The sequence below is a fragment of the Pseudomonas sp. O39 genome (genome assembly GCF_045447295.1).
GTDB classification, from domain to species: domain Bacteria; phylum Pseudomonadota; class Gammaproteobacteria; order Pseudomonadales; family Pseudomonadaceae; genus Aquipseudomonas; species Aquipseudomonas antarctica_A.
Genome location: NZ_JBJGXV010000013.1, coordinates 1 through 57,671, shown reverse-complemented (window position 1 = coordinate 57,671; position 57,671 = coordinate 1). Strand labels below are relative to the sequence as shown.

Genomic DNA, 57,671 nt, shown 5'->3' with positions numbered 1-57,671 from the left:
CTGCTGATCATCGGTTTTCTGTCGATGGCCTCCGGTGTATTCAGCCTCAGCCTGGCCAGTTTTGCCGTCGGCGCCATCGGTGTGTTGGCCGGCGTTGCGCTGCAACGCCACGGGCGCAAGCTGGAAGCTCAGGGTAGCCAGCGGTTCTGAGGCTCAGGCGAAGACCACCACGGTCTGGCGGCTGACGGCGATCAAATCGCCGGTCGGGCTCCAGAGTGCGGCGGCGGCATGGCCGTAGCCGTCGCGGGCGTGCTCGATGTTGACGTAATACTGGCACCAGTCGAGGGTGGTCAGGTCTTGAAGCGGCTGGATAAATTCGATGGTCCAGGTCAGCGTGCTGCCGGGCGCCGGTGCGGACAGGTGTGGCAGCAAGGCCGGTGGCCAGGCATCGACCAGGGCGAGGATGTGCGACTCGGTAAGGGGCTCTTCCTTCACGTCGCCGCGCAAACGCACCCAGCCGCCCATGTCGCGGGATTTATTACCGGTAAACGGCAGCCCGCCGACACTCCAGCGCATTGCCAGATGCCGCATGAATTCGGGGGTGACGCCCTTGATGTAGGGCAACTCCTGGCATTCATCCCAGTGCTTGAACGTCGGTGGGGGCTCACTCGCCACATCAATCTGCGACTCGCGTGCCGCGCCAAAGCTGGCCTGTACCAGCGTTGCAACCTCACCATTCTGCACCACACGGCCGAGTAGCTGACTCACGGCCTTGCCTTCGCGCAGGACTTCAACGTGATAACTGGCAGGCACCTGCGGCGCGACCGGACCGACAAAGGTCACGGCCAGTGAGCGTAAAGGGCGATCGGCCGGCACTTGGGCGCGCAAGGCTTCGTATTGCAAGGCGGCGACAAGGCCACCAAAGGTCGCGCGACCCTGGGCCCATTCGGCGGGGATAGTCACATCCAGCGGATTGTTACGGGCGGCGTCGAGCAAATCACTAAAGCGCATGGCGACCTCACATCAAGAAAACCGATGGGGGAATTTTAACCACCGGGCTGGCAAGGTACAGCGCCTATTCCGGCCAAAAACCGGACCCGCCTAGAAACAATCCGCACTGAGTTTGTCGAGCACCCGATCCGCCTGCCCTTCAGCCGTGGCCATGGTGCGATGCCACACTGCGACACACGGCTGCAAGTCGGGCTGATGTTCGGCCTGGGCCAACCACTGCCAGCAATCGTGCCAATCACCCAGGGCGCCTTGGACTTGCTTGAGGCGCGACATCGCTTTGGCCGGGAGTTTGTCCAGCTCGGGGTAGGCCTCGGCTGCGTAGCGTACGCGCTTGATCAGCAACCGCAGGCGATGGCGATCATGGCTTGGGTCTTTCAGGGCTTTATCGAGTGCGTGCCATTGCTTGCCCAGCCGCTTTTCGATGCTCGGGCGCAGGCCTCTGAGCAGCTTCTGGTGCTGGGAGGCGCGGATAAAACGTGGGAAGGCATCAAGGATCAGCAGCAGGTGCGCGAGTTCCGGGCTTTGCGCCACGTGGCGATAGGCATCGGGTTGCAGGCGCAGGCGTCGGTCGGCAGCCGCGTGATGACCGTGCTGGTGAAGATACGCCGCCAGAACCTCTCGGTCGCGTAGCGGCGTGGTCATTTGGCCGACCGTGCCGGCGGCCAATTCAAGCTGTTCGACACCCGGCAGGCCACGCAAAGGCCGCAGCAAACTGCGCAGGCGCCGCACGGTGGTGCGCAGGTCGTGCAAGGCTTCATCGTCGGTGACGGCGGCGAGGCGAGCCTGGCAGCTCAGTAACCCTACTTCCAGGCCAATGACCTGAGCGACTAACTGATCAACCAAAGCTGACATCCCTTCCTCCCTTGCCCATTAAGACCCTGCTTGCCGCTTACGGGTTAACGCCCGGCGCGCGACTCACGGATATAGAACCGCGCTTTCTCGGCCTTGTTGGAGCACCCTTCAAACGCTTCGAATTGCTGTTGGGTCTTGGCGCCCGTCAACAATGACAAAGCCTTAGAGTAGCTCACAGTCCCGGCAAAACCTTCGGCCTTGGCCAAATCCAACTCATGCCACGCCGCGTCCAATTGCGTGCCACAACTGTCGCGGTACGCGGTTTTCCCGGCACAACCGGCCAGGGCCAACACGATCACAGGCACACACATCCAGGCTTTCATCAATGACACCTCAAATAAAGAAAAACAGTCGTACGGTGTAGACGTTGCCTACAAGGAAAAGTGCCTTGTACGGGCACCTGAAACCAAAAGTGATGATAGCCAGAGCATACCCGAGCGCCCCGACTATTCCGGAAAATTATTGCGTGTGTCGACGAAGATTGAAGCACTGACCTTGATGGGTGCATTGTGGGCAACTGTTTTACGAAGGATCAGGTCATGAAGAAACGTGTTGCCTTGGTACTGGGCTCCGGCGGCGCCCGGGGTTACGCCCATATCGGTGTGATCGAGGAAATCGAACGGCGCGGCTACGACATCGCCTGTATCGCCGGTTGCTCGATGGGGGCGGTGGTGGGCGGGATCTATGCCGCCGGCAAGCTCGATGAGTACCGAAACTGGATCGAGAGCCTCGACTACCTGGACGTGCTGCGCCTGGTGGACGTGAGTTTTCGGCTGGGCGCGATCCGCGGCGAGAAAGTCTTCGGGCAAATCCGCAAGATTGTCGGCGAGATCAATATCGAAGAGCTGCGCATTCCCTACACCGCCGTTGCCACGGACCTGACCAACCAACAGGAAATCTGGTTCCAGGAGGGCTGCCTGCACCAGGCCATGCGCGCTTCGGCGGCGATTCCCAGCCTGTTCACGCCGGTGATGCAAGGTAACCGCATGCTGGTGGACGGCGGCCTGCTCAACCCGCTGCCGATTGTGCCGGTGGTGTCGAGCCATTGCGACTTGATCATCGCCGTCAACCTCAACGCCACCAACCAAAAACACTACCAATTGCCGGTGATCCAGCGCCCGCCCGCGTTCAAGAGCCGCTTCAACAGCTTGGCCAAGTCATTGGGCTCACACCTGCCGTTTCGACGCAAACAAGCCGAACAATTAATGAAGCTGGAGCAGGAGGCATTGCAGGCCCAGACGGCAGAGATCAACCCGTGGCTGGAATCGGCCGAGCCCGAATCCCAGCAACCCGCCGCCGCGCCGGAAAAGGCCGGGGCGCCAAAATCGGCGACCGGCTCGTTCATCATCGACAACGTTGGCCCGGCGTCGCTGCTGGACCTGATCAACCAGAGCTTCGAGGTGATGCAAACGTCGCTGGCGCAGTACAAGATCGCCGGCTACCCGCCGGATGTGCTGATCAACGTGCCGAAGCGCGTGTGCCGGTTTTTCGAGTTCTACAAGGCGCCGGAGTTGATCGCTTTAGGGCGGGAAATCGCCAGGGATACGTTGGACAAGTATGAGAGTGAGCAGGGTTGAAAGAGAGGGTGTGGCTGATGGCCTCTTCGCGAGCAAGCCCGCTCCCACATTTGTCCGCATTCCACAGGTGGAACTCGATCGAATGGGGGAGCGGGCTTGTTCGCGAAGGGGCCAGTTCAGGCGCCGCTCAACTCAGGCATTTAACAACCGATAACCCACACCCGCCTCGGTCACGATAAACCGCGGCTGAGTCGGGTCGTCCGCCAGCTTCTGGCGCAGGTGGCCGACGACGATGCGCAGATAGTGGCTGTCTTCGGTGTGGGTCGGCCCCCAGATATCCTTGAGCAGTTGCTGCTGGGTAATCACCCGCCCGGGATGCCGCGCCAATTGCGCCAGCACCGCATACTCCTTGCGGGTCAGCGCCACTTCGACGCCGTCCAGCAGGACGCGGCGATAAGCCAGGTCCACCGTCAACGGGCCGAAACTCAACGCTGCTTCCTGGGCTTCTCCCGCCGGGGCCTGACGCAGCAATGCACGCACGCGGGCGAGAAACTCCTGGATCCCGAAGGGTTTGGTCACGTAGTCATTGGCGCCGCTATCGAGGGCTTCGACTTTCTGCACTTCACTGGCGCGCACCGACAGCACCAACACCGGCACCGTCGACCACTCACGAAACTCGCGCAACACTTGTTGGCCGTCCATGTCGGGCAAGCCAAGGTCGAGCACCAGCAAATCCGGTTTGCTCAATGCCGCTTGGGCCAGGCCTTCGTTGCCGGTGCCGGCCTCGATCACCTTGTAGCCCTGGGAGGCCAGGCTGATCCGCAAGAACTTGCGGATCTGCGGTTCGTCATCAATGACTAAAATCGTCGCGGTCTGGCTCATGGTGTCCAATCAAAATCCGTGGAGAAAAGAGGGTAGCTCAAGGCTCGCGTTCCAGGCCAGGCTGTGTCGGCAATGGCAGGAACAAAGTGATGCAGGTGCCCCGCCCTTCAATGCCCTCGGCGACGCTGATACGGCCGCCGTGGGCGCCGACCATGCCCTGGCAGATCGCCAGGCCGAGGCCCGTGCCCTGCCCGCCACGATCACCGCGGGCGGCGGTGTAGAACATATCGAAAATCTTGGCGCGCTCGTCTTCGGGAATTCCGGGGCCCTCATCGGCCACCGCAAAAAACAGCTGGTTGTCCGACACACCAGCAGTCACGTCCAAACGTCCCTGGGGCGGAGAGAAACGCGCGGCGTTTTCCAGCACATTGACCAGCGCTTGCTCGATCAACGCGGCGTGCACATACAGCAACGGCAACTCCGCCGGCACGTCGGTTTTCACCTGCAAAGGCGCCAGCACCGCGCGCAAACGGCCAAGCGCACTGCCGACAATATCGCCGGGCGAAACCCAATCACGCGCCAGCTTCAGGGCGCCGTGGCCCAGGCGCGTCATGTCCAGCAGGTTCTGGATATAGCGGTCCAGGCGCTCGGCTTCATCGCGAGTGCCTTCGAGCAATTCGCGGCGATCTTCCAGGGGAATGGCCTCGCCGAGGGCCAACAGACTGTCGATGCTGCCACGCATGGACGTCAACGGTGTGCGCAAATCGTGGGACACCGAGGCCAGCAAGGCGCTGCGCAGTTGCTCGGTCTCGCCGTGCAGGCGCGCGGACTCCAGCTCCTGCGCCAATTGCGCGCGTGCCAAGGCCTGAGCCAGCGGTTGGCTCAGTGCCGTCAGCAGACGACGGCGTTGGCCGCTTAATTCCAGGCCCGGTTTGGGGCTCACACCGAGCAAGCCCAATGGCCCCTCCTCGCCCGACAGCGGCCACCACCACCAACGCCCAAACGGCAACGTGCCGGTGCCCATGCCGGCCGGCTGATCATGCTGCCAGGCCCAATCGGCGGCGGCGCGTTCAGATTCGGTGAGGTTCAACGCAGCGCCCGTCTCGACCTTCCAGCCGCCCTGACCATCGCGGTTAACCAGGCATAGATCCAGATCGCTCCAACCTTCCAGATGATGCGCTGCCGCGCTGATCACCGCCTGACGATCGGTAGCGGCGGTGAGTTTGCGCGACAGGTCGAGCAGCTCGCTGGTTTCTTCCTGGGTATCGCGCAGGGCTTGCAACTGCCGACGCTGGCGCGCGGCCAGGTTGCCGGTCAACGCGGCCATCAGCAGGAAGAACAGCAGGGTCAACACATCCTCTTCACGCTGAATGGCAAAGGAAAAATTCGGCGGGATAAACAGAAAGTCGTACGTCAGGAACGACAGCGCCGCACACACCAGGGACGGCCCCAGGCTGCTGCGCACGCCGACCAGCAATACCGCCGCGAGAAATACCAGAGAGATATTCGGCAGCGGCAGCACGCTGGCCACCGCCCAGGCCACCGCGGCCGCCACCACGGTCGCCACCACCGCCAGGCCGTAGTCGAACCACACCAACCCACGCACATCCGGCATGCGCGGGGGCGCGGGCATGTCGTCGCTGTCGAGGACGTTGATTTCCAAGCCACGCGCATTTCGCAGCAAACGCGCCGCCAGCCCGCCGCCAAACAAACGACGCCGCCAGCGCATACGCGACTGCCCCACCAATAACAGGCTGGCACGGCGTTCGGCGGCATGCTGGATCAGTGTCTTCGCCACCTCCCCCGCCCGCAGCAGTACCACTTCCCCGCCAAGCCGCTCGGCGAGTTGCTGCGCGTTTTGCAGGCGCAGGCGCGATTGTTCATCTCGCGCACGGCCGTTATCGATATGCACCAGGCTCCACGGCAAATGCCGACGCTGGGCGACACGGCTGGCGTGACGCACCAGGCGTTCGGCCTGCGCATCGCCATCAATCCCGACCAGCAAGCGGCCACGTACCGCCGGCGCAGCCTGGCCGAGTTGGCGATAACCCTGGGCCAAATCGTCGTCGACGTGGGCCGCGGCGGTCTGCATGGCCAACTCACGCAACGCCATGAGATTGGTCTGGGTGAAAAACGCGTCGATGGCCGCGCGGGCCTGTTCCGGTACATACACTTTGCCGTCGCGCAGGCGCTCGAGCAGCTCGCGCGATGGCAGGTCGATCAGCAACAGTTCGTCTGCTTCTTGCAGCACCCAGTCCGGCAGGGTTTCGCGCACTTGTACGCCGGTGATGCCGCGCACCTGATCGTTGAGGCTTTCCAGGTGCTGGACGTTGACCGTGGTGAACACGTTGATGCCGGCGGCGAGCAGTTCCTGGATGTCTTGCCAACGCTTTTCATGGCGGCTGCCGGGGGCGTTGCTGTGGGCCAGTTCGTCAACCAGCACCAGTTTGGGCTTGGCGGCGAGCAGGCCGTCGAGGTCCATTTCTTCGAGCATCACGCCACGGTATTCACTGCGCAGCAACGCTTGTTGCGGCAGGCCGCTGAGTAACGCTTCGGTCTCGGCGCGGCCATGGGTTTCAACCACCCCGGCGACCAGGCGCACGCCCTGGCGCAGTTGGGTGTGCGCGGCCTGAAGCATGGCGTAGGTCTTGCCCACACCCGGCGCGGCGCCGAGGAAGACTTTGAGCCGGCCACGGCCGTCCCGTGGCAGGTCGGCTAACAGGGCATCGGCGCGGCCGGAGTCGCTCATGCGCAGGGGTTCCTTCAGGTGTTCATGGGGAATCTGTCAGGCCCTCATCGCGGGCAAGCCCGCTCCCACAGGGGAATGTATTCCAACTGTGGGAGCGGGCTTGCCCGCGATGGCGGCACCACGGCTTACAATTTTTCCAGCGCCATGTTCAGCGCCAGTACGTTCACCACCGGCGGCCCTACCAGCGGGCTTTCGATGTGTTCATCAAGCAAGCGTTGCAGGGTCGACACCGGCACATTCCGGGCAGCCGCTACGCGTGCCAGTTGATAGGCAATTGCCTGTGGTGGCAAGTGTGGATCAAGACCGCTGCCGGAGGTAGTCAGTGATGCAAGAGGCACCGGCCCCTGCCCTGCCACCAACTGTTTATTCGCATCATCAAAGATGCGCGTTGCCAACGCCGGGTTGCTTGGGCCGAGGTTACTCGCGCTGCTGGAAACCGTCGCAAACGCGCCCGCCGATGGGCGCGGATGGAACCAGCCGTCACCGGTAAAATCTTGGGCAATCAGGCTTGAGCCGCGCACTTTGCCGTCGGCATCACGCACCAGGCTGCCGTTGGCCTGATCAGGAAAGGCAACTTGTGCGACACCGGTCACGACCAGTGGGTAAGCGACGCCGGTGATCAGGGTCATGAGTACCAGCAGGCTCAGGGCCGGGCGGATCATGGTGGACATTTCAAATTCCTCACGTGAGTCATTGCAACCTGTGGGCACCAGCCTGGCACCCACAGGAATCGGGTCAAACCAGGTGCAGCGCCGTCAGCAGCATGTCGATCGCCTTGATGCCCACGAACGGCACCAGGATCCCGCCCAGCCCGTAGATCAGCAGGTTGCGACGCAGCAACGCCGCCGCACTCGCCGCCTGTACGCGCACACCGCGCAACGCCAGGGGAATCAGCACCACGATGATCAGGGCGTTGAACACGATGGCCGAGAGAATCGCGCTCTGCGGGCTCTGCAAGTGCATCACGTTGAGCACGCCCAGTTGCGGGTAGATCGAGGCGAACAGCGCCGGCAGGATCGCGAAGTATTTGGCCACGTCGTTGGCGATGGAAAAGGTCGTCAACGCGCCGCGAGTCACCAGCAACTCCTTGCCGATCTGCACCACGTCCAGCAGCTTGGTCGGGTCGCTGTCAAGGTCGACCATGTTGGCGGCTTCGCGAGCAGCCTGAGTACCATCATTCATTGCCATGCCGACGTCGGCCTGGGCCAGTGCCGGCGCATCGTTGGCACCGTCGCCGCACATCGCAACCAGGCGACCGTCGTTTTGCTCATGACGAATGCGCGCGAGTTTTTTCTCAGGGGTGGCTTCAGCCAGCACGTCATCCACACCGGCTTCAGCGGCAATCGCGGCAGCGGTCAGCGGGTTGTCGCCCGTCACCATCACGGTGCGAATCCCCAGTTTGCGCAGTTCGGCGAAACGTTCGCGGATGCCGGGTTTGACCACGTCCTTCAGATGGATCGCACCGAGCAATTTGCCATCGGCGCACACCAGCAACGGCGTGCCGCCGCTCTGGGCGATCTTGTCGATTTCCCGCGACAGTGCCGGTTGCAGGTCGCGGCGTTGTTGGCCGATAAACGCCAGCAGCGAATCGACGGCGCCTTTACGGAACACACGGCCCTGATAGTCGACACCGGACAGGCGCGTTTCAGCACTGAACGGCACGGAGGTCAGTTGGTCCAGGGTAGGCTCGGCTTGCGGGTGCAAGGCACGCAGGTATTCGACGATGGATTTACCTTCAGCCGTGTCATCCGCCAGGGACGCCAGCAGCGCCCCTTCAGCCAAGTCCCGGCCACTGACGCCGGGCGCCGCGATTACTGCGGCACAGCGACGGTTACCGAAGGTAATGGTGCCGGTCTTGTCCAGCAACAACACATGCACGTCACCCGCCGCTTCCACGGCACGCCCGGACTTGGCGATCACATTGAGGCGTACCAGCCGGTCCATACCGGCGATACCGATGGCTGATAACAGGCCGCCGATGGTGGTAGGAATCAGCGTCACCAGCAGTGCGACCAGGAACACCAGCGGCAAGCTGCCATTGGCGAAGTGAGCGAACGGCTGCAGCGTGACCACCACCAGCAGGAAGATCAGCGTCAGGCCGATCAGCAGGATATCCAGCGCGACTTCGTTGGGGGTTTTCTGGCGTTTGGCGCCTTCCACCAGGGCGATCATGCGGTCCAGCGTGGACTCGCCCGGGTTGACGGTGATGCGCACCAGCAACCAGTCCGAGACCAGCCGTGTGTTGCCGGTGACGGCCGAACGGTCACCGCCGGACTCGCGGATCACCGGCGCGGACTCGCCGGTAATCGCCGCTTCGTTGACTGCGGCGATACCTTCGATGACCTCGCCGTCACCGGGGATCATTTCCCCGGCGGCGACGCGTACCACGTCGCCTTTACGCAGGCTGGTGGCCGGTACGACCTTGAAGCTGCCGTCGGCCTCCTTGCGGCGCGCGCTGAGGCCTTCGCTGCCGGCTTTAAGGCTGTCGGCGCGGGCCTTGCCACGACCTTCGGCCAAGGCTTCGGCGAAGTTGGCGAACAGCACGGTGAACCACAACCACACGGCGATTTGCACGGCGACGAAGGTCGGCACACTGGTGTCAGGCACAAAGCACAGCACGGTGGTCAGCATGGCGGTCAATTCGACCACCAGCATTACTGGCGAGCGTTGCAGTTGGCGCGGGTCCAGCTTGACGAAAGCCTGGACCAGCGCCGGGCGCCACAGGGCCGACATGGCGGTTTTTGGCGACTCCTGAGTGTTCACGGGAGTGGCATTTTTTGCAGGCATATTCATTTTCATATCCCCTTAGAAGCCCATGCTCAGATGTTCAGCAATTGGGCCCAGTGCCAGCGTCGGCAGGAAGGTCAGGCCGCCCACCAGCAAAATGGTCACGGTCAACAGGGTCACGAACAGCGGGCCATGGGTCGGGAAGCTGTTCTGGCCAATCGGTGCGGTCTTCTTCATCGCCAGGCTGCCGGCCAGGGCCAGTACCGGGAGGATGTAGCCGAAGCGGCCGATCAACATACCCAGTGACATCATCAGGTTGTGGAACGTGGTGTTGGCACTGAAGCCGCCGAACGCCGAACCGTTGTTGGCACTGGCCGAGGTGTAGGCATACAACAATTGGCTGAAACCGTGAGGGCCAGGGTTGCTGATGGCACCCGCCGGACCAGGCAGGCTGGCGGCGATGGCGCCCAGTACCAGCGTGCCGATCGGCATGACCAGTAACGTCACCACCAGCAACTGCACTTCCTTGGCCTGGAGCTTCTTGCCCAGGTATTCCGGGGTACGGCCAATCATCAAGCCGGCGAGGAACACGGCGATCAACACGTTGAGCAACATGCCGTACATACCGGCACCGACGCCGCCGAAGATCACTTCGCCGACCATCATGTTGACCAGTGCCACCATCCCGCTCAGCGGGTTGAGGCTGTCGTGCATGCCGTTGACCGAACCATTGGACGCCGCTGTGGTGGTGACCGACCACAACACCGTGGCGGTGGTGCCGAAGCGCACTTCTTTACCTTCCAGCGGCGCGGTTTGTTCCACGGCTGGATTGTTCAGGGTCGGGTTGGGCTGGTATTCGGCCCACAGCGAGGTCGCGCCGCCGATCAGGAACAGGGCCAGCATGCAACCGAGAATCGCGCGGCTCTGACGCAGGTCCTTCACGTAGTGGCCGAAGGTGAACACCAGCGCCACCGGGATCAGGATGATCGCCGACAACTCGAACAGGTTGGCCCAGGCAGTCGGGTTTTCAAACGGGTGCGCAGAGTTGACACCGAAGAAGCCGCCACCATTGGTGCCCAACTGCTTGATCGCAATCTGACTTGCAGCCGGGCCCAGTGGGATCAACTGGTCAACGCCTTGCAGGGTCACCGCGTTCGCATAGTGAGCGAAGGTTTGCGGCACGCCCTGCCAGACCAGGAACAACGCGAACACCAGGCACATCGGCAGCAGGCCGTAGAGGGTGACGCGGGTCATGTCGACCCAGAAGTTGCCCAACGTCTTGGTGGATTTGCGACCGATACCACGGCACAGGGCGACAAGGACTGCCAGACCGGTGGCCGCGCTGACGAAGTTCTGCACCGTGAGACCGACCATCTGGCTGAGGTAGCTCAGAGAGGCTTCGCCGCTGTAGTTCTGCCAGTTGGTGTTGGTCATGAAACTGACCGCCGTGTTGAACGCCAGCGTCCACTCCTGACCCGGCAATTTCTGCGGGTTCAGTGGGAGATAGTCCTGGAACAACAAGATCGCGAATAACAGTACAAAACCAGCCAGGTTGAAGGCCAGCAACGCCAGCGTGTATTTCTGCCAGCTCTGTTCTTGATGCTCGTCCACGCCCGACAGGCGATAGCACACCCGCTCGACAGGGCCGAGGACCGGCGACAGCCAGGTGCGCTGGCCTTCCATCACCTTGTAGTAGAACCGCCCCAGGAACGGTGCCGGCACCAGCACCACGGCAAAGAAGGCGATGATCAGCCAATAGTCATAACTGTGCATAGCCTGCTCCTAGTTCCGATCCGCGCGTAACAGCGCAACCAGCAGATAAATGAACAGCGCCACGGCCAATAGCAGTGACACCCCGTCCAGAACGCTCATGGAAGTCTCTCCGTTTTGCGGCGATTGCCGCGTGTGGGTCAATTGTCGGCAGGAGTGGCGTAAAGGAACGAGAGCGAGGGTATGGTCAGGCCGTAAAGACGGCGTAAAGAGTGGGTTTATGCGGGGTTTACAGGGGGGTGTTTTGACTGTTGCGGCCTCATCGCGGGCAAGCCCGGCGCCCACAGTTGACCACAACCCCAGGTGGGAGCCGGGCTTGCCCGCGATGGCGGCAGTTCAACCACCACCGCCCTTAACTGGTGCAATGACAGAAATTTTCAAACGCCAAACGATCTTCTCGGCGACAGTTCGGCGTCTTTACGACACGGAATCGCACAGTGGCATGGCCGCTGCAACACCCTGAATCATTCCAAACCGTTCAGGGAGCGCTACACGATGAACACACAACTCAAACCTACCTTGGGCACCTTGCACTTGTGGGGTATTGCCGTCGGGCTGGTGATTTCCGGCGAATACTTTGGCTGGAGCTACGGCTGGGGCGTGGCCGGTACGCTGGGCTTTTTGGTGACGTCGTTGATGGTCGCCGCCATGTACACCTGCTTTATATTCAGCTTCACCGAGCTGACTACCGCTATTCCTCATGCGGGTGGCCCGTTTGCCTACAGCCGTCGCGCTTTTGGTGAGAAAGGCGGCTTGATCGCAGGGCTCGCGACATTGATCGAATTTGTCTTCGCTCCGCCCGCCATTGCCTTGGCTATCGGCGCCTACCTGAATGTGCAGTTTCCGGCACTCGACCCAAAACACGCGGCCGTCGGTGCCTACATCGTCTTCATGGGCCTGAACATTCTCGGGGTGAAACTCGCGGCGACTTTCGAACTGGTGGTATGCGTGCTCGCCGTCGCGGAGTTGTTGGTATTTATGGGGGTGGTCGCGCCAGCGTTCAGCTTCAGCAACTTCGCCCTCAATGGCTGGGCCGGTTCTGACACCTTTGGTGCTCCAGCGATTGGCGGGATGTTTGCCGCCATTCCTTTCGCCATCTGGTTCTTCCTCGCCATCGAAGGCGCGGCCATGGCCGCCGAAGAAGCGAAAGATCCCAAGCGCACCATTCCAAAGGCCTACATCAGCGGCATTCTGACCCTGGTAGTCCTGGCCATGGGTGTGATGTTCTTCGCCGGCGGCGTGGGCGACTGGCGCACCCTGTCGAACATCAACGACCCGTTGCCGCAAGCCATGAAAGCCGTGGTGGGTGACAGCTCCGGCTGGCTGCATATGCTGGTGTGGATCGGCCTGTTCGGCCTGGTCGCCAGCTTCCACGGCATCATCCTGGGTTATTCGCGCCAGTTCTTTGCCCTGGCCCGTGCCGGTTACCTGCCCTCTTTCCTGGCCAAATTGTCGCGTTTTCAAACACCGCACCGCGCAATCATTGCCGGCGGCGTGGTCGGTATCGCCGCCATCTACAGTGACGGCCTCATCAACTTGGGCGGTATGACGCTGACGGCAGCGATGATTACCATGGCCGTGTTCGGTGCCATTGTGATGTACATCATGAGCATGCTCAGCCTGTTCAAACTGCGTAAGACTGAACCGCTGCTGGAACGCACGTTTCACGCACCGGGTTATCCGATCGTGCCGGGCATCGCGCTGGTGCTGGCGGTGGTGTGCCTGGTGGCCATGGCTTGGTTCAACGCGCTGATCGGGCTGATCTTTTTAGGCTTTATGGTCGTAGGGTTCATCTACTTCCAGCTGACCGCACAAGACCGTGCCGATGCACCGGCGGATGCGATGCTGACCGGGCTCTAAGGTTATCGGGGCGGAACAGGCCTACAATGAACTACTAAGAAAGCCTGTTACTCAAAGCAGTTATTACCGTGGGAAAATTCTCCCACGGTAGTCCGTCTCAAGGAGAGCCTTATGCCGTGGTATGCGTGGTTGATTTTAGTGGTAGCGATCGGGTCGATCGTCGGTGGGCTGCTGATGCTGCGTGACAGCGCCAACAAGGTGGAACTCACCGACGAACAACGCAAACGCGTAGCCGATCGCAACGCGCAGGCGGATGCCAAGGATGCGCAAGATCGCTGAGTCTTGAGTTACTCCCAATCCGCCTTGGCAATATGCAACCCGTGCTGGCCTTTATAGGCCGCACGTTCGGGCTGGCTCCAGCCCTTGAGTAACTCATCCTCCAATCGATAAATCTCAACACCCAATGGGCGGCACACCGTCAGTGGGTCCTGCGCGTCCGGCCCCCACATTGGCAGCGACAGATCCCCGCCAGGGCACGTCGACAGCGCACACAGCAAATCGATCTCGGCAAAAAACTCCAGGTAATCGCCCTTCTGTGCCGGGCAGGCTTTCATGAAGTACATGTCGTCGTGATTGAGGCCGGTGCACTGGAAAATATTCAGCACGTCGTGCACGTCGAACTCTGTCAGACCGTGGGGCAATACAGCTCGAGTCAAGTTGGAGTGGCAATGGTGATGGAAGTCTTCGCCGGTCAGCATTCGGTTCACATACGGATCACAGCGCGTACCGAGCAAGTCATGCAGGCGCCCGCCATGTTCATCAATGCCATAGCTCGCCAGGCTGTCATCGGTGATGGTTACCAAAGGCCGCAGAAAGGGCAGGTTCGACCACAACCGGTCATGGGTACTGACATGGGCACCTTGCAACTGCCGCGTGCGCGCCGCCCATAACCGTTCGCGAGGGTCATTGGCGTTCCACACGTTGAAGTCACCTACCTGCGGGCCCACCGGAGTGGTGACACGGAACACCTGCCCAGCCGGCACTTTCCACGCCCTCCCCGTGCGAATCGGCACCTCAAACTGCTCAACCAAAGTACGTTTATCCGCCTGGTCGCGAATACGTTCGTAGAACGCTGTGTCCACTTGCAGCGCCGAGCCTTTGCTGACCTGATAAGCGGCCGGATAGTCTTTGTACATGATGCGGTTCCTCAATCAGGGTTGGGTAAACAGGGCCAATGACAGACGTTCCGAATCCTCCAGGTACACGCTCATCGCTGTGCCTGCCGCCGGTTTATCCCCTTGGGCCAATAACGCGTAAATCTCGCGGTCTCGCTCCAGCCAGGGTGACTGGAAGCGTTGCTCATCGGGAGCAGCGCAAAACACCAGGCGCAGTTGGGCAATGACCTGGGCGAAAAACTCATCGAACAATGGGCTGCGCATCAGCGCGACAATCTGCTGGTGGAACACCAGGCTGTGAGTCGCCACAGCGCGCCAGTCTTCACGCTCCCGGGCCAGCGTGGTGGCCTCGATGGCGCTTTGCATACGCTCGACCTGGTCGTGCGTAAGCGCACGGCTTTGGGCAATGGCCTGCAACTCAAGGGTGCGGCGCACGACGAACAGGTCACGCACTTCGTCGCGCTCCAGCCGCCGAACCATCACCCCTTTGTTGCGCACATAGCGGGTGAGGCCCTCCTGCCCCAAACGGTGCAACGCTTCGCGGATCGTATTCCGCGATGCGTTATAGGCCTTGACCAGATCTACCTCGACCAGCGCCATCCCAGGTAACAGGCGTCCACCCATAATGTCGGCACGCAACTCGAGCGCAATCTGATCGGCTAAAGACAAACTAAGCGCCATGACCACCTCAAGATTGTTGAACAATCACTGAACCAAATGTAATCACTTTTCATGCCAACGCAGATGCACGTTGTCCGGATGGGTAAATAGGTTCAACTTCGTTAAAATACGCGCTCGCTCCCGAGGCAGTCCTATGCGTTATTCAGCAGACCATAAAGCCCAGACTCACCAACGCATCATCAAGGAAGCCTCCGTACGCTTTCGCCGCGACGGCATTGGGGCCACCGGGCTGCAACCCTTGATGAAGGCTTTGAACCTGACGCACGGCGGGTTCTACGCACATTTCAAATCCAAGGATGAGCTGGTGGAAAAAGCCCTGCAGGCTACTGCTGCAGAACTGGATGCACATTGCGAAATGCTGTTCAGCCAAGAACGACCGCTGGATGCATTCATAGACAGTTACCTGTCCGAGAGGCACCAGACCTCGCCGGATAAAGGCTGCCCGCTACCGACCATGTCTTCGGAATTGGGCCTGAGAGGCCAGCCTAGCCCGACCACGGATGCAGTGCTTGGGGCTCGGTTGAAGCAGGTCGAAGCGGCCTTGGGAAACGCGGACGCCCATGAGCAAAGCCTGATGATGATGTCGACATTGGTAGGCGCACTGGTACTGGCCAGGAGTGTCGAAAGTGCAGAGTTGGCAACGCAGATCTTGAATGTGGTGCGCACCAAATTGAAAGCGCAGGTTTCAGAGCAAGAAAAGGCCGGTCACTGACCGGCCTCTTCAACTATGTCCCTTAGTTGATCACCAACCTGTCGCGGTTCTTCTCCAGCAACGCCTTACCGATACCCTTTACTTCCAACAACTCATCCACCGCCGTGAAGGGGCCATTACTTTCACGATAGGCGATGATCGCCTTCGCCTTGGCAGCGCCAATACCGAACAGGTCCCGACGCAGGGTTTCTGCATCGGCAGCGTTCAGGTTGACCTTGGCAGACTGCTCAACCTTGGTCATCTGTGCAGTGATCGGGGTGGGGGCTTCGGTTTTGACGGAAGGGGCAGCCGTGGTCGCTACGGAGATGCTCGCGAGGAAGGCAAAGATCAGGGAAGAGATATAGGTTTTTTGCATTGGTGACGCTCCATGACATCAATAGAAGAAAAGCAGCTTTCCGAAGCTGCCTTTCTAACTTAGGTGATGTGAGCGAAGAGTCAAAAATGGGTGAGTAACAGGGTGTTAAATCACGGTTCCAAACGGCGCTGCTGGTAGATCCAATCGACGATTTCGCCGTCTGGCGTATACCCGCTCACGGTTTCGCGCAGGATCTGACGAACGCGGGTGTAGTCATCCTCACTTACCGCGGTAAGCAATTCACTCAGTTTGCCTTTGAGTACGTCCCATGCCAGATGATCCTCGTTAGCACTCATGATCATCGGGTGCTGGGTAGCAACAACGTTATCGCCTATCAGCAACTCCTCGTAGAGCTTCTCGCCTGGGCGCAGCCCGGTGAACTCGATCGCTATGTCGCCATGGGGGTTTTTATCAGTGCGCACACTCAGCCCGGACAAGTGAATCATCTTTTCCGCAAGTTCTACAATTTTTACCGGCTCACCCATGTCCAGTACGAATACGTCCCCTCCCTGCCCCATGGAACCGGCCTGGATCACCAGTTGGGCAGCTTCGGGAATGGTCATGAAATAACGCGTAATTTTTGGGTGCGTGACGGTCAACGGACCGCCCGCCTTGATCTGCCGGTGAAAAAGCGGAATCACGGAGCCGGAAGAACCCAATACGTTGCCAAACCTGACCATGGTGAAGCGCGTCTTGTTGACACGTGCCACACCAGACTTATCGCCAAACATTACCGGCGCTTTCTCAAGACTCAGGGCCTGCAAGGCTAATTCTGCAAGGCGCTTGGTACTCCCCATCACATTGGTCGGTCGAACAGCCTTGTCGGTGGAAATCAGTACAAAATTCACCACACCGGCTTTCAATGCTGCCTGGGCGGTATTCAAAGTGCCAATAATGTTATTCAAAACGCCTTCGGCAATATTGTGCTCAACAATCGGCACGTGCTTATACGCAGCTGCATGATAAACCGTGTCAACGTGCCAACTCTTCATGACGTCAAGTAATTTACGCTCGTCGCGCACAGACCCCAAGATCGGCAATAGCTTAATGGGCAGTGACTCATGCGCAGCACGATGCTCAAGTTCAGACAGGATACTGTAGAGATTGAATTCACTGTGTTCGAACAAGAGTAATGTCTTGGGCTTGAGCGCCAGGATCTGCCGACACAGTTCCGACCCAATAGATCCCCCGGCACCGGTGACCATGACACACTGGCCAACAATGCAACGTTCGAGCAGGTCTTCCTGGGCTGACACTGCGTCACGCCCCAACAAGTCTGCAATATCGACTTCTTGAATATCGTGTACCTTGACGCGGCCACTGGCCAAGTCCATGAAGTCCGGAACGCTGCGCACGTGCAGGGGAAATCGCTCCAGATTGGAGAGGATCTCACGTCTTCGCCCGCGGCTCGCCGAAGGCACCGCCAGTAATATTTGTTGGGCGCCCGTTGAGTCGATCATCTGCTGGATATGCTTGGGCTTGAACACCTGCAGACCGGATATCACACGGCCTGCAATACTGCCGTCGTCGTCGATAAAGGCGACCGGTCGCATGATCCGACCCATGCGCAACGCGGCGACCAGTTGATTACCCGCAGATCCTGCCCCGTAAATGGCTACTTTCGTTAACCCATCATCACGATTGGTAAAAGGAACATGTTGCGTTGCGACGAACCAATCACCCAGGAAATATTGGCGCATCGCTAGCCGCAGCCCGCCAATGGTGATCAGGCATAACCACCAATAATTGAAAATCACCGAGCGAGGAACAACATACTGATGGTTGCTGTAAAGATATACAACCAAACCCAGTATGAGTGACGAAAGGCTCACCGCCTTGATGATGGTAATAAGTGCGTCGTTGCCAAAGTAACGCATGACCGCGCGGTACATGCCAAAGCGAACATACAGGGGAATGGCGATAACCGGCGCACTCAAAAACAACCACAAATATCGATGGATCGGTTCTTCCATTTCGGCGATGCCGAGTCGGACCACGAAGGCTAACCACAATGAAATCCACACCAATAAAATATCGGCAAGCACTTGAAGAATACGCTTGTGGCGGCGCGGGAGACTCAACAAAAAAACTCTCATCTTATCCAGGCCCTTATCGAACACTTTTTCAAACTCCTGAAATCCAAACCCTGCCGGCAAGTCGACGAAAATGGTGATCTACGATGAATGACCTGTACTGAATAAAGACTGTACAGACGCGACAACGGCACCAAAAAATCCCCTTTCAGAAAAACCTCATTTCCCGATGACCTGTCCTCGGGATAGATAAGCCGTACCTGTACTGAAAGTGCCAAGGCGGTGCTCGTCATCTCCAGTAGGCACCACGAATAGGATGATACCTGTGTTGTGTCAGAAATCCTTTGAAATCCCCTGTCTGGGCAAAAAAAGCGCGCCAGGTGTGAGCTTCTCCCCGCAAAATCTGGATGCCCATAAGCAAAAAATGGCGGACGCCAGACAAACTGTCTAAGCTGAGGCCGGTACTCTGCAGCCGCAACTGTATCATTAGCAAGCATAGCAACATTCCAGCCACGGAAAGTGTAACAGAAAATGGTCGCCTCTCAGGTAAGCATCACAATCGGATATCACCCTCGAGATCCACTAGCGGTTTATCCAGGTTAGTCTAATTCCCATGATCTGATAGTCCAGTGCTAAGGCGCTTGGGGAGACAGGCCGAACATCTATTCCGTTGCAGCCTTGGAAAAAAAGCTTCCATCAAGGGTATACTCCGCAGCGCTTTACCTCTCGTCGCTACAGCAAGGAACGGCGTAGGAAAAGTCTGAAGGCGTTCACCCCAACAAAAATAGTCGAATTAAATGAACTGGACGGTTGATTTAAATGATAAAAATGCCACTTCGCGATCTTTCTTCGAGTCTAAGTAAGTAAATCAAATGCGAGCTTTTTTCGCCCTGGATCAGGATGATGAGGATACTTTAGAGTATACGCACTACTTACTGAACAGCCTTTGCTCGCGCACATGCGTAATGCCTGGAGGCTCTACGCCGGGGCGGGCCGTGTGCAAAAGCGTATCAAAACAAACGGCACCCTAATCCGCGGATTATGATGTAAGCGTGCGTAGAACCTTATTTTTTAGCAGCGGTATAGCGATGACTTTAAAAACCTTGTGTGTGTTCGGCACGCGACCTGAAGCAATCAAAATGGCTCCCTTGGCGCTGAACCTTGCAGCAGATGAGCGCTTCGATGCCAAGGTTTGTGTGACTGGCCAGCATCGAGAAATGCTCGACCAAGTGCTCAAGCTCTTCGAAGTCACGCCTGATTTTGATTTGAACATCATGAAGTCCGGCCAGGATTTGACGGACGTCACGAGTGCCATCCTGCAAGGGATGAAAGCAGTCTTCTCTGCATTCAAGCCGGATATCGTCCTCGTCCATGGCGATACAGCAACGACGTTCGCCACCACATTAGCCGCCTACTACCACCAGATTCCCGTGGCTCACGTTGAGGCCGGCCTGCGCACAGGCAATCTCTATTCGCCATGGCCCGAGGAAGCAAACCGCAAGCTGACTGGCGCGATCGCTGCCGTGCACTTCGCGCCCACTGAAACATCCCGGCAGAACCTGCTGAGGGAAGGGGTCGCCCCCCAAAGCATCCATGTCACCGGCAACACCGTCATTGATGCTTTGCTGGACGTCGTGGAACGGATCAAGACCTGTCAGACCCTGAAACAGCAGTTTCAACGACAGTTCTCATTTTTGGGTGAAGGCAGGCGAGTGATCCTGGTCACCGGTCATCGCCGCGAAAGTTTCGGGGGCGGCTTTGAAAAAATCTGCCAAGCGTTGATCAATACCGCCAGGGACTTCCCCGATGTCGAGATTGTTTACCCCGTTCACCTGAATCCGAACGTGCGCGAACCGGTCAATCGACTATTGGCCGACATCGAAAATGTCCATCTGATTGAACCCCTGGATTATCTGCCCTTTGTGTACCTGATGGATCGATCCTATTTGATCCTGAGCGATTCAGGCGGCATTCAGGAAGAAGCCCCGTCTTTAGGTAAACCTGTGTTGGTGATGCGTGACACCACCGAGCGCCCAGAGGCAGTCGAGGCGGGGACGGTAAAACTCGTCGGTACCGAAACTGAGGTCATTACCACTAATTTGAGGGTTCTGCTGACCGACAGTGACGCCTATAGCCAAATGAGCTTCGCCCACAACCCCTATGGTGACGGAAAGGCATGCGTAAGAATTCTCGATGCACTTTCACGAATTAAAAAGGCTAATTCATGAGTTTTGAAACTGTTTCTGTAGTCGGCCTCGGCTATATAGGACTTCCCACGGCGGCAGTTTTCGCTGCACGCAAGAAAAAAGTCATTGGCGTCGACGTCAACGCGAACGCCGTGGCAACCATCAACCGGGGCGAAATCCATATTATCGAACCGGATCTGGACATCGTCGTACGCGCTGCCGTCACCGAAGGCTATTTACGGGCAACGACAACAGCAGAACCGGCCGATGCCTTTCTGATTGCCGTTCCAACCCCTTTCAAGGGTGATCACGAACCCGATCTTTCCTATATCGAATCGGCCAGCAAAGCCATTGCTCCGGTCCTGAAAAAAGGCGACCTGGTCATTCTGGAGTCGACCTCCCCCGTCGGTGCGACGGAGCAAATGTCTGCATGGCTGGCCGAAGCCCGGCCTGACCTGACATTCCCGCAAACCCATGGCACAGAATCAGACATCCGTATTGCGCATTGTCCCGAGCGCGTGCTGCCGGGTCACGTACTGCGCGAGCTGATTGAAAATGATCGCATTATCGGCGGGTTGACCACCAAATGTTCAGAAGCTGCGCAGCGCCTGTATAAAACCTTCGTCGAGGGTGAATGCATCATCACTGATGCACGCACCGCAGAGATGTGCAAACTTACGGAAAACAGCTTTCGCGATGTGAACATTGCATTTGCCAACGAGCTGTCGATGATCTGCGACAAACTCGACATCAACGTCTGGGAACTGATACGCCTGGCGAATCACCACCCCCGCGTCAATATCCTGCAGCCCGGCCCTGGCGTAGGCGGCCATTGCATAGCTGTCGACCCCTGGTTCATCGTCAGTAAAACACCGGCCGAGGCGCGGTTGATCCGCACTGCACGGGAAGTGAATGACAGCAAGCCAAAGTGGGTGCTGGCCCAGATTCAACTGGCCATCGGCCAATTCCTGCAGGAGAACCCATCTAAAACGGCCAGGGATGTTACGGTCGCCTGCCTGGGTCTCGCCTTCAAGCCGGACATCGATGATCTGCGCGAGAGCCCATCCGTCGATATCACCGCTCACATCGCCAACGCCCATCCCGGCACTGTTCTGGCTGTTGAACCGAACATCGAGCGCTTGCCCGCTCGCCTGGAAGGTATTGCAACCCTGAACGGAATTGACCAGGCACTGTCATCTGCGCACGTGATTGTTCTGCTGGTCGATCACAGCGCGTTCAGGAGCATCCCTGGCAGCCGCCTGTCATCGCTCAAAGTCATCGATACGCGCGGCGTGTGGGCTTGAACAACGCTTGAGAAAGCCTGTTTGGAAACCGACGCAGGCCGTTGGTATGACGTCGGTTTCCGTGCATTGAACGTCGCACGGTTGTTAGATGATCATGCAATTGCATTTGTCATGATGAGGATGAAGAGGTTCTGGCATGGTCAATCTGCTGATCCAGGTGCTGACACTGATAAGTGGCCTGGTTGTTAACTTTGTGATTCCTGGACTTTACGGTTTGGAAGCGTATGGCGCATTTATCAAGGCCAACGTATTGGTATTTTTATTTCAGAAGCTCTTGGACATTGTCAACGAACAGCTGATTGCCAGTGTGGAAGCCGAGTACATTCTGATGACCTCGCTATTTATAGCGGTGCTGATTTTTTTACTGTTCAGCGCTGTGAATCTGATTGATCACATTGGCAACCCGATTCTGCTTGGGGTGATGCTGCTGAGTTCGGCCTGCCTGCTCTCGCTGTTCGGGTTGCGCTTGCAGCGCTGGATCGTCGGCTATCTGGTTATATTCCTCTTTGTTTTCTTCACACTCCTCTTTATCAGCTACCAACAGATAGTGCCGCTGACCATCGTCGACATATTGATCCTGACCAATTTGATTCCGTGCCTGTTTGCAGTGGCGGTGCTGTTTTCCAATGGTGCGAAACTGCCCGTCGGCAAACAGCTCTTGCAGGCCTGCCAGCGGGTCCTGTTGCTGTTACCCAAAATGATATCCATCACCTTGGTGTTCAACCTGTTCACAAACATCCTGCCTTTCATTCTTTCGAAGAGCCTGCCCGTGCGCGACCTTGGATTGTTCCGGGTGATTGTCTCGATTATTCAATCAGCGACCAGCCTGTTCCCCATCAATGTCAGGGCAATCTTTGTCGCATTCGTCTCGGGCGGGCAACGCCAGACGCAATATAGAATCATCAGCTCAGTCGCTATTTTCTACTTCGCACTGGTAGGGCTTTCCGGTTACGCGGCTGTTTGGCTGTTCCCTCGGTATTCGGCCTACCTGGTGATGCTGCCCTGCCTGCCGGTCTTGTACTGGGCGGTCGTTACGGAGCGATACCTGGTCGCCTCCGGCCTGCACCGTAAAGTCATTGTGGCCAACCTGATCATTGCCCCGCTGGCAATCGCGGGCATGCTCCTGTTTGTTCAAGACCTGAAACAGGCCGAGTTGTTTTACGCCATAGGGTTCTCGGCCTACTTGTTATTCCTGCATGTAACCTGCCGCCCAGGTATTTGGTTGCCGGTGGTTTTCTGGGTCGCCTTGATTTCGCCATTGGCGATCTTTTTGACGGACTTCAGCTTGATCTGGGCCGCACTGTATATGTGCTCGATCATGATCATTGCAGTAGTAGCCCTACGGCTTCGGCCCGCAGACCTTCGCACGTTGAGGTTTTAACCGTGAACGCAGTAAAACTATATCGAGTTGGCAACTGGCTGCACCGGCATCGAGTACCGGTGTTACCGGGCCTCGTTCGAAATGTGATTTTCCTCCTGTTCAACTCATACATTCCGATCTCCGCAACGATCGGTAAGGGCACGATCTTCGCGTATGGCGCCATTGGCGTGGTACTTCATGCGAATGCAAAAGTGGGCGAAGGCTGTGTCCTGGGCCAAGGCATCACCATCGGTGCCGCTGAGGGCTATGTCACCAGCGCGATCAATCGCTGCCCAGTCATCGGCGACAACTGCTACCTGGGAGCTGGGGCAAAAATCATTGGTGATATCACCATTGGAAACAACTGCCAAATTGGAGCTTCGGCGGTCGTATTGAAAGACGTGCCTGATAACTCAATCGTTGTGGGGATACCGGCCAAGGTGGTCGGGCAAACGGCCAGTGACTATAAAGCCATACGCCCCTGATATGAATAATGGAGCACCGCAATGAGTCACAATGACGGCGTCAAAAATAGTATGGCGATCGCGGCCGCAGCGCTCATTGCCATTTTATTTATGCAGGAGCCTGGCGTTCTTTTCTACATTGCAATTATCGGCAGCGCTTTATTGGTATTAACGGCCATCACCTCGCCTTGGCTGGGTTTATTGGCGCTATTCCCCTTGGCGTTCGCACTACGACCAGCGCCACCGTCTGTGGGCGCTCAGGAAATGGCGTTTGCCGCCCTGCTAATGGTGGTATTCCTCAGCGCATTGATAGAACTGCTTCGCGCACAAGGGCTCAGGTCGGTCTTGCGATTATTCGCCGCGCCACTGCTGATAGGGTTGGGCGTTCTGGCTCTCAACCTTGCCACAGCGATGTATAACCATGTTGCCCTGGCTGATTGGATCAGGGGGGTTGTGCCCTTTCTGTTTATCTATGCGCTGATCCCGGTCTGCGCACTGGTCGGCCGCAAAGAAAGCAACATTCGCTGGCTCGGCGCGTCGGTGGGAACCCTGATTTTATTGACCGCAGGCTATATCGTTTTTTATTACTTCTATCACGGTTTGTGGCAATCGTACTGGACCATTCTGGTCAATGGGGAAATGGTCAGGATTCCTCACGAAGAAGCGCTACTCAACGCCCACGCATTGGGACCGATGCATGATCGCATCACCATGGTAGTAGCCCAGGCAACAGACGCGATACTGCCTCTGGGCATGGTGGTCGGCTATGTAGTCAGCTCGTCGATACCTGACAGACGGATCGTTTTGGTCAGCAGCTTCATGTCGCTGCTGTGCATGGCCGCCGTGCTGATCACGTTCACACGAAGCATGTTGATCAGTGGGCTTTTATGCATTGGTTTGTTCTCGCTCTACACCTTTTTCGCGCACAAACGCCTACGGCTGAAAGTGGCATTAAGTATCGTCACTCAAGCCCTGTTTGGCCTTGCGTTTATTTTCGCCACCGGCATGGAAGATATATGGCTTGGACGCATGAATTCACTGGCGCAGACCGCACTGCCCATAGCGACTTCATCCATTGAGTCTATCGGCACGCACAACCCGCAAGCTGACGTGCTGCCATCGGTGCCCTCCAACGTAGCCATCAATGAAGATGCGCAGCAGCCGCAGCCTGAGCCTGTAGCTAAAGAGAAGCAGGACTTCAACGTGTCCTCCCGGGTTCAGGAATATAAGATCGCCTGGAAGATGTTCCAGGATCACCCTGTGCTGGGAAATGGCATCGGCGCCAAGCACGAGATGCGCTGGGAGAGACCAAACGGTAGCTCATTCACGGAGTCGGTTGGCTATATCCATAACTGGCCACTGTACATGTTAATGGTCGGTGGCGTTGTGGGGCTGCTCCTGTACACCCTCATTCTGTGTGCCCCGGTTGTATTCCGATTGAGCGCTATAAAATCCGACCCCACGCACCTGGCCGTGATTCGGACGGCGGTCATGACGATGGCAATCTATGGCTTGTTTTTCGCAGTATTTCGCCTGATTTCTTTCAACTTGCTGCTCGCAGTAGCTTGGGGTGTGATGCTGGCGCACAAGCATTCAACACACGTGATGGATATCGCGCAGTCCGACAGTCATACAGCGCCATCTTCCAATGCCAAAGTCACTGCGGGAACGGTCGTCAAAGACACTAAGGAGACGTGGGTATAATGTGCGGCCTCAGCTTTTTTGCAGTTAAACTCGGCGTACCCGAGACCCAGGCTCAAATGGAAAAAAGCCTGGAAGTTACCCGGCATCGTGGCCCGGACGCGTCTGGCACATATTTCGCCAGCGTCGCAGACTATCAAGTAGGCCTCGGGCATAACAGGCTCAGCATTCTGGACTTGTCACCGACTGGCAGCCAGCCGATGTTTGCAGGTAATGGTGTCAGCATCGTGTTCAATGGTGAGGTATTTAACCATCACGCATTGCGCCAGCAACTGGTCGAAAAAGGCTACACCTTCAAAGGCACCTCCGATACCGAAGTCATCCTGCAACTGTATGTGGAATACAAAGAGCAGGCCTTTGCACGGCTTCAAGGCATGTTCACGTTCGTCATATTGGATGAACCGCGCAAGAAAACCTTTCTGGTCAGGGACGTCGCGGGGATCAAGCCCGTGTATTGCTACTCCGGCGCCGATGGTTTCTACGCCTGCTCAGAAATTCGCGGACTGAAATGCTTTTCGCAAGTGACCACCGACATCGATCAACATGATGTCTTTGAGTTCTTTAATAACGGTTTCCTTTACGAACCAAACACCGGCTACAAAGCCATCAAAAAGTTGATGCCTGGCAGCTATCTCGAGTTCGACCTGGCAACGGGTAACACGACGTCCCAGCGTTACCAGAACGTGATGAACTTCAGCACCGGGCATAGCCTTGCAGACGATGTGCGCTCTGCAGTGACGCGCCAATTAGAGGCGGACGTTCCGGTCGGCGTTTTTTTCAGCGGTGGCGCGGACTCCAGCATCCTGGCAAGTTACACCGGGGATACTGATTTATTTTTTGCAAAGTATGACGCGACGGACGACTCCGTTATCGACATGAAGTTTTCCGCCAACATCGCCGAGCACCTTGGCAAAAAGCTAGTCATTACAGAGATTCTCGACTCAAAAACCAATCCGTTCGAGTCAATCGACTTTGTCGCTGCCAATACCGAAGAACTCGTATCGGACTACACGTTCTGGGCGACCTACCGCTTGTCCTCTGAAGCCAGAAAAAGTGGGTACACCGTCATGCTCAGTGGCATGGGCGGCGATGAAGCGTTTGCAGGGTATCCACGCTACACCGTATTGAAACATCACAGGTTGATTCGGTTGCTATATCCCTTATTAAGCGCACTGTTGAAACTCAAACTATTTCCAAAGCGCCTCGACAAGAAATTTGAGCGGCTGGTGTCTTATGCTCAGGAAAACTACTGGCCCCTGGCGTATTCACGCATGCTGGGGTATTTCTCTCGCCAGGAGTTGAAAGGTTTTTTCCGCGATTACAACGAGTTGGAGCAACACTACAAACAACGCTTGGCCGGTGTACTGGCTCAGTATACGGGTGCCCCTGAAGACAAAGTGAAATGCGCACAGCACTTTGACCAAACAGGCTTCTTGAGCCATAACTTGAGCGTCTCGGACAAGGCGAGCATGTTGGCCAGTATCGAACTGCGCGTCCCCCTGCTGGACGAGCGCGTCGTTGCAAACGGCCTGAATACCTCGAGTGCTGACTTGCTCAGGGGCGGTGCGACCAAGGCACCGCTCAAGCGCCTCTTGAAAAGCCTGCTACCCGCATCTTTAGTCGAACGCCCGAAGACGGGCTTCAACCCACCGCTCGATGGAATTATTCAGGGGATAGGCCCAGAACGCCTGCTCGCAGAGTTTGAACGCATCTACAGGTACATAGCCCACGATGAAGTGAAAAAACTAGTGAGTCATCATTTTTCAGGCAGTGTTAACAACACCTACAAACTGTGGCAGATGTTGTACTTCGAGCGCTGGCTGAAAATAAATTTTCCATAAAACACCGTCAGACGACACTCACTACCCTACTGCCAAGTGGCTTTCATGAGCAGGACGTTGATGCACCGGATCACTAAGCTCTACCACACTGTCAAAATGCTTCGATTGAAGCAGATTGTTTACCGTCTTTACTATCGCTTCGCTAAGGTTCGGCCATTTTTGGCGCACGGTTTTACCCTTCGCCCCGCGGTTAAACTGGCGAAGCCTCCTGCCTGGAGTGCTTCGCGCTTCAACGCGGATGAGCAATTTGAGTTCATGGGGCTGACGGCGTCGATTGACTGGCACGATGAAACGCGGCCGAAAATCTGGCAATACAACCTGCATTACCTGGATCATTTAGCGTCATCAGGCCCGGCCCGCATAGGTTTCGACAAGCGCTTGGTGAATAGCTGGATTGCGAGCAACCCACCCTTCAATGGGTGTGGCTGGGAACCTTATACGCTCTCTTTGCGCATCGTGAACCTGCTCAAGTGGCTGCAGCAACAGCCAACTCTGGAACCTCACTGGCTTGATAGCCTGGCTACGCAGGCCCATGCTCTGTCCCAACAGGTCGAATATCACATCCTCGCGAACCATTTGTTCGTGAATGGCAAAGCACTGGTGTTTGCCGGGAGCTTTCTGGGCGGCGTACAGGCTGACAGCTGGTTATCCAAAGGTCTGAAGATCCTCGATGAGGAAACCAAGGAGCAGTTCCTCAAGGACGGTGCGCACTTCGAACTTTCCCCCATGTACCACGCGTCCCTTCTTTGGGATATGTGCGACTTGCTGAACCTGGCCATTCACTCGGAACTGCCGGAACTGAATAAGCGCCAGAACGCCTGGAAGCGCCTGATTGAGGAAGGCCTGGTCTGGTTACGCAGCCTCCAGCACCCGGATGGAGGCATTCCGTTTTTCAATGACTCGGCATTCGGAATTGCGCCGACGCTGCTCGATATAGAGGCCTACGCGTTTGAATTGGGGTGCCGTGCGCAGGCTGTCACGCCCAACACTGCGGGGGTTACAGCCGAACACAAGACTGAAAGTGGCTACGTGGCGATCAATTTCGGCGACCAGTGCAAGGCGCTGTTGAACCTCGCTCAAGTTGCGCCTGACTACCAACCTGGCCACACCCACGCAGACACCCTCAGCTTCGAACTCAGCCTGTTTGGACAGCGCGTTTTCGTCAACTCCGGGACCTCACAATACGGCGAAGGCGCAGAACGTCATCGTCAGCGCAGTACGGCAGCGCACAACACAGTCGAAGTGAATGGTGAAAGCTCATCTGAAGTATGGGCCGGTTTCCGGGTCGCCCGACGCGCACGCACTACCTTGGGCAAGTTCGAAAAAACAGGCGATACCGTAATCATCAGCGCCAGTCATGACGGCTACCTGCGCTTGCCTGGGGAAAACCTGCATGTGCGCGAGTGGGTCGCGATGGCCGGTGAGTTGCAGGTAATAGATTGCGTTTCGGGTCAATTCGATAGAGCGGTGTCGAGGCTATTTTTACACCCCGATATCAGCGCTGTTCAAAAGGGCAACACCGTCACGATCACCCTGCCCGGCGGTCAGGTCGCTGTCGCGACACTAGAGGGCGCGAGCCGTATCAATGTGGTGTCTTCCACATGGCACCCGGAATTCGGCAAGTCTGTCCCCAACCAGTGCATCGTCGCTGAAATGTCGACAGACAGACTGACCACCTGCATAACTTGGTGAGGTGTATTTGAAACTTTTAATCCTGAGCTTTTACTATCAGCCTGATCTTTCAGCCGGCTCATTTCGCACGACTGCATTGGTGAATGCACTCCTGGAGCAACTCCCCTGCGACGCCCATATCGAGTTGATTACAACCCTGCCAAACCGCTACAGCTCCTTCAGCAGTGAGGCCCCCGAGTTGGAGGAGCACCCACGGCTGACCATTCGCCGAATCGCTTTACCCGCCCACAAGAGCGGGATGGTCGATCAGGCCAAAGCTTTTCTGGTCTACGCCAACGCCGCACGCAAGGTTGTGCGAAACCAACAATACGATCTCATTTACGCGACGTCTTCGCGCCTGATGACCGCGACACTTGGGGCGCTGATCGCACGCACAAAACGGGCGCCGCTCTACTTGGATATACGCGATATTTTCGTTGATACAATCAACGATGTATTGTCCAGGAAAAAGGTCTGGTTACTTAATCCAGCACTGTCAATGATTGAACGCTTTACTATTCATTCGGCGAAAAAGGTCAATCTCGTCTCCGCAGGCTTTCTTCCTTACTTCACATCACGCTACCCCAACCAATGCTACTCGACCTTTACAAACGGCATTGATGACGAGTTTCTTGATGCGCAACCGGCCGCAGAAAAAATCGAGCCCAACCCGGTGCGGGTCGTTGTATATGCCGGGAATATCGGTGAAGGTCAGGGGCTGCACAACATTATTCCCCAGCTCGCCAAACAGCTTGAAGGGCGGCTGCGATTCAAGGTGATCGGCGATGGCGGCCGAATCGGACTGCTGAAAGAAGCCATTGCCACTCACGGCTGTACCAACGTTGAACTCTTGAAACCGGTCAAGCGCGATCAATTGATCGAGACTTATCAGTCGGCGGATGTGCTTTTCCTGCATCTGAATGACCACGATGCCTTCCGCAAGGTCTTGCCATCGAAAATGTTTGAATATGCAGCATTGGGCAAGCCGATCTGGGCGGGTATCTCCGGTTACGCCGCCAGTTTTGTATCCGAGCATATTGAAAACGCTGCAGTCTTTGCACCGTGCCATGTAGCCGCTGCTGTCCAGTCTTTCGAAACACTGAACATTATGACGCGCCCACGCCATGCCTTTGTCGAGCGCTTTGCTCGTGAACGTATCATGCGCGAAATGTCGAAAGACGTTCTTTCACTCACAGGAACTCCTTGATTATGCAAATCCTCCTGACGGGAGCGAGCGGCTTTGTTGGTAGCGGGTTAATCGTGCCACTGCTTGAACAACACCACTCAATTACTGCCGCTGTACGCGTGTTCAAGACCGATCTCGATCCGCGCGTCAAACAGAGCATTGTTAGTGGGCTCTCCGCTGAGCAGGATTGGCAGATGTTGCTCAAGGACCAGAACTCGGTGATTCATCTGGCGGCCCGGGTCCACGTCATGAGTGACCCCTCCACCGACCCACTGGCCGAATACCGGCGAGTCAACGTCGAAGGCACCCTTAACCTGGCCCGCCAAGCCGCCGCCGCTGGCGTCAAGCGCTTCATCTTTATCAGCTCGATCAAGGTCAATGGGGAGAGCACAACGACGGGCACGCCGTACACAGCAGATGGTCCGACAACACCTACCGACCCCTACGGAATTTCCAAAAAGGAAGCTGAACAAGGCCTGCGAGCGTTAGCATCCGAAACCGGCATGGAGGTGGTGATCATTCGCCCCGTACTGGTTTACGGGCCAGGGGTTCGCGCGAACTTTCTCAGCATGATGCGCTGGCTGTATAAAGGCCTGCCCTTGCCCTTTGGTGCCATAAACAACCGAAGAAGCCTGGTTGCGCTGGACAACCTGGTTGATTTGATTGTGACGTGCACCGAGCACCCTGCCGCGGCCAATCAAACCTTCCTGGTCAGTGACGGGGAGGATCTTTCGACCACAATGCTCTTGCGTCGCATGGCAACAGCCTTGGGCAAGCCTGCACGCCTGCTTCCTGTGCCGAGCGTGTTGCTGGAGACCGGCGCCACTGCGCTGGGACGCAGGGCGCTCGCTCAACGGTTATGTAGTTCCCTGCAGGTCGATATCAGCAAGACGCGCGAGCTGCTGGGCTGGACACCGCCGAGTAGCGTTGACCAGGCACTGCGTAAAACAGGTAAGTACTTTTTGGAACTGCAAACTCAATGAATATCTGGTGGCTATTACCGGCGGTTACGATTGTCGCACTGCTTTTGACTGGGGCTTTACGCCATTACGCGCTGTCTCGAAGCCTGATCGACATCCCGAATGCGCGCAGTTCGCACGTCGTACCCACACCCAGGGGCGGTGGCGTCTCGATCGTCGTCAGCTTTTTGTTAGCGTTGCTCCTGACCGCCAGCATGGGACTGATAGCCTGGCCGCTCACATGGGCACTATTGGGCGCTGGAACTGGCATTGCGATATTGGGGTTCCTCGACGACCATGGCCACATCAGCGCACGCTGGCGCCTGCTTGGGCACTTTGTAGCCGCCGCCTGGGCACTCTTCTGGATCGGAGGTCTGCCGCCGCTGATGATCGCAGGGTTCACCATCAACTTGGGTTGGATCGGCCATTTGCTTGCAGCGGTCTACCTGGTATGGCTGCTGAACCTCTACAACTTCATGGATGGCATTGATGGAATAGCCAGCGTCGAGGCTATTTGCGTGTGCCTGGGCAGCGCACTGTTGTACTGGATTACAGGCCATAAACTTATCACGCTGACGCCTTTGTTGCTGTCGTTCGCAGTGGCCGGCTTTCTGTATTGGAACTTCCCTAAAGCGCGCATCTTCATGGGCGATGCAGGCAGTGGGTTCCTGGGCGTCACGCTTGGGGTGTTATCGCTGCAGGCGGCCTGGATCGAACCGCAGCAACTGTGGAGCTGGTTGATCCTGCTGGGCGTGTTTATCACTGACGCAACATGGACTCTGCTGCGCCGCCTGCTGAGAGGCGACAAGGTCTATGAAGCTCATCGCAGCCACGCTTACCAGTTCGCTTCCCGACAGTTCGGCAAACACCAGCCAGTAACCCTGGCGGTGGTGGCAATCAATATTTGCTGGCTTTTACCTATTGCGCTTCTGACGGGCAATGGCACAGTCGACGGCTTGTTGGGACTGCTGGTGGCCTATCTACCGCTGATAGCGTTGGCCGTGAAGTTCAAGGCTGGAGAGAAAGAACCGAACTAACCAGGTTCGAGGGGGCGGCGATCGCCTCCCCTTCACTCAACTGACGAGCAAGATCAAACCAAAGTCTTGCGTCGAGCTCTGGCCACCCAGGCCATCAGTGGGCCCACTACCATTCCGACCAACAATGCGACGATGACGAAAATGGAAACAGGTAACTGCGGCGCTGCCCAGCCAAGGAACTGCAGAGAAACCGATTGTTGATTTTCAAGTACAAATGCCACGACACCCAGCAAGAGCACCAGCAATACCAGCATTGCAATAACGCGCTTAACACTACTCATGACCTGCTCCCTTAACGAGTATCAAACCTCATCCTCGTCTTCGTTCACACGATCGCGCAACTCCTTGCCCGGCTTGAAGTGAGGCACAAACTTACCGTCGAGGCTGACGGATTGCCCGGTCTTCGGGTTACGACCTACACGCGGTGCGCGATAGTGCAAGGAGAAGCTACCAAACCCACGGATCTCAATTCGGTCTCCGGTAGCCAGACACTGGGACATCTGTTCGAGCATAGTCTTGATAGCCAGCTCTACATCCTTGGATGAAAGCAGCCCTTGATGGGTGACAATTCGTTCGATCAACTCCGACTTCGTCATATTTTTCCCTTCTTTTTCAAGCAGCTAGGAAAAGCGCTTCGAAGGTTTTAGCATGACTCGATGAATTTGAACAGCCCACCCAGCAACTTATCTGCAGCATGGGCAGACACCCGCAACACGTGCCTCGCAGCCTCAATTGCAGATCACCAGCATGGTGCGAGTAACTGCACCAGCGGGGTTCCAGCCGAACAGGTAGTCGCCCTCTTCGTCCTTGGCATCACTGGATCGCGTGACGACCTTGTAGCTCTGCATCTTGCATTCCCGAGCAGCGCGCTTCTCGCACTTATCCCAATTGCTGCCAAGGCCCGAGCAGTCGATCTCAATGCCACTAACGCCGCGCTTGGCGTGGGTTTTGGCGCTGGTGGCGGAGCAACCAGCAAGCATTAACACTGCGAAAAAAATGATAACCCTGTTCATTTAAATCCTTATTGAAACAACAACGCTGTAGCGCTTTTATGAAGAACTATAGCCAGTTCTGACACCCGGCTACGCACCTTGGTTCTCAATTGTTGATTCAACGAATTTCAGGCACAAAAAAGGGCGACCGAAGTCGCCCTTTTTAATGGTCGGACAGAACTTAGTTCTGTTTTTCCATCTGTGCACGCAGCAGGTCGCCCAGAGTGGTAGGACCAGCAGAAGGCTCAGACGAGGCTGGCTTGTCGCGCAGGCTCTGAATGGCTTCTTTCTCTTCGATCTCGTCTTTCGACTTGATGGAGAGCTGGATTACGCGGCTCTTGCGGTCAACGCTGATGATCTTGGCTTCTACTTCCTGGCCTTCTTTCAGAACGTTACGCGCGTCTTCAACGCGGTCACGGCTGATTTCGGAGGCTTTCAGAGTCGCTTCGATATCGTCGGCCAGAGTGATGATGGCGCCTTTAGCGTCAACTTCTTTCACTGTGCCCTTAACGATTGCGCCTTTGTCGTTCTCTTGAACGTACTCGGAGAACGGATCGCTTTCCAGTTGCTTGATACCCAGGGAGATGCGCTCGCGCTCTGGGTCAACCGACAGGATAACGGTGTCCAGCTCGTCGCCCTTCTTGAAACGACGAACAGCTTCTTCGCCAACTTCGTTCCAGGAGATGTCGGACAGGTGAACCAGGCCGTCGATGCCGCCGTCCAGACCAATGAAGATACCGAAATCGGTGATCGACTTGATGGTGCCGGAGATTTTATCGCCCTTGTTGAACTGGCCAGAGAAATCTTCCCATGGGTTAGATTTGCACTGCTTGATGCCGAGGGAGATACGACGACGCTCTTCGTCGATGTCCAGAACCATAACTTCCACTTCGTCGCCGACTTGTACGACTTTCGAAGGGTGGATGTTTTTGTTGGTCCAGTCCATTTCGGAAACGTGTACCAGGCCTTCCACGCCTTCTTCCAGCTCAGCGAAGCAGCCGTAGTCGGTCAGGTTGGTAACACGCGCGGTTACGCGAGTGCTTTCTGGGTAACGCGCTTTGATAGCAACCCATGGATCTTCGCCCAGCTGCTTCAAGCCCAGGGAAACGCGGTTACGCTCACGATCGTACTTCAGAACCTTGACATCGATCTCGTCGCCAACGTTGACGATTTCGGAAGGATGCTTGATACGCTTCCAAGCCATGTCGGTAATGTGCAGCAGGCCATCGACGCCACCCAGATCGACGAATGCGCCGTAATCGGTGAGGTTCTTGACGATACCTTTGACTTGTTGGCCTTCCTGCAGGGATTCCAGCAGAGCTTCACGCTCGGCGGAGTTCTCTGCTTCCAGGACGCTGCGACGGGAAACGACAACGTTGTTGCGCTTCTGGTCGAGCTTGATGACCTTGAATTCGAGTTCTTTGCCTTCCAGGTGCGTGGTGTCGCGCACTGGACGAACGTCGACCAAAGAACCTGGCAGGAACGCACGGATGCCGTTAACGTCGACAGTGAAGCCGCCTTTAACCTTACCGTTGATAACGCCCTTGACCACTTCTTCAGCTGCGAAGGCTGCTTCGAGAACAATCCAGCATTCAGCGCGCTTGGCTTTTTCACGGGACAGCTTGGTTTCACCGAAACCGTCTTCAACCGAGTCCAGAGCAACGTGAACTTCGTCACCGACATTGATAGTCAGGTCGCCAGCATCGTTGTAGAACTGTTCCAGCGGGATCAGAGCTTCAGACTTCAGACCAGCGTGAACGGTTACCCAGCGAGCTTGGTAATCGATATCAACGATAACACCGGTGATGATGGAGCCTGCCTGAAGGTTCAGGGTTTTTAGGCTTTCTTCAAAGAGTTCCGCAAAGCTTTCGCTCATTTTAATTCCTGTTGATAAGGGCGAAGAATACGCCCATCTCCACACCCCAGACGGTGTGGGTTAGTTTCAATTAGAAGAAGCACCGCAGGACTATGACTGGTCCCCTGCAGCCTTCTTGGTCACCCGGCGATATCGCGAATGGCGATTTCACTCAAGATGCGTTCCAGCACCTGCTCGATGGACAACTCCGTGGAATCCAGCTGTATGGCGTCAGCCGCCGGCTTGAGCGGGGCTACCGCACGCTGGGTATCACGCTCATCGCGTGCACGGATCTCATCTAGCAGACTCGACAGACTAACACCATCGACTTTGCCCTTCAACTGCAAGTAACGGCGGCGAGCCCGCTCCTCGGCGCTGGCGGTCAGGAAAATCTTCAACGGCGCATCCGGAAACACGACGGTGCCCATATCGCGGCCATCGGCCACCAGGCCCGGCGGCTCCTGAAAAGCCCGCTGGCGCTGCAGCAACGCGTCACGCACGGCCGGCAGCGCGGCAACCTGGGAAGCCCAGGAGCCGACTTGTTCGTTACGCAGGTCATCCGTCACATCATCCCCTTCCAGGATAATGCGCTGGGGATGACCTTCCGTCGCGCCGACGAACTGCACATCAAGATGCGCCGCCAGCAACTTCAAGGATTCTTCGTTGGTCAGGTCGACGCCATGGTTGCGTGCGGCAAATGCCAGCAGGCGGTACAGCGCGCCGGAATCCAGCAGGCACCAGCCCAGGCGCTTGGCCAGGATGCCGGCGATCGTGCCTTTGCCCGAGCCGCTCGGCCCGTCGATGGTAATCACCGGTGCTTTGATATTCACAATTGAGCCTCTTGGGCAACACGGATGCCGACTTGGGCACACAGTGTAAGAAAATTCGGAAAAGATGTAGCTACGTTGGCACAGTCACGGATACGAATCGGAGCGGTCGCCCGCAGGGAAGCCACGCTGAATGCCATGGCAATCCGGTGATCACCATGGGCAAGCACTTCACCGCCGCCCAGCAGGCCACCATCAATGATAATCCCATCAGGCGTCGGTTCACACTTCACGCCCAATGCCAGCAGACCGTCGGCCATGACCTGAATACGGTCAGACTCTTTGACCCGAAGCTCCTGGGCACCGCGCAATACCGTGCGCCCCGCAGCACACGCGGCGGCAACAAACAGCACCGGGAACTCATCAATAGCCAACGGCACCAACGCTTCGGGAATCTCGATCCCCTTTAGCGCAGCGGCACGCACCCGCAGGTCAGCCACCGGCTCACCGCCAACTTCCCGCAGGTTTTCCAGGGCGATGTCCGCCCCCATCAACCGCAGAATATCGATTACCCCGGTACGCGTCGGGTTGATACCGACATGCTCCAGCAGCAATTCGGAGCCTTCGGCAATCGACGACGCCACCAGGAAGAATGCCGAAGAGGAAATATCCCCTGGCACCTCTATATGCGTAGCTGTCAGCGCATGGCCAGATTCCACCGACGCCATCGCCCCCTCCACCACCACCGGGTAGCCGAAACCCCGCAGCATTCGCTCGGTGTGGTCACGGGTCGGCGCAGGCTCGATCACCGACGTTTTACCCTCGGCATACAACCCGGCAAGCAACAGACAGGATTTAACCTGAGCACTGGCCATCGGCAGCGCATAAGTAAACCCTTTCAAGGCCTGACCACCGCGAATAGTCAACGGCGGACGCCCCTGAGGTCCGGTTTCGATCACTGCCCCCATCTCCCGCAACGGGTCGGCCACGCGACTCATCGGGCGCTTGGACAGCGAAGCGTCACCCGTCAGGACACTGTCGAAGCTTTGCGCCGCCAGCAAGCCGGACAACAGGCGCATCGACGTCCCGGAGTTACCCAGGTAGATCGGCCCCGGCGCAGGCTTCAAGCCATGCAGGCCTACGCCATGAATGGTCACGCGCCCGTGGTGGGGCCCTTCAATCACGACACCCATGTCCCTAAATGCCTGCAACGTCGCGAGCGCATCCTCACCTTCGAGGAAACCTTCGATCTCGGTCACGCCATCGGCCAACGAACCCAGCATGATCGAGCGATGCGAGATCGACTTGTCGCCTGGCACCCGGATTTTCCCGCTCAAGCGGCCGCCCGGGTTGGCGAGAAAGTTCAGCTCATCGGCGTTCACTGCAGTTTCCATATAAGCCCGGCGAGCCAGGATCTTGCTGAAATGCTCACGCGCCACCCGCGCTCGAGTGAATACGCCCAATAATTGATGGCCATCCCCGGCATCGACCGCATCGCGCAAGGCATCGAGGTCACTGCGGAAGGTGTCCAGGGTGCGCAACACCGCTTCGCGATTGGCGAGGAAGATGTCGTGCCACATCACCGGGTCGCTGCCGGCAATCCGCGTGAAATCACGGAAGCCACCGGCGGCGTAGCGGAAAATGTCGAGGTTCTCGTTACGTTTGGCCAGGGAATCCACCAAACCAAACGCCAGTAAATGCGGCAAATGGCTGGTCGCCGCCAGCACTTCGTCGTGGCGCTCGACCTGCATATGCTCGACATCCGCACCCAGCTCGCGCCAAAGACGATCCACCACAGCCAACGCGGCCGGATCGGTTTGCTCAAGCGGCGTCAGGATCACCTTATGGCGACGGAACAGTTGCGCATTGGAGGCTTCCACCCCGCTCTGCTCGGAGCCGGCAATCGGATGGCCCGGTACAAAGCGCGCAGGCATGCCGCCAAAGGCCAGGTGCGCAGCGCGCACCACATTGCCCTTGGCACTGCCGACGTCCGTCAGGATCGCCTGCCCCAAGTCCATATCGGCCAGCAAGGCCAGCAACTTTTCCATCGCCAGAATTGGCACGGCGAGCTGGATCACATCAGCCCCCTGGCAAGCGACAGCCAGGTCAGCTTCACAGCGATCCACCACGCCCAACTCAACCGCCAGCTTGCGCGATTGCGGGTCCAGGTCAACACCGACCACTTCGCCACACAACCCGCTTTCACGCAGGCCTTTGGCGAAGGAGCCACCAATCAACCCCAGACCGACCACCACCAGGCGACCGATCATAGGCACAGCAGGTTGCAATGCAGTGACATCAACCACGAGCCAGAACCTTGGCCAACGCCTCCAGGAAGCGGGCGTTTTCTGCCGGCAAGCCAATGGTGATACGCAGGTGGTTCGGCATGCCGTAGTTGGCCACCGGGCGCACGATCACGCCTTCGCGCAGCAGGCCCTGGAACACAGGCGCGGCCACTTGGCCAAGGTCGACGCAAATGAAGTTGCCCTTGGAAGGGATCCAGCCCAGCCCCAGCTCACGGAAACCTTCCTGCAGTTGCAGCATGCCGGTTTCATTGATGCGACGACTTTCTTCGAGGTACTCGGCATCCTTCACCGCCGCACAGGCTGCCGCCAGGGCAAGGCTGTTGACGTTGAACGGTTGGCGCACGCGGTTCAGCACGTCGGCAACCACCGCGGTGGACAAGCCGTAACCGACCCGCAGCGACGCCAGGCCATAGGCCTTGGAGAAAGTGCGCGACACCAGCAGGTTGGGGTAAGCCGCGAGGAAATCCAGGCCATCCGGCAGGTCGCTGCCTTCGGCGTACTCGATGTAGGCCTCGTCCAGCACCACCAGCACATGCTCCGGCACGTCTTGCAGGAAGTCGTTCAGCGCCTGAGCGTCGAACCAGGTACCGGTCGGGTTGTTCGGGTTGGCGATAAACACCACGCGGGTTTGCGCGTCGATGGCTGCCAGCATGGCCGGCAGGTCATGCCCCCAGTCCTTGGCGGGAATAACACGCGCGTCGGCACCGACCGCCTGCGTCACGATCGGATAGACGGCGAACGCGTGCTCGCTGAACACCGCGTTCAGGCCAGGCGCCAGATAGGCGCGGCCGACCAGCTCAAGAATGTCGTTGGAGCCGTTACCCAGGGTCACCTGGTTCAGCTCAACCCGGCAGTTTTCGGCCAGCAGGGACTTGAGGGCAAAACCATTGCCGTCCGGGTAGCGGGTCAGCTCGGCCAACGCCTCATGAATCGCCGCCAACACCTTTGGGCTCGGGCCCAACGGGTTTTCGTTACTGGCCAGCTTTACGATCCTGGACGGGTCCAGGTTCAACTCACGCGCCAGCTCGTCCACAGGCTTGCCCGGCACGTAAGGCGACAGTTGTTGCACGCCCGGCTGAGCCAGGGCGAGGAAGTTGCCACTCATGTTAAAGCCTCACAAAACCGCTTTCGGGTAAGAGCCCAGCACCTTGAGTGCCACGGCTTCCTGACTGATTTTCTCCAGCACACCTTTAACCAGTGGGTCGCGGTGGTGGCCGACGAAGTCGATAAAGAACACATACGTCCATTTACCGCTGCGCGAAGGGCGTGTCTCGATTCGCGTCAGGTCAATCCCGTTATCGTGGAACGGCACCAGCAGCTCATGCAGCGCACCGGGCTTGTTGCTCATGGAGACGATGATCGAAGTCTTGTCGTCGCCGGTAGGCGGCACTTCCTGGCTGCCGATCATCAGGAAACGCGTGGAGTTGTCCGGGCGATCCTCGATTTTCTCGGCCAGGCGCGTCAGGCCATACAGGCCAGCGGCCATATCGCCGGCAATCGCCGCCGAATTCCACTCACCCTTGACCCGCTTGGCCGCTTCGGCGTTGCTGGACACCGCCACGCGCTCGACATTCGGGTAATGCGCGTCCAGCCACTTACGGCATTGAGCCAGCGATTGAGCGTGGGAATAGATCCGGCTGATGCTGTCGGTCTTGGTGTTCTCGCCCACCAGCAAGTGGTGGTGGATGCGCAACTCGACTTCGCCGCAGATCACCATGTCGTGCTCAAGGAAGCTGTCCAGCGTGTGGTTGACTGCGCCTTCGGTGGAGTTTTCCACCGGCACCACGCCAAAATTCACCGCACCGGCCGCCACTTCACGGAACACTTCGTCGATCGCCGCCATTGGCTTGCTGATCACGGCGTGGCCGAAGTGCTTCATGGCCGCCGCTTGGGTGAAGGTGCCTTCAGGGCCGAGATACGCCACTTTCAGTGGCTGCTCCAGCGCCAGGCACGACGACATGATTTCACGGAACAACCGCGCCATCTCCTCGTTGCCCAGCGGGCCCTGGTTGCGCTCCATTACGCGCTTGAGCACCTGGGCTTCGCGCTCAGGCCGGTAGAACACCGGCACTTCGCCTTCAGCCAGTGAGGCCATTTTTACCCGTGCTACTTCCTGGGCGCACCGCGCGCGCTCACTGATCAGTTCCAGGACTTTCTCATCCAGGCTGTCAATGCGTACGCGCAGGGCCTTGAGTTCTTGCTCAGACATTAGCCGTGTTCCTTTTCGAACTCTGCCATGTAGGAAATCAGCGCCTTGATGGCGTTGATATCGACAGCGTTGTAGATGGAGGCGCGCATGCCACCTACCGAACGGTGACCCTTGAGGTTCAGCAAGCCGCGCGCATCGGCACCGGCCAGGAATGGCTTGTCCAGACGGTCGTCAGCCAGGCGGAACGGTACGTTCATCCACGAGCGGTCGGTCAGGTTGATCGGGTTGCTGTACAAGCCGCTGGCGTCGATGAAGTCGTACAGCGTGCGCTTCTTCTCTTCGTTAAGCTTGCCCATGGCAGCCACGCCGCCCTGCTCTTTCAGCCACTCGAACACCAGGCCCGAGAGATACCATGCAAATGCCGGCGGGGTGTTGTACATCGAACCGTTATCGGCCGCGACCTTGTAGTTGAGCATGGTCGGGCACAGCGAGCGCGCACGACCCAGCAGGTCTTCACGGATGATGTTGACCAGGATACCGCTCGGGCCGATGTTCTTCTGCGCACCGGCGTAGATCATGCCGTATTGGGATACATCGATCGGGCGCGAGAGAATGTCCGAGGACATGTCGCACACCAACGGAACGTCACCCACTTCAGGCACCCAGTCGAATTCCAGGCCGCCGATGGTTTCGTTCGCTACGTAGTGAACGTAGGCCGCATCCTTCGACAACTTCCACTCGTTCTGACCCGGAATGGCGAAGTAGTCGTAAGGCTTGGCGGTGCCCGCCACATTGACATGACCGTAACGGGAGGCCTCTTCAATGGCCTTCTGGCCCCAGATACCGGTGTCGATATAGTCGGCAGTGCCGCCTTCCGGCAGCAGGTTCAGCGGCAGTTGGGCAAACTGCTGGCTTGCCCCGCCTTGCAGGAACAACACTTTGTAGTTGGAGGGGATGTCCAGCAAGTCGCGCAGATCCTGCTCGGCCTTGGTGGCAATGGACACGAACTCATCGCTGCGATGGCTCATTTCCATCACGGAGAGGCCTTTTCCATGCCAGTCGAGGAGTTCACCCTGCGCGCGCTGCAGGACTGCTTCAGGAAGCGCCGCGGGACCGGCACAGAAGTTATAGACTCTCTTGCTCACATCCAATCTCACTCTGATCTGGTGGTAGTCACACAAACATATCAGCCGACACCCGATCCAATGTGGGAGCGGGCTTGCTCGCGAAAGCGATCTAACAGGCGACATCTCTGGTGAATGTCAGTCCGCTTTCGCGAGCAAGCCCGCTCCCACACTAGATCTCCATGGCTGTCGATATTTCCGGCCGGACAAACAACAAGGGGGCGAATCTTCATCCGCCCCCTGTGTGTCCGCTTATTCCTGCGGTTCTTCTTCGTCTGCGGCAGCGTCGAGGGTTGGCTCGTCGACGCCGTCATCGGCATCGCCGATCACTTGCCCCTCGAGTGCAATCCCTTCCTCGCCTTCCAGCTCCTCGCCCTCGACTTCCGATGGCTCCTGGACACGTTCCAGGCCTACCAGGGTTTCGTCGCTGGCCAGCTTGATCAGCGTCACGCCCTGGGTGTTACGCCCCAGGCTCGACACTTCAGCCACACGCGTACGCACCAGAGTGCCCTGGTCGGAAATCAGCATGATCTCCTCGCCATCGAGCACCTGGACCGCACCGACCAGACGGCCGTTGCGATCGTTGCTGACCATGGCGATAACGCCTTGGCCGCCACGCTTGTACTCCGGGAACTCGCTGATGGCGGTGCGCTTGCCATAACCACGCGCCGAAGCGGTGAGGATCTGGCTGCCTTCTTCCGGGATCAGCATCGAAATCAGCTTCTGCCCTTCCGGCAGACGCATGCCGCGTACACCGCGGGCAGTACGGCCCATGGCGCGAACGTCGGATTCCTTGAAGCGCGTCACTTTGCCGCCGTCGGAGAACAGCATGACTTCACGCTCGCCATCGGTGATAGCGGCAGAAATCAACACGTCGCCTTCGTCCAGCTCCAGGGCGATCAGGCCCACGCTGCGTTGACGGCTGAAGGATTCCAGCGGGGTCTTCTTCACGGTGCCTTTGGCGGTGGCCATGAAGATGAAGTGACCCTCGGTGTACTCATCGACCGGCAGCATGGTGGTGATGTATTCATCACTGTCCAGCGGCAGCAGGTTGACCAATGGACGACCACGGGCGGCACGCGAGGCCTCCGGGATTTCGTAGGTTTTCAGCCAGTACACTTTGCCTTTGCTGGAGAACAGCAGCAGCGTGGTGTGGCTGTTGGCGACCAGCAGGTGAGCGATGTAGTCCTCATCCTTAACGCCGGTAGCCGATTTACCTTTACCACCACGACGCTGGGCCTGGTACGCAGCCAAAGGCTGGGTCTTGGCGTAGCCACCGTGGGAGATGGTCACGACGCGCTCTTCTTCCGGGATCATGTCACCCAGGGTCAGGTCGAGACGGGCATCCAGGATTTCAGTGCGGCGCACGTCGCCGTATTCGGCGCGGATCACTTCCAGTTCTTCGCGGATCACTTCCATCAGGCGCACGGCGCTGTTAAGGATGCGGATCAGCTCGCCGATCTGGTTGAGGATCTCCTGGTACTCGGCCAACAGCTTCTCGTGTTCCAGGCCGGTCAGGCGGTGCAAACGCAGTTCCAGAATGGCCTGGGCCTGTTCCGGCGACAGGAAGTACTTGCCTTCGCGCAGACCGTATTGCGGGTCGAGGGTCTCCGGACGGCACGAGTCGGCACCGGCACGTTCAACCATCGCAACCACGGCGCTGGATTCCCACGGCATCTTGATCAGTGCTTCTTTCGCTTCCGACGGGGTCGGCGAAGCCTTGATCAGTGCGATAACCGGGTCGATGTTCGACAGTGCAACCGCCTGGCCTTCCAGGATGTGGCCGCGCTCGCGGGCCTTGCGCAGTTCGAACACGGTACGGCGGGTCACGACTTCGCGGCGGTGACGCACGAAGGCTTCCAGCAGATCCTTGAGGTTCAGGATCCGCGGGCGGCCGTCGATCAGTGCAACCACGTTGATACCAAACACGCTTTGCAGCTGGGTCTGGGCGTAGAGGTTGTTGAGGATCACCTCAGGCACTTCGCCACGACGCAGCTCGATCACCACGCGCATACCGTCTTTGTCGGACTCGTCACGCAGTTCGGTGATGCCTTCCAGCTTCTTCTCTTTAACCAGCTCGGCGATCTTCTCGATCAGACGCGCCTTGTTCAGCTGGTAAGGAAGTTCGGTGATGACGATCTGCTGACGGCCACCGACCTTGTCGATGTCTTCGATCATCGAGCGGGCGCGCATGTAAATACGGCCGCGACCGGTACGGTAGGCTTCGATGATACCGGCGCGACCGTTAATGATCGCGGCGGTCGGGAAGTCCGGGCCGGGGATGTATTGCATCAGCTCATCGACGGTCAACTCAGGGTTGTCGATGAGGGCCAGGCAACCGTCGATGACTTCACCGAGGTTGTGCGGCGGAATGTTGGTGGCCATGCCCACGGCGATACCGCTGGAGCCGTTGACCAGCAGGTTCGGAATACGGGTTGGCATGACCGCCGGGATCATTTCGGTGCCGTCGTAGTTCGGCACCCAGTCCACGGTTTCTTTATGCAGGTCGGCCAGCAGCTCGTGCGCCAGCTTGGTCATGCGCACTTCGGTGTATCGCATGGCCGCAGCGTTGTCGCCGTCGACCGAACCGAAGTTGCCCTGGCCGTCTACCAGCAGGTAGCGCAGGGAAAACGGCTGGGCCATCCGAACGATGGTGTCGTACACCGCAGTGTCGCCGTGAGGGTGATACTTACCGATCACGTCACCGACAACACGGGCAGATTTCTTGTACGGCTTGTTCCAGTCATTACCCAGCTCGCTCATCGCGAACAGCACACGCCGGTGCACGGGCTTCAAGCCATCGCGCGCATCAGGCAGTGCCCGACCGACAATTACGCTCATCGCGTAGTCGAGGTAGGACTGTTTCAGCTCGTCTTCGATATTGACCGGGAGGATTTCTTTGGCCAGTTCGCCCATGAGAAGCCTGATTCCTTTTTCGGGTGAAACCTCGTCACATCCTATGGGACGAACGAAGCTCGCCGCTGCCGGCAGAGTGCCTGACAACGACTTACGACAAATCAACGAGTTATGACACGGATCTGCACGTTATAGGCCACCCCTCGGGGCAGCCCTGGAAACCGCCGGATGTTATCACAATCGCCGCCACGCACCTATCCCCCAGACGCGCATGGAGCATAGTAAGTTGACGGATGACAGGCTTGAGGGCGACGAGAGGGGCTCAGAGATAGGGTGGTGCTATTTTTCCGGTGCAGATCCGAGGGGTTTATTGACTTTCAAGGCCAATCGCGGGCAAGCCCGCTCCCACATTTTGGATGTGCCCACCTGTCAAAGGCGGAAACTGGCTTGCCGGTGATAGCGACGCCACAGACAGCAAAGCCTTTAATGCAGCCGCTTACGGCACATCAACTTGGCCAACTTCGCCGTATCCGGCCGCTCGACAATGCCTTTTTCGGTCACGATCACATCAATCAGATCGGCCGGGGTGACGTCGAACACGGGATTAAGGGCAGCCACATCCAACCGCTGCCCCATAACATCCAGCAACTCGCCGGGATCACGCTCTTCCAGGGCGACGTCATCGCCAGTGGCCATCATCAAATCGAGTGTCGAGCTTGGCGCCACCACCATGAAGCGTACGCCATGGTGCATGGCGCAGACGGCCAGCTGATAAGTGCCGATCTTGCCGACCACATCACCGTTGGCCGCAATGCAGTCGGCGCCGACAATCACCCAGGTCACGCCTTTGGTCTTGAGGATATGCGCGCCGGCCGAGTCAGCATTCACCGTGACCGCAATACCGTCTGCCGCCAACTCCCACGCCGTCAGCCGCGAACCTTGCAGCCAGGGGCGGGTTTCATTGACGTAGACATGCTCGACCAAACCCTCCAGGAAAGCCGCACGAATCACCCCAAGAGCAGTGCCGACACCGCCGGTGGCCAAGGCGCCCGCATTGCCATGGGTCAGGATCGCCTGAGCATTGCCCTGATGCTTGCGAATCCGCTCGAGGCCCAATTGGGCCATGACGAGGTTGGCTTCCCGGTCGCTTTCATGGATCGCGATGGCTTCGGCTTCCAGCACGACCAGCGCGTCGGCGGGCTTCTTCACGCGGTCCAGCCGATCACGCATGCGCTTCAAGGCCCAGAACAGGTTCGACGCCGTCGGACGAGTATCAGCCAGTAATGCGTAGTCTTCTTCCCACGCTGCCTGCCAGTCGCCACCTTCGGCGATCCGCTCACGCGCGGCGAGCACCAGACCATAGGCGGCGCTGATACCGATCGCAGGCGCTCCACGCACCACCATGGTACGAATGGCGTCGGCCACTTCAGCTGCAGTGGCGCAGACAACCCAGGTTTCCCGGGACGGCAAGGCACGCTGATCGAGCAGGTGCAGTGCGCCATCACGCCAATCGATGGCCTTCACTTTCTCCGCAGCTAACAGTCGGTCGCGCATCCCTTACCCCGCACTCATGAACAAAAGCCGCGGATTATAGCGATCCGCCAGCCAGGACGCTCGGGTATACTTCGCCCTTCTTTTATAGCTGCCCGGGAAGAAGCCTGCGATGACCTCCACTGCCGCCCCGCTCGACCTGTTGCTGCTGCCCACCTGGCTGGTACCTGTCGAACCTGCCGGCGTGGTGCTCAAGGAACATGGCCTGGGCATCCGCGACGGGCGCATCGCCTTTATCGGGCCGCGGGCTGCGGCCTTGAAGCTGGCGGCTAGCGAGGTGCGCGAGCTGCCGGGCATGTTGCTCAGCCCCGGTTTGATCAATGCCCACGGCCACGCGGCAATGAGCCTGTTTCGCGGCCTGGCCGACGACCTGCCGCTGATGACCTGGCTGGAAAAGCACATCTGGCCCGCCGAGGCCAAATGGGTCGACGAAGCCTTCGTGCGCGACGGCACCGACCTGGCCATCGCCGAGCAGCTTAAAGGCGGCATCACCTGTTTTTCCGACATGTATTTCTACCCCAAGGTCGCCAGCGACTGCGTGCACAACAGCGGTATGCGTGCACAAATCGCGATTCCGATCCTCGACTTCCCGATTCCCGGCGCCAGCAGCGCCGACGAGGCCATTCGCCAGGGCGTAGAACTGTTCGGCGACCTCAAGCACCACCCGCGCATCAAGATCACCTTCGGGCCCCACGCGCCTTACACCGTATGCGATGAGAACCTGGAAAAAATCCGGGTGATCGCCGAAGAACTCGACGAGTCCATCCACATGCACGTGCATGAAACCGCCTTCGAAGTGCAGCAGGCCGTCGAGCAGACCGGTGAACGCCCACTGGCGCGCCTGGGTCGCCTCGGCCTGCTCGGCCCGCGCTTCCAGGCCGTACACATGACCCAAATCAGCGAGGATGACCTGGCTTTGCTGGTAGAAAGCAACACCAGCGTTATCCATTGCCCGGAATCGAACCTGAAACTGGCCAGCGGCTTTTGCCCGGTGGAGCGTCTGTGGCAGGCTGGGGTGAATGTGGCGATCGGCACCGACGGCGCCGCCAGCAACAATGACCTGGATTTGCTGGGCGAAACCCGTACCGCTGCGATGCTGGCCAAGGCGGTCGCCGGCTCGGCCACCGCGCTGGATGCCCACCGCGCCCTGCGCATGGCCACTCTCAACGGTGCTCGGGCCATGGGCCTGGAGGCCGAGATTGGCTCGCTGGAGGTCGGCAAGGCTGCCGATATCGTGGCTTTTGATCTTTCGGGGCTGGCGCAACAACCGATCTACGATCCGGTCTCACAGCTTATATATGCCACCGGACGCGATTGTGTGAAACACCTTTGGGTCGCCGGCAAGCAGTTGCTCGACGACCGGCAATTGACCCGCATGGATGAACCACAGTTGACCGCCACGGCCATTGCCTGGGGCCAACGGATCAGCGGGCACAGCGAATAACGCAGGGTTTGAACCTAAGCTTCAACACCTGCAAACCGATTTATCAGATTTAGAGGATTTACCATGAGCAACGTCGACCACGCCGAAATCGCTAAATTCGAAGCCCTGGCCCACCGCTGGTGGGACCGCGAAAGCGAGTTCAAACCCCTGCACGACATCAACCCGCTGCGGGTCAACTGGATTGACGAACGCGTCAACCTGGCCGGCAAGAAGGTGCTCGACGTCGGTTGCGGCGGCGGCATCCTCAGCGAAGCGATGGCCCAGCGCGGCGCCACCGTCATGGGCATCGACATGGGCGAAGCCCCGCTGGCCGTGGCCCAACTGCACCAACTGGAATCCGGCGTGAGCGTGGAATACCGCCAGATCACCGCCGAAGCCCTGGCCGAGGAAATGCCCGAGCAGTTCGACGTGATCACCTGCCTTGAGATGCTCGAGCACGTACCGGACCCGTCCTCGGTCATTCGCGCGTGCTTCCGCATGGTCAAGCCGGGCGGCCAGGTGTTCTTCTCCACCATCAACCGCAATCCCAAGGCCTACCTGTTCGCGATCATCGGCGCCGAATACATCATGAAGTTGCTGCCGCGTGGCACCCACGACTTCAAGAAATTCATCCGTCCGTCCGAGCTGGGTGCCTGGAGCCGTCAGGCCGGGCTGACCGTCAAAGACATCATCGGCCTGACCTACAACCCGCTGACCAAGCACTACAAGCTGGCCAGTGACGTGGACGTCAACTACATGATCCAGACTCTGCGCGAGGAGTAAGCCTGTGAAGTTGCGAGCGGTTCTCTTCGATATGGACGGTACTTTGCTGGACACCGCGCCGGACTTCATCGCGATCTGCCAGGCCATGCGCGCCGACCGCGGCCTGGCGCCGATCAACGACCAGCACATCCGCGATGAAATTTCCGGCGGTGCGCGGGCGATGGTCGCCGTGACCTTCTCGATGGACCCCGAATCCCCTGGCTTTGAAGAACTGCGCCTGGAGTTCCTGGAGCGCTATCTCAAGGGCTGCGCAATCCACAGCAAACTGTTCGACGGCATGGCCGAGTTGCTGCAAGACATCGAAAAATCCAAGCTGGTCTGGGGCGTGGTCACCAACAAACCGCTGCGCTTTGCCGAGCCGATCATGCAGCAGTTGGGCCTGGCCGAGCGCTCGGCGCTGCTGATCTGCCCGGACCACGTGAAGAACAGCAAGCCGGACCCTGAGCCGCTGATCCTGGCGTGCAAGATGCTCAACCTGGACCCGGCCAGCGTGTTGTTTGTGGGCGATGACCTGCGCGATATCGAGTCCGGCCGTGACGCTGGCACCCGCACCGCAGCGGTCACGTTCGGCTACATCCACCCCGATGACAACCCACGCAACTGGGGCGCCGATGTGGTGGTGGATCACCCGCTGGAACTGCGCAAGGTGCTGGATAATGCACTGTGCAGTTGCTGATTGCTCACCGGTCCTGCTGACCTATGAAGACCCGATGTGGGAGGGGGCTTGCTCCCGATAGCGGTAGGTCAGTGATTGATACAGTGCCTGACACTCTGCAATCGGGAGCAAGCCCCCTCCCACATTAGGATTTGTGTACTGTTCTTGGTTCAGTGTTTGTAAACCTACTGAACTCTGTCGAGGCTATTTATGTTTGATTACTGCGCACGTCCAGAACTGCTCAAAGGCCGGGTGATCCTGGTGACCGGCGCCGGTCGCGGGATTGGCGCGGCGGCGGCAAAAACCTACGCCGCCCATGGCGCCACCGTGCTGTTGCTGGGCAAGACCGAAGCCAACCTGGCCGAGGTGTACGACGCGATCGAAGCCGCCGGCCAACCGCAACCGGTGGTGATTCCGTTCAACCTGGAGACCGCCCTGCCCCATCAGTACGATGAGCTGGCGGCGATGATCGAAAAAGAATTCGGCCGCCTCGACGGCCTGCTGCACAACGCCTCGATCATCGGCCCACGCACACCGATCGAGCAGTTGTCCGGTGAGAATTTCATGCGAGTGATGCACGTCAACGTCAACGCGATGTTCATGTTGACCAGCACGTTGCTGCCGCTGCTCAAGCTGTCCCAGGATGCGTCGGTGGTGTTCACCTCCAGCAGCGTCGGGCGCAAGGGCCGGGCGTACTGGGGCGCTTATGGCGTGTCGAAGTTTGCCACTGAAGGCCTGATGCAAACCCTGGCCGACGAGCTGGAGGACGTGGCGGCGGTGCGCTCCAACAGCATCAACCCGGGCGGAACACGCACCAGCATGCGCGCCCAGGCGTACCCCGGTGAAAACCCGATGGAAAGGCCGGCGCCGGAAGAGATCATGCCGGTGTACCTGTACCTGATGGGGCCGGACAGTGCGGGCATCAATGGGCAGGCGTTTGATGCGCAGTAAGCCTTAAGCTGACTCAACTGACAGAACAGAGAACCCAATGTGGGAGCGGGCTTGCTCGCGAAGGCGGTGCATCAGTCAATATTTCAGTTGACTGACACGGCGCCTTCGCGAGCAAGCCCGCTCCCACAGTTGTTCAGCGGTGGTGTTTAGTTTTTCACCACGTCCTCAAGGGTGAAACGCCCTAGCGGGTTTTGCAGGAAGTTACTCACATTCTTGCGTGAGATGTTGATGTACGGGCTGTAGTACAGATCAATCCAGTTCACATCCTGTTTCGCCAGCTTCTGCAACTCCACATACATCTGCTCGCGCTTGACCGGGTCGGCCTCGATCCGCGCAGCCGCCACCAGTTCCTTGACCTTGTCATTCTTGTAGCGGGTCATGTAGTTCTGGTTGGTGTCATGGCCCAGTACGAAAGTGGTCTTCTGGTCCGGGTCGAGAATGTCGTTGGTCCAGTACATCACTGAAATGTCGTACTCACCGTCCACCAGCATCTGCCAGCTTTGCGTCGGGTCGACTTTCTGCAGGTTGGCAGTCACGCCGACCTTGGCCAACTGGTCCTTGATGATCACTGCAATCTGCTCGTCCGCTTCGTTGCCGGCGTTGACCACGTAGTTGAGCTTCAAATCCTTGGCGCCAGCCTCTTCCAGCAGTTTCTTCGCGGCCGTCGGGTCATACGGGCGCTGCAGGTTGTTGGCATAGTGGAACAGCGAGCCTTTCGGGATGTAGGAATAGGCCACGGTGCCTTGACCGTAAGTTGCAGTCTTCACCAGCGACTGTTTGTCGATGGCCATGTCCAGCGCCTCGCGCACTGGCTGCTTGGCCAGCAGCCCGTGAGCGTGGTTGATCAGCAGATGATCTTCACGGGTGGACGGGTCGGAGTGGATCACCACGTTTTTGTCTTTCTTCAGTTCTTCCACGCGGGAGAACGGTACGAAGATCGCCGTGTCGAGTTCGTTGTTCTGCACCATGCGCATGCGCGTGTTGTCATCGGTGACCGACACCCACTCCACGCCATCCAGGCTGACGTTCTTGGCCTGCCAGAAGTTCGGGTTCTTTTTCAGGATAACGCGATCGCCTTTGCGCCACTCCTCTACGGTGAACGCGCCGGAGGTCACCGGGTTTTCCGAGTAGGCGTCCTCGCCCATTTTGGTCATGGCTTTTTCCGACAGGATCGATACCGTCGGCGAGGCCAATTGCGAGAGGAAGGCCACGGCCGGGGTTTTCAGGGTGACCACAAGGGTCTTGGGATCACTGGCCTTGGCCATGCTGATCAGGCTGAACGGGTCACTCCACAGCGACGCCTTGTTGTCGCGGATGCGCAACAGGCTGAACGCCGCGTCGTCGGCGGTGATCGGCGAGCCATCGGAGAACTTCGCGTCACGCAGCTTGAAAGTGTAGGTCAGGCCATCCTTGGAAATCTCCCAGCTTTCTGCCAGGCCCGGCTCCATCTTCGTGCCCAGGTTATCCACGCGCACCAGGGTGTCGTAGACGTTGGCGAATACCCAGGTGTCGCGGTTTTGCGCGCTTTTGATCGGATCGAAAGTGGTGCTGTCTTCACGGCAGCCGATGGTCAGCACGCCAGCGGCGTGTGCCAACCCGGCAGTGAGGGACCAAGCGGTCAATGTAGCCGCGGCGAGCAACTTCAAGTGGCGGGATTGCATGTCATAACTCCTTGTTCATGAATGGCAGAAAGGGTCAAAGGTGCTTCAAGCACGCAACTGTATCGATGCTCGTGCAGGAAATGAGTAGGCGGCAACACCACGGAACACATTGTCCGGGCGTAGCGGCAACGCGGGTGAAAGGCGCAACCTGCGGGCAAATTCAACGGGCTCGGCGGCTCACCCGGCAACGGCTCCGCTGGCAAAGGCCGACGTGGATCAATCTCGGGAATCGCCTCGATCAGCGCGGCTGTATACGGATGGCGCGGCGCGGTAAACACCGCCTCCACCGGCCCTTCCTCAACGATCTTGCCCAGGTACATCACCGCCACGCGGTCGCACAGGCGACGCACGATGGCCAGGTCATGGGCGATAAACAGGATCGCCAGGTTCATGCGCTGTTGCAGTTCCAGCAACAGGTTGATGATCTGGCCCTGAATCGACACATCCAATGCCGCCACGCACTCATCGGCGATGATCAAGCGCGGCTCTACCGCCAGCGCCCGAGCGATACCGACACGCTGGCATTGGCCACCACTGAGTGAACCGGGCTTGCGGTTGGCCAATTCGGGGCGCAGGCCGACCAGTTCGAGCAATTCATTAACCCGCTGGGGAATTTGCTCTGGCGCGGCTTTGCGTTGCACCCGCAGCACTTCGGCAATGGTTTCGCCAATGGTGTGGCGTGGGTTCAGGGCGGCGTAAGGGTCCTGGAAAATCATCGCGGTTTCATGGCGCAGGCGAGCGATGTCGATAGCGCTGCCATGGGCCATGTCCACGCCATCGAACAAGACCTGCCCGGCACTGATCGGGTTGAGGTGCAAAATTGCCCGGCCCAGTGTGCTCTTGCCGCTGCCGGACTCGCCCACCAGACCCAGGGTTTCACCGGCGGCCAGGTTCAGCGACACACCGTTCACCGCCCTCACCCACTGTTTATTCAGGCCAAACAAACCGGTGCCGGACGCCGCAAAACGCACCTCGAGGTCCTTGATCTGCAACAGGCTCATGGTTGGCCTCCCAAGGGATAGTGACAGGCCACCCGCGCACCTTCCGGCAGCAACTCGGTGCACAAGGCGCCCACCTGCGGGCAGCGCGGGTTGAACCGGCAACCGGCGGGCAAGGCATCCAGCAACGGCGGCTGGCCAGCAATGGTACGCAGCAAGGCGTGGCCGCTGCTGTGGGCGGGCTGGCAATCGATCAGGCCGGCGGTGTACGGGTGTTGTGGATGGGCCAGCAAGTCGTACTTGCTGCCGTGTTCGCACAGGCGCCCGGCGTACATCACCGCGATCGAGTCACAGGTTTGCGCCACCACGCCGAGGTCGTGGGTGATCATGATCATCGACAGGCCATGCTGGTCACGTAGGTCCAACAACAGGCGCAGGATTTGCGCCTGCACGGTCACATCCAGCGCGGTGGTCGGCTCGTCGGCAATCAGCACTTTCGGGTTGCAGCCCAGGGCCACCGCGATCATTGCCCGCTGACGCATGCCGCCGGAAAACTCGTGAGGGTAGTTATCGACTCGCGCCTTGGGATCGGGAATGCCGACCTGGCGCAGCACCTCGATGGCGTGCAAGCGTGCGTCTTTTTTCGACGCGCCTTGATGCAGCCGAATACCTTCGGCGATCTGCTCGCCGATGCGCATCAGCGGGTCAAGATGGCTGCTGGGGTTCTGGAAAATCATACCCAGTTGCCCGCCCCGCACGGCGCGCATGCCGGGGTCATCCAGTTGCAATAAATCGCGACCTGCCAGGCGCACGGCACCGCCTTGCACGCGCAGATTGGCCGACGGCAACAGCCGCATCAGGCCGCGACAGGCCATGGTCTTGCCCGAGCCGCTCTCGCCCACCAGGCCGAGGATTTCACCTTCGGCCAGGTCGAAGGACACCCGGTCAACCAGGGTGACATCACGCCCGGCGTTATGGGCGATCACGCTGAGGTCCTGCACTTGAAGCAGGCTCATGAACGGTCTCCCAACACTTGTGCCACGCCATCGGCCAACAGGCTGAAACCCATGGCCAGGGTCACGATGGCCAGGCCCGGGAAGGTGCAAATCCACCAGGCGGTGGTGATGAACGCCTGCCCTTCGGCCACCATCGTGCCCCACTCGGCCGTCGGCGGTTGCACACCCAGGCCCAGATAACTCACGGCGGCGCCGTTGAGCAGCACCAGCACCGCGTCGGACATGGAAAACACAATCGAGCCAAACGTCGCGTTGGGCAGCAAATGCCGGAACAGAATGCGCCCGTGGCCAAAGCCCAGGCTCTTGGCGGCCAGGGCGAAGTCGCTTTCCTTGAGCACCAGGATCTGTGAGCGGATCAGCCGCGCATACGACACCCAGCCCACCAGCGCCATGGCGATATAAAAGCTCTTCAAGCCCGGGCCGAGAATGGCCATGATCGCCAGCATCAGCACCAGGAACGGGAACGCGAGGATCACGTCGATCACGCGCATGCAGACGCTGTCGAAGCGACCGCCGATGTAGCCGGAGACGGCGCCGACGAAGGTGCCGATCATGAACGGGAAAATCACCCCGATGATGGCCAGTTGCAAGTCGATGCGCGCGCCCCAAATCACCCGCGAAAGAATGTCCCTTCCGTAATTATCCGTGCCGAACGGGTGGGCCATGCTGGGGCCCAACAAGCTGATATCGGTGTTTTGCGCAATCGGATCAAAAGGCGCAACCCACGGTGCAAACAGTGCCAGGGCAAACCAGGCCAACAAAATCAACAACCCCCACGCAGCGGTCAGTCGACCATTACGAAAACCAAAACGCAGGCGCAAACGCCACGGGGCAATCAGTGGGCGGCTGCTCATTGCATCTTCACCCGTGGGTCGAGGGCCACCGTCACCACGTCAGCGACGAAGTTGACCACCACCGTGGCACACGCCAGCACCATGGCCACGCCCTGCACCACCATGTAGTCACGGGTGAAGATGCCGCGCACCAGCAACTGGCCGATGCCGGGAATGGCGAAGAGACTCTCGATCACCACGGTGCCGCTGATCAACCACCCGATATTCACCGCCAGCAGGTTGACCGCCGGCACCAGGGAATTGGGCAACACATGCCGACGGAACACGGCGGCCTCCGACAGCCCGCGCGCCCGGGCAGCGGTGACATGGTCGGCCTGTAACTCCATCAGCATGCTCGCGCGCAGGTTACGCACCAGCACCGCCGACAGCGCCAGGGCGATGGTCAAACAGGGCAGCAGCATATGGTGAGCCTTATCCAGCCAGGTGCGCCCGTAGCCGGACACCGGGAACAGGCCCCACTTCACGCTCAGCAACAAAATCAACATCAAGCCCAGCCAGAACGCCGGCATGCCCAGGCCAACCGTGGTGAACACGCGAATCAGGTTGTCTGCCCAACCGCCTTTATTGCGCGCCGCCACCGTCGCCAGCGGCACTGCAATCAAGAGCGCCAGCAGCACACTGCCGAGCACCAGTACCAAGGTCGGTTCGATCCGCGTGACGATCAGCTTCAAGGCGTCAACCTTGTACAACAGCGACTGGCCGAGATCGCCCTTGAGCAAGTTCTTGAGGAAGTAGAAATACTGCAGCCACAACGGTTGATCGAGGCCGTACTGGGCGCGGATTTTCAGCAACGCATCCGGCGTACTGCGTGAGCCCAGCAAGGCCCGCGCCGGGTCGCCGGGGATCGAGCGCACCAGCACAAAGGTGATCAGGCTGATGCCAAACAACACCGGCAGCAATTGCAGCGGCCGGGACAGTACAAAACGGTAACGCGCCAGGTTCATCCGTCAGCCTCGATGGCGAGCGAGGAAGTCCAGCAGCACCGGGAAGTACGCGTGGGGTTCCTCATAAAAGGGCATGTGGCTGCTGTTGGGAAACACGTGCAATTCGGCATGCCTGGCGGCCAGCTTCATGCGATGGGCGCAGGCCGGCGTGAGTTCATCGTGCTGGCCGGTGGTGATCAGGATTGGCATCTTGAACTCGGCCATCTCGGGGATGCGGTTCCAGTCCTTGAGGTTACCGATGTACAGGAATTCGTTGGGGCCCTGCATGGCTTCGTAGGGTCCCATGTTCCAGTCGCCAAGGGAGCGCTTGACCGGCTCCGGCCATTCGTCCAGACGGCAGACGTGACGGTAATTGAGCAAAGTAATCGCGGCCTGGTACTGCGGATGGTCCAGGGTGCCCATGGCTTCATGGCGCTGCATCATGGCCACGGTTTCGCTGCCGAGGGCACCGCGCAGGCGTTCGAGCTCCTGGGACAGGTGCGGAATGTCGCCGACGGTGTTTTCGAGGATCAGGCTTTTCAGTGCGTCGGGGTAATGGATGGCGTATTCGATGCCCAGCCAGCCGCCCCAGGAATGCCCCAGCAAATGCACGCGGCCGAGATCCAGGGCACGGCGCACGGTTTCAACTTCTTCGACATAACGGCTGATTTCCCACAAGGAAACGTCGGCCGGTCTGGCTGATGCGCCGGTACCAAGCTGGTCGAATGCAACCACTCGCAGGTTATGGTCTTTGAGCCAGCCATGGGCGTCGCGCAAGTAGTCACATGGCAAGCCCGGGCCGCCATTGAGACACAAGAGCACCTCATCGCCGTCGCCAAAGCTGTAGACCACGACGTTATGGCCGTCGACTTGCACGTTGTACTGCTGGTCGGGGGCAATTTCACGCCACATGCATACGTTCCTTGTGTTGTATCGGCCTGGCAGTCAGCGGCCGTTTATCTGGCCAACACTACCGAGGATGCCGTGCGTCCATAACCTAGTATTTCTTATAGGTTTGGCCTGGCAGTCCTTCGCCGGGGCGTGGCATTCTACTTGCCGCAAGTCGAGATTCAAATGAATTCGGGAGCAGAACGGATGCTGGCCAAGCTAACCGCCTTCAATAACCGTCTGATGCCGGGCAGGAGCCTGGATGAACAGATGGACAACACATTTATCCTCGCCCAACAATTGGGCTTCGATGCGCTGGTGTACGACTACACGCCAGTGCCCATCGACCAGGACGGCTCACTGATCACGCCGTCGGTGCTGGAGCTGCGCAATACCCCGCCGGACTGGCACGCGTTGTGGTGCAGCGAAGGGTTTTACCAGATCGACCCGGTGCAACACCTGGCCCTGAGCACGGTGTCGCCGTTCGTCTGGTCCTATGAGGCAAAAGCCCAGACCGCGCTGCAAAAAATCATCGACCCCTGCCATGCGCCGGTGTCCACTTACCTGCATGAACGCCAACTGACCTGCGGGGTCAGTGTGCCCATTCATCTGCCGCGCGGCGGTTTCGCGTCGCTGACCGGCCTGCGCACCGGTAACGCCAGCACGGTGTTACAAGATGCGCAGCAGACCCTGACGGATTTCAGCCTGATTACCCATGCCTTGCAGGAAGCGGCCTACCCGTTGTTCAGCAAAGAGCTACGTACCTACCCGCATATTCATCTGACCAAACGCGAGCGCGAATGCCTGAAATGGGCCGCCGAAGGTTTCACCGCCGCCGAAATCGCCACGCAATTGAGCCGTTCACTGGCGGTGGTCACCCTGCACCTGGCCTCGGCGATGCACAAACTGGGGGCCAAAAACCGCGTCCAGGCGGTAGTCCGCGCCACCCATTACCGCTTGCTGGAAGATTGATCCGTCGGCAAAACCTAGCTGTTTTGCTAGTTACTTAAACTTCGCGTGCCGTCTATCGTACCCCTGATCCTTTTTTTCAGAGCAGGGTACGAAATGGAATTCATCGAGAAGATGCGCGAAGGCTATGCGGCCTTCGGCGCCTACCAGACCTGGTACCGCGTCACCGGCGACCTGACCACCGGCCGTACACCTTTGGTGATCATCCACGGCGGTCCCGGCTGCACCCATGACTATGTCGACGCGTTCAAGGACGTTGCCGCCAGCGGCCATGCGGTTATTCACTACGACCAACTCGGCAATGGCCGCTCCACACACTTACCGGAAAAAGATGCGTCTTTCTGGACCATCGACCTGTTCCTCGCAGAGCTGAACAACCTGCTGGACCACCTGCACATCAGCGACAATTACGCGATCCTCGGGCAATCGTGGGGCGGCATGCTCGGCAGCGAGCACGCGATTCTGCAGCCCAAAGGCCTGCGCGCATTCATCCCGGCCAACTCGCCGACGTGCATGCGCACCTGGGTCAGCGAAGCCAACCGCCTGCGCAAACTGTTGCCCGAAGGCGTGCATGAAACCCTGCTCAAACACGAACAGGCCGGCACCTACCAAGACCCGGAATACCTAACCGCCTCGCGGGTTTTCTATGACCAGCACGTGTGCCGCGTCAACCCGTGGCCGGAAGAAGTGGCGCGCACCTTCGCGGCAGTGGATTCGGACCCGACGGTGTACCACGCCATGAGCGGCCCGACGGAGTTCCATGTGATCGGCAGCTTGAAGGACTGGAACGTGATTGGCCGGTTGTCGGCGATCAATGTGCCAACCCTGGTGATCTCCGGTCGGCACGACGAGGCCACGCCATTGGTGGTCAAACCGTTCCTGGATGAGATCGCGGACGTGCGCTGGGCGCTGTTTGAAGATTCCAGCCACATGCCCCACGTGGAAGAACGCCAGGCATGCATGGGGACCGTGGTGAAGTTTCTGGATGAGGCCTGCTCGGTGCCGCACCAGGCACTCAAAGCGGGTTGAGAGCCTCATGTTGGAGCTGGCTTGCCTGCGATAGCCATAGGTATCTACCTATCTTTTTTACGGGTTGAGTGCTGTGGTTGTCGGGGGGCGCTGAGTACATATCCGTTGTTTGGGTCACGGCCGAAATA

General features: G+C 58.6%; 50 protein-coding genes and 1 pseudogene (1 of these 51 running past the window's edge). 21 read left to right on the top strand and 30 right to left on the bottom strand.

Translation table 11 applies throughout. From position 1 onward, the window contains the following. A pseudogene (locus tag ACI77D_RS17580) lies at positions 1-147 on the top strand (terminase); its annotated part reaches 102 nt to the left of the window's first position; the annotation flags it as partial. A 6-nt stretch (positions 148-153) separates the two neighbouring features. Here ACI77D_RS17580 and ACI77D_RS17575 read toward each other — a convergent pair. The 3 genes from ACI77D_RS17575 to ACI77D_RS17565 form a co-directional block, all read right to left on the bottom strand. Further along, complete coding sequence (locus ACI77D_RS17575) at positions 154-951, bottom strand: acyl-CoA thioesterase (RefSeq protein WP_407017135.1); 798 nt, start codon at positions 949-951, stop codon at positions 154-156. 90 nt (positions 952-1,041) lie between these two features. Continuing rightward, positions 1,042-1,803, bottom strand: coding sequence for a CHAD domain-containing protein (locus tag ACI77D_RS17570; protein ID WP_221294272.1), 762 nt, complete (start codon positions 1,801-1,803; stop codon positions 1,042-1,044). A gap of 44 nt (positions 1,804-1,847) precedes the next feature. Beyond that, positions 1,848-2,126, bottom strand: a complete 279-nt coding sequence (locus ACI77D_RS17565) for a hypothetical protein (protein ID WP_010176194.1) — start codon at positions 2,124-2,126, stop codon at positions 1,848-1,850. Between the two features lie 216 nt (positions 2,127-2,342). Here ACI77D_RS17565 and ACI77D_RS17560 point away from each other — a divergent pair, with 216 nt between their 5' ends. Beyond that, entirely contained in the window at positions 2,343-3,380 is a 1,038-nt protein-coding gene (locus tag ACI77D_RS17560) for a patatin-like phospholipase family protein (protein WP_053255125.1), read from the top strand. Between the two features lie 132 nt (positions 3,381-3,512). Here the strand turns inward: ACI77D_RS17560 and ACI77D_RS17555 are convergent, their stop codons facing one another. The 6 genes from ACI77D_RS17555 to kdpF form a co-directional block, all read right to left on the bottom strand. Further along, positions 3,513-4,202: a response regulator gene (locus tag ACI77D_RS17555; RefSeq protein WP_053255124.1), complete on the bottom strand. Its 690-nt coding sequence runs from the start codon at positions 4,200-4,202 to the stop codon at positions 3,513-3,515. Positions 4,203-4,239: 37 nt separating this feature from the next. Further along, positions 4,240-6,891, bottom strand: coding sequence for a sensor histidine kinase KdpD (locus tag ACI77D_RS17550; RefSeq protein ID WP_064451511.1), 2,652 nt, complete (start codon positions 6,889-6,891; stop codon positions 4,240-4,242). Between the two features lie 125 nt (positions 6,892-7,016). Continuing rightward, entirely contained in the window at positions 7,017-7,562 is a 546-nt protein-coding gene (gene kdpC / locus ACI77D_RS17545; RefSeq protein ID WP_064451510.1) for a potassium-transporting ATPase subunit KdpC, read from the bottom strand. Positions 7,563-7,626: 64 nt separating this feature from the next. Beyond that, a complete protein-coding gene (gene kdpB, locus ACI77D_RS17540; RefSeq protein ID WP_407017172.1) occupies positions 7,627-9,678 on the bottom strand; it encodes a potassium-transporting ATPase subunit KdpB in 2,052 nt (683 codons plus the stop codon). A gap of 18 nt (positions 9,679-9,696) precedes the next feature. Continuing rightward, on the bottom strand, positions 9,697-11,391 hold the full coding sequence (kdpA, locus tag ACI77D_RS17535) for a potassium-transporting ATPase subunit KdpA (protein ID WP_407017134.1): 1,695 nt from the start codon (positions 11,389-11,391) through the stop codon (positions 9,697-9,699). A gap of 9 nt (positions 11,392-11,400) precedes the next feature. Next, a complete protein-coding gene (gene kdpF / locus ACI77D_RS17530; RefSeq protein ID WP_003218754.1) occupies positions 11,401-11,490 on the bottom strand; it encodes a K(+)-transporting ATPase subunit F in 90 nt (29 codons plus the stop codon). A 393-nt stretch (positions 11,491-11,883) separates the two neighbouring features. Between kdpF and eat the strand changes: the two genes are divergently transcribed. After that, positions 11,884-13,248, top strand: a complete 1,365-nt coding sequence (gene eat, locus ACI77D_RS17525; RefSeq protein ID WP_407017133.1) for an ethanolamine permease — start codon at positions 11,884-11,886, stop codon at positions 13,246-13,248. Positions 13,249-13,359: 111 nt separating this feature from the next. Beyond that, positions 13,360-13,527, top strand: a complete 168-nt coding sequence (locus ACI77D_RS17520) for a DUF2897 family protein (RefSeq protein ID WP_064502997.1) — start codon at positions 13,360-13,362, stop codon at positions 13,525-13,527. A gap of 8 nt (positions 13,528-13,535) precedes the next feature. Here ACI77D_RS17520 and ACI77D_RS17515 read toward each other — a convergent pair whose 3' ends face one another. After that, a complete protein-coding gene (locus ACI77D_RS17515; RefSeq protein WP_262667396.1) occupies positions 13,536-14,384 on the bottom strand; it encodes a DUF1989 domain-containing protein in 849 nt (282 codons plus the stop codon). Positions 14,385-14,399: 15 nt separating this feature from the next. Next, positions 14,400-15,044, bottom strand: a complete 645-nt coding sequence (locus tag ACI77D_RS17510; protein WP_064451505.1) for a GntR family transcriptional regulator — start codon at positions 15,042-15,044, stop codon at positions 14,400-14,402. A 133-nt stretch (positions 15,045-15,177) separates the two neighbouring features. On the opposite strand from ACI77D_RS17510, the gene ACI77D_RS17505 reads away from it, so the two are divergent. Further along, positions 15,178-15,756, top strand: a complete 579-nt coding sequence (locus ACI77D_RS17505; protein WP_221294268.1) for a TetR/AcrR family transcriptional regulator — start codon at positions 15,178-15,180, stop codon at positions 15,754-15,756. 22 nt (positions 15,757-15,778) lie between these two features. Here ACI77D_RS17505 and ACI77D_RS17500 read toward each other — a convergent pair whose 3' ends face one another. After that, a complete protein-coding gene (locus tag ACI77D_RS17500; protein WP_221294267.1) occupies positions 15,779-16,111 on the bottom strand; it encodes a helix-hairpin-helix domain-containing protein in 333 nt (110 codons plus the stop codon). 110 nt (positions 16,112-16,221) lie between these two features. Next, a complete protein-coding gene (locus ACI77D_RS17495) occupies positions 16,222-18,207 on the bottom strand; it encodes a polysaccharide biosynthesis protein (RefSeq protein WP_407017171.1) in 1,986 nt (661 codons plus the stop codon). A 1,025-nt stretch (positions 18,208-19,232) separates the two neighbouring features. Here ACI77D_RS17495 and wecB point away from each other — a divergent pair. The 10 genes from wecB to ACI77D_RS17445 all read left to right on the top strand — a co-directional run bounded on the left by wecB (position 19,233) and on the right by ACI77D_RS17445 (position 31,853). After that, on the top strand, positions 19,233-20,372 hold the full coding sequence (wecB, locus tag ACI77D_RS17490) for a non-hydrolyzing UDP-N-acetylglucosamine 2-epimerase (RefSeq protein ID WP_407017132.1): 1,140 nt from the start codon (positions 19,233-19,235) through the stop codon (positions 20,370-20,372). After that, positions 20,369-21,634, top strand: a complete 1,266-nt coding sequence (gene wecC / locus ACI77D_RS17485) for a UDP-N-acetyl-D-mannosamine dehydrogenase (protein WP_407017131.1) — start codon at positions 20,369-20,371, stop codon at positions 21,632-21,634. The genes wecB and wecC overlap by 4 nt, the downstream gene beginning before the upstream one ends. A gap of 136 nt (positions 21,635-21,770) precedes the next feature. Next, positions 21,771-23,015 (top strand): hypothetical protein, encoded by a 1,245-nt coding sequence (locus ACI77D_RS17480; RefSeq protein WP_407017130.1) that lies wholly within the window; start codon positions 21,771-21,773, stop codon positions 23,013-23,015. Between the two features lie 2 nt (positions 23,016-23,017). Then, a complete protein-coding gene (locus ACI77D_RS17475) occupies positions 23,018-23,479 on the top strand; it encodes a serine O-acetyltransferase (protein WP_407017129.1) in 462 nt (153 codons plus the stop codon). A 21-nt stretch (positions 23,480-23,500) separates the two neighbouring features. After that, positions 23,501-25,162 (top strand): O-antigen ligase family protein, encoded by a 1,662-nt coding sequence (locus ACI77D_RS17470; RefSeq protein WP_407017128.1) that lies wholly within the window; start codon positions 23,501-23,503, stop codon positions 25,160-25,162. Beyond that, positions 25,162-27,000: an asparagine synthase (glutamine-hydrolyzing) gene (asnB, locus tag ACI77D_RS17465; RefSeq protein WP_407017127.1), complete on the top strand. Its 1,839-nt coding sequence runs from the start codon at positions 25,162-25,164 to the stop codon at positions 26,998-27,000. The genes ACI77D_RS17470 and asnB overlap by 1 nt, the downstream gene beginning before the upstream one ends. A gap of 45 nt (positions 27,001-27,045) precedes the next feature. Continuing rightward, positions 27,046-28,692 (top strand): heparinase II/III family protein, encoded by a 1,647-nt coding sequence (locus ACI77D_RS17460; RefSeq protein ID WP_407017126.1) that lies wholly within the window; start codon positions 27,046-27,048, stop codon positions 28,690-28,692. A gap of 7 nt (positions 28,693-28,699) precedes the next feature. Then, complete coding sequence (locus ACI77D_RS17455; protein WP_407017125.1) at positions 28,700-29,878, top strand: glycosyltransferase family 4 protein; 1,179 nt, start codon at positions 28,700-28,702, stop codon at positions 29,876-29,878. A gap of 2 nt (positions 29,879-29,880) precedes the next feature. Further along, positions 29,881-30,840 carry a UDP-glucose 4-epimerase family protein gene (locus tag ACI77D_RS17450; RefSeq protein WP_407017124.1) on the top strand — a complete coding sequence of 320 codons (960 nt, stop codon included), beginning with the start codon at positions 29,881-29,883 and terminating at the stop codon, positions 30,838-30,840. Next, positions 30,837-31,853, top strand: coding sequence for an MraY family glycosyltransferase (locus ACI77D_RS17445; RefSeq protein WP_407017123.1), 1,017 nt, complete (start codon positions 30,837-30,839; stop codon positions 31,851-31,853). The genes ACI77D_RS17450 and ACI77D_RS17445 overlap by 4 nt, the downstream gene beginning before the upstream one ends. 53 nt (positions 31,854-31,906) lie before the next feature. On the opposite strand, the gene ACI77D_RS17440 is transcribed toward ACI77D_RS17445, so the two are convergent. From ACI77D_RS17440 to mtnA, 11 genes are all read right to left on the bottom strand, one after another. Then, entirely contained in the window at positions 31,907-32,134 is a 228-nt protein-coding gene (locus ACI77D_RS17440) for a LapA family protein (protein WP_407017122.1), read from the bottom strand. A gap of 21 nt (positions 32,135-32,155) precedes the next feature. Next, the gene (gene ihfB, locus ACI77D_RS17435) at positions 32,156-32,449 is read right to left on the bottom strand and encodes an integration host factor subunit beta (protein ID WP_003172657.1); all 294 of its coding nucleotides are present in this window, start codon (positions 32,447-32,449) and stop codon (positions 32,156-32,158) included. 132 nt (positions 32,450-32,581) lie between these two features. Then, positions 32,582-32,866, bottom strand: a complete 285-nt coding sequence (locus ACI77D_RS17430) for a hypothetical protein (RefSeq protein WP_407017121.1) — start codon at positions 32,864-32,866, stop codon at positions 32,582-32,584. 160 nt (positions 32,867-33,026) lie between these two features. Next, positions 33,027-34,721, bottom strand: coding sequence for a 30S ribosomal protein S1 (gene rpsA / locus ACI77D_RS17425; RefSeq protein ID WP_064451489.1), 1,695 nt, complete (start codon positions 34,719-34,721; stop codon positions 33,027-33,029). A gap of 119 nt (positions 34,722-34,840) precedes the next feature. Continuing rightward, positions 34,841-35,530, bottom strand: coding sequence for a (d)CMP kinase (gene cmk / locus ACI77D_RS17420; protein ID WP_016971485.1), 690 nt, complete (start codon positions 35,528-35,530; stop codon positions 34,841-34,843). Then, entirely contained in the window at positions 35,527-37,737 is a 2,211-nt protein-coding gene (locus tag ACI77D_RS17415; RefSeq protein ID WP_407017170.1) for a bifunctional prephenate dehydrogenase/3-phosphoshikimate 1-carboxyvinyltransferase, read from the bottom strand. Before ACI77D_RS17415 ends, cmk begins: the two co-directional genes overlap by 4 nt. A gap of 28 nt (positions 37,738-37,765) precedes the next feature. Continuing rightward, positions 37,766-38,878, bottom strand: coding sequence for a histidinol-phosphate transaminase (hisC, locus tag ACI77D_RS17410; RefSeq protein WP_064451488.1), 1,113 nt, complete (start codon positions 38,876-38,878; stop codon positions 37,766-37,768). Between the two features lie 9 nt (positions 38,879-38,887). Continuing rightward, on the bottom strand, positions 38,888-39,982 hold the full coding sequence (gene pheA / locus ACI77D_RS17405) for a prephenate dehydratase (protein ID WP_064451487.1): 1,095 nt from the start codon (positions 39,980-39,982) through the stop codon (positions 38,888-38,890). Continuing rightward, entirely contained in the window at positions 39,982-41,067 is a 1,086-nt protein-coding gene (gene serC / locus ACI77D_RS17400; RefSeq protein ID WP_407017120.1) for a 3-phosphoserine/phosphohydroxythreonine transaminase, read from the bottom strand. The genes pheA and serC overlap by 1 nt, the downstream gene beginning before the upstream one ends. Positions 41,068-41,298: 231 nt before the next feature. After that, positions 41,299-43,962, bottom strand: a complete 2,664-nt coding sequence (gene gyrA, locus ACI77D_RS17395) for a DNA gyrase subunit A (RefSeq protein ID WP_064451485.1) — start codon at positions 43,960-43,962, stop codon at positions 41,299-41,301. 423 nt (positions 43,963-44,385) lie between these two features. After that, the gene (mtnA, locus tag ACI77D_RS17390) at positions 44,386-45,456 is read right to left on the bottom strand and encodes an S-methyl-5-thioribose-1-phosphate isomerase (protein ID WP_064451484.1); all 1,071 of its coding nucleotides are present in this window, start codon (positions 45,454-45,456) and stop codon (positions 44,386-44,388) included. Positions 45,457-45,565: 109 nt separating this feature from the next. On the opposite strand from mtnA, the gene ACI77D_RS17385 reads away from it, so the two are divergent. The 4 genes from ACI77D_RS17385 to ACI77D_RS17370 all read left to right on the top strand — a co-directional run bounded on the left by ACI77D_RS17385 (position 45,566) and on the right by ACI77D_RS17370 (position 49,265). Beyond that, positions 45,566-46,897: a TRZ/ATZ family hydrolase gene (locus ACI77D_RS17385; RefSeq protein WP_407017119.1), complete on the top strand. Its 1,332-nt coding sequence runs from the start codon at positions 45,566-45,568 to the stop codon at positions 46,895-46,897. A 63-nt stretch (positions 46,898-46,960) separates the two neighbouring features. After that, entirely contained in the window at positions 46,961-47,659 is a 699-nt protein-coding gene (gene ubiG, locus ACI77D_RS17380; RefSeq protein WP_064451482.1) for a bifunctional 2-polyprenyl-6-hydroxyphenol methylase/3-demethylubiquinol 3-O-methyltransferase UbiG, read from the top strand. A 4-nt stretch (positions 47,660-47,663) separates the two neighbouring features. Continuing rightward, positions 47,664-48,335, top strand: a complete 672-nt coding sequence (gene mupP, locus ACI77D_RS17375; protein WP_064451481.1) for an N-acetylmuramic acid 6-phosphate phosphatase MupP — start codon at positions 47,664-47,666, stop codon at positions 48,333-48,335. A gap of 189 nt (positions 48,336-48,524) precedes the next feature. After that, positions 48,525-49,265, top strand: a complete 741-nt coding sequence (locus ACI77D_RS17370; RefSeq protein WP_064451480.1) for a YciK family oxidoreductase — start codon at positions 48,525-48,527, stop codon at positions 49,263-49,265. A gap of 146 nt (positions 49,266-49,411) precedes the next feature. Here ACI77D_RS17370 and ACI77D_RS17365 read toward each other — a convergent pair whose 3' ends face one another. From ACI77D_RS17365 to ACI77D_RS17340, 6 genes are read right to left on the bottom strand one after another with little or no spacing between them, the layout of a single operon-like run. Beyond that, entirely contained in the window at positions 49,412-50,926 is a 1,515-nt protein-coding gene (locus ACI77D_RS17365) for an ABC transporter substrate-binding protein (protein ID WP_407017118.1), read from the bottom strand. After that, on the bottom strand, positions 50,908-51,927 hold the full coding sequence (locus ACI77D_RS17360; RefSeq protein WP_064451478.1) for an ABC transporter ATP-binding protein: 1,020 nt from the start codon (positions 51,925-51,927) through the stop codon (positions 50,908-50,910). The genes ACI77D_RS17365 and ACI77D_RS17360 overlap by 19 nt, the downstream gene beginning before the upstream one ends. Further along, positions 51,924-52,880, bottom strand: coding sequence for an ABC transporter ATP-binding protein (locus ACI77D_RS17355; RefSeq protein ID WP_407017117.1), 957 nt, complete (start codon positions 52,878-52,880; stop codon positions 51,924-51,926). The genes ACI77D_RS17360 and ACI77D_RS17355 overlap by 4 nt, the downstream gene beginning before the upstream one ends. Then, positions 52,877-53,734: an ABC transporter permease gene (locus ACI77D_RS17350; RefSeq protein ID WP_221294251.1), complete on the bottom strand. Its 858-nt coding sequence runs from the start codon at positions 53,732-53,734 to the stop codon at positions 52,877-52,879. The genes ACI77D_RS17355 and ACI77D_RS17350 overlap by 4 nt, the downstream gene beginning before the upstream one ends. Continuing rightward, positions 53,731-54,678: an ABC transporter permease gene (locus ACI77D_RS17345; RefSeq protein WP_064451475.1), complete on the bottom strand. Its 948-nt coding sequence runs from the start codon at positions 54,676-54,678 to the stop codon at positions 53,731-53,733. The genes ACI77D_RS17350 and ACI77D_RS17345 overlap by 4 nt, the downstream gene beginning before the upstream one ends. 3 nt (positions 54,679-54,681) lie before the next feature. Then, positions 54,682-55,569, bottom strand: a complete 888-nt coding sequence (locus tag ACI77D_RS17340) for a proline iminopeptidase-family hydrolase (protein ID WP_262667379.1) — start codon at positions 55,567-55,569, stop codon at positions 54,682-54,684. Positions 55,570-55,752: 183 nt separating this feature from the next. Between ACI77D_RS17340 and ACI77D_RS17335 the strand changes: the two genes are divergently transcribed. Beyond that, the gene (locus ACI77D_RS17335) at positions 55,753-56,517 is read left to right on the top strand and encodes a LuxR family transcriptional regulator (protein ID WP_064451473.1); all 765 of its coding nucleotides are present in this window, start codon (positions 55,753-55,755) and stop codon (positions 56,515-56,517) included. Between the two features lie 93 nt (positions 56,518-56,610). Next, the gene (locus tag ACI77D_RS17330; protein ID WP_064451472.1) at positions 56,611-57,543 is read left to right on the top strand and encodes a proline iminopeptidase-family hydrolase; all 933 of its coding nucleotides are present in this window, start codon (positions 56,611-56,613) and stop codon (positions 57,541-57,543) included. Positions 57,544-57,671 lie beyond the last annotated feature (128 nt).

What these genes read in the sequence shown, in the direction of transcription:
- ubiG (WP_064451482.1), top strand. Translation starts at nt 46,961, where the DNA reads ATGAGCAACGTCGACCACGCCGAAATCGCTAAATTCGAAGCCCTGGCC.
- ACI77D_RS17560 (WP_053255125.1), top strand. Translation starts at nt 2,343, where the DNA reads ATGAAGAAACGTGTTGCCTTGGTACTGGGCTCCGGCGGCGCCCGGGGT.
- ihfB (WP_003172657.1), bottom strand. Translation starts at nt 32,449, where the DNA reads ATGACGAAGTCGGAGTTGATCGAACGAATTGTCACCCATCAAGGGCTG.
- ACI77D_RS17385 (WP_407017119.1), top strand. Translation starts at nt 45,566, where the DNA reads ATGACCTCCACTGCCGCCCCGCTCGACCTGTTGCTGCTGCCCACCTGG.
- ACI77D_RS17345 (WP_064451475.1), bottom strand. Translation starts at nt 54,678, where the DNA reads ATGAACCTGGCGCGTTACCGTTTTGTACTGTCCCGGCCGCTGCAATTG.
- ACI77D_RS17550 (WP_064451511.1), bottom strand. Translation starts at nt 6,891, where the DNA reads ATGAGCGACTCCGGCCGCGCCGATGCCCTGTTAGCCGACCTGCCACGG.
- kdpF (WP_003218754.1), bottom strand. Translation starts at nt 11,490, where the DNA reads ATGAGCGTTCTGGACGGGGTGTCACTGCTATTGGCCGTGGCGCTGTTC.
- ACI77D_RS17430 (WP_407017121.1), bottom strand. Translation starts at nt 32,866, where the DNA reads ATGAACAGGGTTATCATTTTTTTCGCAGTGTTAATGCTTGCTGGTTGC.
- ACI77D_RS17365 (WP_407017118.1), bottom strand. Translation starts at nt 50,926, where the DNA reads ATGCAATCCCGCCACTTGAAGTTGCTCGCCGCGGCTACATTGACCGCT.
- wecB (WP_407017132.1), top strand. Translation starts at nt 19,233, where the DNA reads ATGACTTTAAAAACCTTGTGTGTGTTCGGCACGCGACCTGAAGCAATC.
- ACI77D_RS17515 (WP_262667396.1), bottom strand. Translation starts at nt 14,384, where the DNA reads ATGTACAAAGACTATCCGGCCGCTTATCAGGTCAGCAAAGGCTCGGCG.
- rpsA (WP_064451489.1), bottom strand. Translation starts at nt 34,721, where the DNA reads ATGAGCGAAAGCTTTGCGGAACTCTTTGAAGAAAGCCTAAAAACCCTG.
- ACI77D_RS17370 (WP_064451480.1), top strand. Translation starts at nt 48,525, where the DNA reads ATGTTTGATTACTGCGCACGTCCAGAACTGCTCAAAGGCCGGGTGATC.
- ACI77D_RS17495 (WP_407017171.1), bottom strand. Translation starts at nt 18,207, where the DNA reads ATGAGAGTTTTTTTGTTGAGTCTCCCGCGCCGCCACAAGCGTATTCTT.
- ACI77D_RS17500 (WP_221294267.1), bottom strand. Translation starts at nt 16,111, where the DNA reads ATGCAAAAAACCTATATCTCTTCCCTGATCTTTGCCTTCCTCGCGAGC.
- eat (WP_407017133.1), top strand. Translation starts at nt 11,884, where the DNA reads ATGAACACACAACTCAAACCTACCTTGGGCACCTTGCACTTGTGGGGT.
- ACI77D_RS17335 (WP_064451473.1), top strand. Translation starts at nt 55,753, where the DNA reads ATGCTGGCCAAGCTAACCGCCTTCAATAACCGTCTGATGCCGGGCAGG.
- kdpC (WP_064451510.1), bottom strand. Translation starts at nt 7,562, where the DNA reads ATGTCCACCATGATCCGCCCGGCCCTGAGCCTGCTGGTACTCATGACC.
- ACI77D_RS17330 (WP_064451472.1), top strand. Translation starts at nt 56,611, where the DNA reads ATGGAATTCATCGAGAAGATGCGCGAAGGCTATGCGGCCTTCGGCGCC.
- ACI77D_RS17470 (WP_407017128.1), top strand. Translation starts at nt 23,501, where the DNA reads ATGAGTCACAATGACGGCGTCAAAAATAGTATGGCGATCGCGGCCGCA.
- ACI77D_RS17510 (WP_064451505.1), bottom strand. Translation starts at nt 15,044, where the DNA reads ATGGCGCTTAGTTTGTCTTTAGCCGATCAGATTGCGCTCGAGTTGCGT.
- mtnA (WP_064451484.1), bottom strand. Translation starts at nt 45,456, where the DNA reads ATGCGCGACCGACTGTTAGCTGCGGAGAAAGTGAAGGCCATCGATTGG.
- ACI77D_RS17340 (WP_262667379.1), bottom strand. Translation starts at nt 55,569, where the DNA reads ATGTGGCGTGAAATTGCCCCCGACCAGCAGTACAACGTGCAAGTCGAC.
- ACI77D_RS17460 (WP_407017126.1), top strand. Translation starts at nt 27,046, where the DNA reads ATGAGCAGGACGTTGATGCACCGGATCACTAAGCTCTACCACACTGTC.
- ACI77D_RS17480 (WP_407017130.1), top strand. Translation starts at nt 21,771, where the DNA reads ATGGTCAATCTGCTGATCCAGGTGCTGACACTGATAAGTGGCCTGGTT.
- ACI77D_RS17505 (WP_221294268.1), top strand. Translation starts at nt 15,178, where the DNA reads ATGCGTTATTCAGCAGACCATAAAGCCCAGACTCACCAACGCATCATC.
- ACI77D_RS17565 (WP_010176194.1), bottom strand. Translation starts at nt 2,126, where the DNA reads ATGAAAGCCTGGATGTGTGTGCCTGTGATCGTGTTGGCCCTGGCCGGT.
- asnB (WP_407017127.1), top strand. Translation starts at nt 25,162, where the DNA reads ATGTGCGGCCTCAGCTTTTTTGCAGTTAAACTCGGCGTACCCGAGACC.
- ACI77D_RS17355 (WP_407017117.1), bottom strand. Translation starts at nt 52,880, where the DNA reads ATGAGCCTGCTTCAAGTGCAGGACCTCAGCGTGATCGCCCATAACGCC.
- ACI77D_RS17450 (WP_407017124.1), top strand. Translation starts at nt 29,881, where the DNA reads ATGCAAATCCTCCTGACGGGAGCGAGCGGCTTTGTTGGTAGCGGGTTA.
- wecC (WP_407017131.1), top strand. Translation starts at nt 20,369, where the DNA reads ATGAGTTTTGAAACTGTTTCTGTAGTCGGCCTCGGCTATATAGGACTT.
- ACI77D_RS17440 (WP_407017122.1), bottom strand. Translation starts at nt 32,134, where the DNA reads ATGAGTAGTGTTAAGCGCGTTATTGCAATGCTGGTATTGCTGGTGCTC.
- kdpA (WP_407017134.1), bottom strand. Translation starts at nt 11,391, where the DNA reads ATGCACAGTTATGACTATTGGCTGATCATCGCCTTCTTTGCCGTGGTG.
- ACI77D_RS17350 (WP_221294251.1), bottom strand. Translation starts at nt 53,734, where the DNA reads ATGAGCAGCCGCCCACTGATTGCCCCGTGGCGTTTGCGCCTGCGTTTT.
- ACI77D_RS17360 (WP_064451478.1), bottom strand. Translation starts at nt 51,927, where the DNA reads ATGAGCCTGTTGCAGATCAAGGACCTCGAGGTGCGTTTTGCGGCGTCC.
- ACI77D_RS17415 (WP_407017170.1), bottom strand. Translation starts at nt 37,737, where the DNA reads ATGATCGGTCGCCTGGTGGTGGTCGGTCTGGGGTTGATTGGTGGCTCC.
- ACI77D_RS17575 (WP_407017135.1), bottom strand. Translation starts at nt 951, where the DNA reads ATGCGCTTTAGTGATTTGCTCGACGCCGCCCGTAACAATCCGCTGGAT.
- hisC (WP_064451488.1), bottom strand. Translation starts at nt 38,878, where the DNA reads ATGAGTGGCAACTTCCTCGCCCTGGCTCAGCCGGGCGTGCAACAACTG.
- ACI77D_RS17555 (WP_053255124.1), bottom strand. Translation starts at nt 4,202, where the DNA reads ATGAGCCAGACCGCGACGATTTTAGTCATTGATGACGAACCGCAGATC.
- pheA (WP_064451487.1), bottom strand. Translation starts at nt 39,982, where the DNA reads ATGTCTGAGCAAGAACTCAAGGCCCTGCGCGTACGCATTGACAGCCTG.
- ACI77D_RS17445 (WP_407017123.1), top strand. Translation starts at nt 30,837, where the DNA reads ATGAATATCTGGTGGCTATTACCGGCGGTTACGATTGTCGCACTGCTT.
- ACI77D_RS17520 (WP_064502997.1), top strand. Translation starts at nt 13,360, where the DNA reads ATGCCGTGGTATGCGTGGTTGATTTTAGTGGTAGCGATCGGGTCGATC.
- ACI77D_RS17570 (WP_221294272.1), bottom strand. Translation starts at nt 1,803, where the DNA reads ATGTCAGCTTTGGTTGATCAGTTAGTCGCTCAGGTCATTGGCCTGGAA.
- gyrA (WP_064451485.1), bottom strand. Translation starts at nt 43,962, where the DNA reads ATGGGCGAACTGGCCAAAGAAATCCTCCCGGTCAATATCGAAGACGAG.
- kdpB (WP_407017172.1), bottom strand. Translation starts at nt 9,678, where the DNA reads ATGCCTGCAAAAAATGCCACTCCCGTGAACACTCAGGAGTCGCCAAAA.